This window comes from Janthinobacterium sp. UMAB-60 (genome assembly GCF_900095235.1).
GTDB lineage: Bacteria > Pseudomonadota > Gammaproteobacteria > Burkholderiales > Burkholderiaceae_D > Janthinobacterium.
The window spans coordinates 73,561-127,784 of record NZ_LT607488.1 but is presented as its reverse complement, the minus strand read 5'-3'; the positions used below and the strand labels follow the sequence as shown (position 1 = coordinate 127,784).

General features: G+C 64.7%; 42 protein-coding genes, 3 tRNA genes and 1 pseudogene. 26 read left to right on the top strand and 20 right to left on the bottom strand.

Annotation, left to right across the window (positions count from 1 at the left end; all coding sequences use genetic code 11):
• Both K0F86_RS27530 and K0F86_RS13240 read right to left on the bottom strand, forming a co-directional pair.
• A partial coding sequence (locus K0F86_RS27530; protein ID WP_257572145.1) for a DUF2804 domain-containing protein occupies positions 1 to 411 on the bottom strand: 411 nt, incomplete at its 3' end.
• Complete coding sequence (locus tag K0F86_RS13240; protein ID WP_219134808.1) at positions 408 to 1,691, bottom strand: winged helix-turn-helix domain-containing protein; 1,284 nt, start codon at positions 1,689 to 1,691, stop codon at positions 408 to 410. The genes K0F86_RS13240 and K0F86_RS27530, both read right to left, overlap by 4 nt.
• Before the next feature lie 200 nt (positions 1,692 to 1,891).
• On the opposite strand from K0F86_RS13240, the gene K0F86_RS13235 reads away from it, so the two are divergent.
• Complete coding sequence (locus K0F86_RS13235) at positions 1,892 to 4,045, top strand: TonB-dependent receptor domain-containing protein (RefSeq protein ID WP_219134807.1); 2,154 nt, start codon at positions 1,892 to 1,894, stop codon at positions 4,043 to 4,045.
• Positions 4,046 to 4,074: 29 nt separating this feature from the next.
• On the opposite strand, the gene K0F86_RS13230 is transcribed toward K0F86_RS13235, so the two are convergent.
• Positions 4,075 to 4,743, bottom strand: coding sequence for a winged helix-turn-helix domain-containing protein (locus tag K0F86_RS13230; protein ID WP_219134806.1), 669 nt, complete (start codon positions 4,741 to 4,743; stop codon positions 4,075 to 4,077).
• A 20-nt stretch (positions 4,744 to 4,763) separates the two neighbouring features.
• Entirely contained in the window at positions 4,764 to 5,135 is a 372-nt protein-coding gene (locus tag K0F86_RS13225) for a YajD family HNH nuclease (RefSeq protein WP_010396763.1), read from the bottom strand.
• Positions 5,136 to 5,333: 198 nt separating this feature from the next.
• Here K0F86_RS13225 and K0F86_RS13220 point away from each other — a divergent pair, with 198 nt between their 5' ends.
• The 3 genes from K0F86_RS13220 to K0F86_RS13210 all read left to right on the top strand — a co-directional run bounded on the left by K0F86_RS13220 (position 5,334) and on the right by K0F86_RS13210 (position 13,567).
• Positions 5,334 to 8,438, top strand: a complete 3,105-nt coding sequence (locus K0F86_RS13220; protein WP_257572144.1) for a PAS domain S-box protein — start codon at positions 5,334 to 5,336, stop codon at positions 8,436 to 8,438.
• A 118-nt stretch (positions 8,439 to 8,556) separates the two neighbouring features.
• The gene (locus tag K0F86_RS13215) at positions 8,557 to 9,783 is read left to right on the top strand and encodes an exonuclease SbcCD subunit D C-terminal domain-containing protein (protein ID WP_219134805.1); all 1,227 of its coding nucleotides are present in this window, start codon (positions 8,557 to 8,559) and stop codon (positions 9,781 to 9,783) included.
• Between the two features lie 16 nt (positions 9,784 to 9,799).
• A complete protein-coding gene (locus K0F86_RS13210; protein ID WP_219134804.1) occupies positions 9,800 to 13,567 on the top strand; it encodes an AAA family ATPase in 3,768 nt (1,255 codons plus the stop codon).
• On the opposite strand, the gene K0F86_RS13205 is transcribed toward K0F86_RS13210, so the two are convergent.
• The gene (locus tag K0F86_RS13205; RefSeq protein WP_167389643.1) at positions 13,564 to 13,731 is read right to left on the bottom strand and encodes a hypothetical protein; all 168 of its coding nucleotides are present in this window, start codon (positions 13,729 to 13,731) and stop codon (positions 13,564 to 13,566) included. The two genes, K0F86_RS13210 and K0F86_RS13205, sit on opposite strands and share 4 nt — an antisense overlap.
• 178 nt (positions 13,732 to 13,909) lie before the next feature.
• On the opposite strand from K0F86_RS13205, the gene K0F86_RS13200 reads away from it, so the two are divergent.
• The 4 genes from K0F86_RS13200 (at position 13,910) to K0F86_RS13185 (ending at position 16,400) form a co-directional block, all read left to right on the top strand.
• A complete protein-coding gene (locus K0F86_RS13200) occupies positions 13,910 to 14,119 on the top strand; it encodes a hypothetical protein (protein ID WP_099759861.1) in 210 nt (69 codons plus the stop codon).
• Positions 14,120 to 14,180: 61 nt separating this feature from the next.
• Positions 14,181 to 15,029, top strand: coding sequence for a hypothetical protein (locus K0F86_RS13195; protein ID WP_219134803.1), 849 nt, complete (start codon positions 14,181 to 14,183; stop codon positions 15,027 to 15,029).
• A gap of 59 nt (positions 15,030 to 15,088) precedes the next feature.
• Complete coding sequence (locus tag K0F86_RS13190; RefSeq protein WP_219134802.1) at positions 15,089 to 16,267, top strand: class I SAM-dependent methyltransferase; 1,179 nt, start codon at positions 15,089 to 15,091, stop codon at positions 16,265 to 16,267.
• A gap of 56 nt (positions 16,268 to 16,323) precedes the next feature.
• A tRNA-Met gene (locus tag K0F86_RS13185) sits at positions 16,324 to 16,400 on the top strand.
• Between the two features lie 59 nt (positions 16,401 to 16,459).
• Here K0F86_RS13185 and K0F86_RS13180 read toward each other — a convergent pair.
• The gene (locus tag K0F86_RS13180; protein ID WP_219134801.1) at positions 16,460 to 16,852 is read right to left on the bottom strand and encodes a tautomerase family protein; all 393 of its coding nucleotides are present in this window, start codon (positions 16,850 to 16,852) and stop codon (positions 16,460 to 16,462) included.
• Between the two features lie 110 nt (positions 16,853 to 16,962).
• Between K0F86_RS13180 and K0F86_RS13175 the strand changes: the two genes are divergently transcribed.
• On the top strand, positions 16,963 to 17,814 hold the full coding sequence (locus K0F86_RS13175; RefSeq protein ID WP_219134800.1) for a LysR family transcriptional regulator: 852 nt from the start codon (positions 16,963 to 16,965) through the stop codon (positions 17,812 to 17,814).
• A 115-nt stretch (positions 17,815 to 17,929) separates the two neighbouring features.
• Positions 17,930 to 18,006 (top strand) — tRNA-Met (locus tag K0F86_RS13170).
• Between the two features lie 77 nt (positions 18,007 to 18,083).
• Here the strand turns inward: K0F86_RS13170 and K0F86_RS13165 are convergent.
• Positions 18,084 to 18,644 (bottom strand): hypothetical protein, encoded by a 561-nt coding sequence (locus tag K0F86_RS13165; protein ID WP_219134799.1) that lies wholly within the window; start codon positions 18,642 to 18,644, stop codon positions 18,084 to 18,086.
• 320 nt (positions 18,645 to 18,964) lie between these two features.
• Between K0F86_RS13165 and K0F86_RS13160 the strand changes: the two genes are divergently transcribed.
• From K0F86_RS13160 to K0F86_RS13150, 3 genes are all read left to right on the top strand, one after another.
• On the top strand, positions 18,965 to 19,483 hold the full coding sequence (locus tag K0F86_RS13160; protein ID WP_219134798.1) for a sigma-70 family RNA polymerase sigma factor: 519 nt from the start codon (positions 18,965 to 18,967) through the stop codon (positions 19,481 to 19,483).
• A gap of 1 nt (position 19,484) precedes the next feature.
• Positions 19,485 to 20,489: a FecR domain-containing protein gene (locus K0F86_RS13155; RefSeq protein WP_219134797.1), complete on the top strand. Its 1,005-nt coding sequence runs from the start codon at positions 19,485 to 19,487 to the stop codon at positions 20,487 to 20,489.
• A 102-nt stretch (positions 20,490 to 20,591) separates the two neighbouring features.
• The gene (locus K0F86_RS13150; RefSeq protein ID WP_219134796.1) at positions 20,592 to 23,093 is read left to right on the top strand and encodes a TonB-dependent receptor; all 2,502 of its coding nucleotides are present in this window, start codon (positions 20,592 to 20,594) and stop codon (positions 23,091 to 23,093) included.
• Between the two features lie 29 nt (positions 23,094 to 23,122).
• Here K0F86_RS13150 and K0F86_RS27525 read toward each other — a convergent pair.
• Positions 23,123 to 23,260 (bottom strand): annotated as a pseudogene (locus tag K0F86_RS27525) (IS4 family transposase); the annotation flags it as partial.
• Positions 23,261 to 23,604: 344 nt separating this feature from the next.
• Between K0F86_RS27525 and K0F86_RS13145 the strand changes: the two are divergent.
• From K0F86_RS13145 to dbpA, 12 genes are all read left to right on the top strand, one after another.
• Complete coding sequence (locus tag K0F86_RS13145) at positions 23,605 to 25,932, top strand: sigma-54 dependent transcriptional regulator (RefSeq protein WP_219134795.1); 2,328 nt, start codon at positions 23,605 to 23,607, stop codon at positions 25,930 to 25,932.
• Complete coding sequence (locus tag K0F86_RS13140; RefSeq protein ID WP_219134794.1) at positions 25,922 to 27,127, top strand: DUF917 domain-containing protein; 1,206 nt, start codon at positions 25,922 to 25,924, stop codon at positions 27,125 to 27,127. Before K0F86_RS13145 ends, K0F86_RS13140 begins: the two co-directional genes overlap by 11 nt.
• Positions 27,124 to 27,843: an aspartate/glutamate racemase family protein gene (locus tag K0F86_RS13135; RefSeq protein WP_219134793.1), complete on the top strand. Its 720-nt coding sequence runs from the start codon at positions 27,124 to 27,126 to the stop codon at positions 27,841 to 27,843. The genes K0F86_RS13140 and K0F86_RS13135 overlap by 4 nt, the downstream gene beginning before the upstream one ends.
• A gap of 288 nt (positions 27,844 to 28,131) precedes the next feature.
• Entirely contained in the window at positions 28,132 to 29,787 is a 1,656-nt protein-coding gene (locus K0F86_RS13130; protein WP_219134792.1) for a hypothetical protein, read from the top strand.
• Between the two features lie 83 nt (positions 29,788 to 29,870).
• Positions 29,871 to 31,664, top strand: coding sequence for an NAD(P)/FAD-dependent oxidoreductase (locus K0F86_RS13125; protein ID WP_219134791.1), 1,794 nt, complete (start codon positions 29,871 to 29,873; stop codon positions 31,662 to 31,664).
• A 38-nt stretch (positions 31,665 to 31,702) separates the two neighbouring features.
• Positions 31,703 to 33,697: a lipoxygenase family protein gene (locus tag K0F86_RS13120; protein ID WP_219134790.1), complete on the top strand. Its 1,995-nt coding sequence runs from the start codon at positions 31,703 to 31,705 to the stop codon at positions 33,695 to 33,697.
• A 48-nt stretch (positions 33,698 to 33,745) separates the two neighbouring features.
• Positions 33,746 to 35,875 (top strand): thiamine pyrophosphate-binding protein, encoded by a 2,130-nt coding sequence (locus K0F86_RS13115; RefSeq protein WP_219134789.1) that lies wholly within the window; start codon positions 33,746 to 33,748, stop codon positions 35,873 to 35,875.
• Between the two features lie 19 nt (positions 35,876 to 35,894).
• Positions 35,895 to 37,586 (top strand): FAD-dependent oxidoreductase, encoded by a 1,692-nt coding sequence (locus K0F86_RS13110; RefSeq protein WP_219134788.1) that lies wholly within the window; start codon positions 35,895 to 35,897, stop codon positions 37,584 to 37,586.
• 19 nt (positions 37,587 to 37,605) lie between these two features.
• On the top strand, positions 37,606 to 39,402 hold the full coding sequence (locus K0F86_RS13105; RefSeq protein ID WP_219134787.1) for a hypothetical protein: 1,797 nt from the start codon (positions 37,606 to 37,608) through the stop codon (positions 39,400 to 39,402).
• Positions 39,403 to 39,682: 280 nt separating this feature from the next.
• Positions 39,683 to 41,347 carry an acid phosphatase gene (locus tag K0F86_RS13100; protein ID WP_219134786.1) on the top strand — a complete coding sequence of 555 codons (1,665 nt, stop codon included), beginning with the start codon at positions 39,683 to 39,685 and terminating at the stop codon, positions 41,345 to 41,347.
• Between the two features lie 205 nt (positions 41,348 to 41,552).
• Positions 41,553 to 41,789 (top strand): hypothetical protein, encoded by a 237-nt coding sequence (locus K0F86_RS13095; protein WP_102121041.1) that lies wholly within the window; start codon positions 41,553 to 41,555, stop codon positions 41,787 to 41,789.
• 110 nt (positions 41,790 to 41,899) lie between these two features.
• The gene (dbpA, locus tag K0F86_RS13090; RefSeq protein WP_219134785.1) at positions 41,900 to 43,327 is read left to right on the top strand and encodes an ATP-dependent RNA helicase DbpA; all 1,428 of its coding nucleotides are present in this window, start codon (positions 41,900 to 41,902) and stop codon (positions 43,325 to 43,327) included.
• On the opposite strand, the gene K0F86_RS13085 is transcribed toward dbpA, so the two are convergent.
• The 4 genes from K0F86_RS13085 to K0F86_RS13070 all read right to left on the bottom strand — a co-directional run bounded on the left by K0F86_RS13085 (position 43,314) and on the right by K0F86_RS13070 (position 47,225).
• Positions 43,314 to 43,856, bottom strand: a complete 543-nt coding sequence (locus K0F86_RS13085) for a hypothetical protein (protein ID WP_219134784.1) — start codon at positions 43,854 to 43,856, stop codon at positions 43,314 to 43,316. The two genes, dbpA and K0F86_RS13085, sit on opposite strands and share 14 nt — an antisense overlap.
• Positions 43,849 to 44,418, bottom strand: coding sequence for a hypothetical protein (locus K0F86_RS13080; protein ID WP_219134783.1), 570 nt, complete (start codon positions 44,416 to 44,418; stop codon positions 43,849 to 43,851). The genes K0F86_RS13085 and K0F86_RS13080 overlap by 8 nt, the downstream gene beginning before the upstream one ends.
• A gap of 41 nt (positions 44,419 to 44,459) precedes the next feature.
• Positions 44,460 to 45,836 (bottom strand): cysteine--tRNA ligase, encoded by a 1,377-nt coding sequence (gene cysS, locus K0F86_RS13075; RefSeq protein WP_219134782.1) that lies wholly within the window; start codon positions 45,834 to 45,836, stop codon positions 44,460 to 44,462.
• A 237-nt stretch (positions 45,837 to 46,073) separates the two neighbouring features.
• Positions 46,074 to 47,225, bottom strand: coding sequence for an MFS transporter (locus tag K0F86_RS13070; RefSeq protein WP_219134781.1), 1,152 nt, complete (start codon positions 47,223 to 47,225; stop codon positions 46,074 to 46,076).
• 217 nt (positions 47,226 to 47,442) lie between these two features.
• On the opposite strand from K0F86_RS13070, the gene K0F86_RS13065 reads away from it, so the two are divergent.
• A complete protein-coding gene (locus K0F86_RS13065; RefSeq protein ID WP_219134780.1) occupies positions 47,443 to 48,270 on the top strand; it encodes a helix-turn-helix domain-containing protein in 828 nt (275 codons plus the stop codon).
• A gap of 189 nt (positions 48,271 to 48,459) precedes the next feature.
• Here K0F86_RS13065 and aqpZ read toward each other — a convergent pair whose 3' ends face one another.
• The 8 genes from aqpZ to K0F86_RS13025 all read right to left on the bottom strand — a co-directional run bounded on the left by aqpZ (position 48,460) and on the right by K0F86_RS13025 (position 54,128).
• Positions 48,460 to 49,149 carry an aquaporin Z gene (gene aqpZ, locus K0F86_RS13060; RefSeq protein WP_219134779.1) on the bottom strand — a complete coding sequence of 230 codons (690 nt, stop codon included), beginning with the start codon at positions 49,147 to 49,149 and terminating at the stop codon, positions 48,460 to 48,462.
• A 224-nt stretch (positions 49,150 to 49,373) separates the two neighbouring features.
• The gene (locus K0F86_RS13055; RefSeq protein ID WP_219134778.1) at positions 49,374 to 49,784 is read right to left on the bottom strand and encodes a GNAT family N-acetyltransferase; all 411 of its coding nucleotides are present in this window, start codon (positions 49,782 to 49,784) and stop codon (positions 49,374 to 49,376) included.
• Entirely contained in the window at positions 49,784 to 50,242 is a 459-nt protein-coding gene (locus K0F86_RS13050) for an Ivy family c-type lysozyme inhibitor (protein ID WP_219134777.1), read from the bottom strand. The genes K0F86_RS13055 and K0F86_RS13050 overlap by 1 nt, the downstream gene beginning before the upstream one ends.
• A 66-nt stretch (positions 50,243 to 50,308) precedes the next feature.
• Positions 50,309 to 50,719, bottom strand: coding sequence for a hypothetical protein (locus tag K0F86_RS13045; protein WP_219134776.1), 411 nt, complete (start codon positions 50,717 to 50,719; stop codon positions 50,309 to 50,311).
• Positions 50,720 to 50,753: 34 nt separating this feature from the next.
• Positions 50,754 to 51,917, bottom strand: a complete 1,164-nt coding sequence (locus tag K0F86_RS13040; RefSeq protein ID WP_257572143.1) for an amidase family protein — start codon at positions 51,915 to 51,917, stop codon at positions 50,754 to 50,756.
• A gap of 157 nt (positions 51,918 to 52,074) precedes the next feature.
• Positions 52,075 to 52,650 (bottom strand): elongation factor P, encoded by a 576-nt coding sequence (locus tag K0F86_RS13035; protein WP_071078242.1) that lies wholly within the window; start codon positions 52,648 to 52,650, stop codon positions 52,075 to 52,077.
• A gap of 135 nt (positions 52,651 to 52,785) precedes the next feature.
• A complete protein-coding gene (gene earP / locus K0F86_RS13030) occupies positions 52,786 to 53,955 on the bottom strand; it encodes an elongation factor P maturation arginine rhamnosyltransferase EarP (RefSeq protein WP_219134775.1) in 1,170 nt (389 codons plus the stop codon).
• Between the two features lie 97 nt (positions 53,956 to 54,052).
• A tRNA-Glu gene (locus K0F86_RS13025) sits at positions 54,053 to 54,128 on the bottom strand.
• Positions 54,129 to 54,224 lie beyond the last annotated feature (96 nt).

Genomic DNA, 54,224 nt, shown 5'->3' with positions numbered 1-54,224 from the left:
ATCGAGCCGCAAACGGTAGCGCTGCTGCGGCTGCGCCTCGATGGCGATCAGGTGCGAGAGGAAGCGGAAACGGCTGCTGGCACCCGCATGCGGCGCCAGCGTGGCGCACAGGCCGGGGATGCCATCCTGCGAAAAGCTGGCCACGATCTTGCCCTTGTGACGGTCGAAGGCATACGCGAACGCCGTGCTGGTCCAGCCCAGGTCGACGATGGCCACGCCGCAGAACAGGGCGGGCGTGGACAAGGCCACGTAATGCCAGCGCTTGTGGTGGAACAAACGCCAGAGGGCGCCGCGCGCGTGCGGCGACGCCAGCGCGGCCCAGTCGAAGGCGTTCAATTGCCCCGTGTAGCGGCCAAAGCATGGAACTCCATCAGCGTCGAGCAGGTGGGCAGGAGCCGGCGGCAGCATCATGCGGCCCGCCTTGCGGCAGCGCCGCCGTCGTGCAGGGCGGCGGCCAGCTGCGCACCGAAGTCTGCCAGCTGCGCCTGGGCTATCTCGACCTGCGGACAGGCATGCCAGAGCGCCAGGCGCTGCACGGCGCCGGCCACGTCCTGCACCAGGCGGGGACTGAGGCGCACGCCGTCTTCCAGCGCCAGCGACTTGATCTCGAAACGCCCCTGCGCGCGGTGCGCCTTGGCATCCAGCCGCCCCACCAGCGCGCCGCGCCGCAAGATCGGCAGGGTGAAGTAACCATACCGGCGTTTTTCAGCCGGCGTGTAGCATTCGAGCCGGTAGTCGAAATCGAACAATTCCAGCGCGCGGCGCCGGTCCCACACGACGGGGTCGAACGGCGATAAAATCGTCGTCAGGGTGGGTGCCAGCTTGCCGGCCGCCGCGTTGCGCGCCAGTTCCGCATGATCCGCATGCACGTAGACGGCATCATCCCAGCCGGCCACCGCGCAGCGCAGCAGCGCGCCTTCGTCCACCAGCGCCTGCAGATCCTGCGCCAGGCTGGCACGCGCTTGCTTCGTGCGGAAGTAGTCGCTGATCCAGCTGGCGCGCGCCAGGCCCAGCGCCTTCACGCTGGCCAGCAGCAGGTGGCGCCGCACCTGCTCTTCGGGCGGCAGCAAGCCATCGTGCCAGCCGGGCAGCACGCGCTCGGCCAGGTCGTAATAGCGCTGGAACTGATGGCGCTTGGCGATCATCAGCACGCCCGACGTAAACAGTACTTCGAGCGAGCGCTTTTCCGGCTTCCAGCTCCACCAGCCGCCCGCCTTGCCGTCCGTGCGTTCGAAGTCCGCCGAGCGCGCGGCGCCGTTGGCGCGGATGTGCTCCAGCACGGCGGCCACAGCGTCGCCCTGCTCAGCCATCCATTTGACCGAATACTTCCAGCCCATGGCGGCCGGGTCCAGCATGCGGTGGCGGTACAAGCCATAGTCTTCGATGGGCACGAAGCAGGCTTCATGCGCCCAGTATTCGAACAGCGCGCCCTCGGCCAGCAATTGCTCCAGCCACGGCTGCGGATAGTCGCCCAGCCGGCTCCACAGCACCAGATACGGGCTGCGCGCCACCACGTGGATGGTGTCGATCTGCAGCACGCCCATCTGCCGTACGGCGGCCAGTACGTCGGCCTTCACGGCTTTCTTGCGGCGCGCCTGCAGCAAACCCTGCGCGGCCAGGTGCAAGGCGCGCGCGGCAGCCAGCGATAAAGGAGGGAGGTCGGAAGGAATGGGCTCGTGTGGGCTGTGCATAGCTGAAAGATACCGCATTCCGCGTGACACTTGCACGTTTTATCGCTATTAAGAATCTCTTAAGAACTTCTGCGCATGCTCCGGAACGACATATTTTTGGGGATGCTACGCGCGCAATTGTAAATGATTCGTATTGCCTCCATGATTCCCATTACCAAAATAAGACAGACCAATAATTCATCCACCCTCCAGGAGTTTGCATGTCCAACCGCACCCGCCGCGCGCACCTGCCGCGTCCCACCACCCTGGCCCTGGCCATGGCCGCCCTGTCCTGCCTGCCGGCCTATGCCCAGACGGGCACGCCTGCCAGCATGCCCGAAGTGGTGGTCTCCGCCTCCGGTTTCGAGCAGGATATCAGGCAGGCGCCGGCTTCCATTACCGTGCTGACGCGTGAAGAGCTGTCGAAGGAGCGCTTCGGCAACCTGACGCAGGCGCTGGAAAGCGTGGAAGGCATCGACGTGGGCGCGGCGGGCGACAAGACGGGCGGCATGAACATCAGCATCCGCGGCATGCCCAGCGACTACACCCTGGTGCTGATCGACGGACGGCGCCAGAACGCGGCCGGCAACGTCACGCCGAACGGCTTCGGCGGCACGCAGACGAGCTTCATGCCGCCGCTGGCCGCCATCGAGCGCATCGAGATCATCCGCGGCCCCATGTCGACCCTGTACGGCTCGGACGCCATGGGCGGCGTGATCAACATCATCACGCGCAAGGTGGGCAAGCAGTGGATGGGCTCCGTCTCGGCTGACTACACTGTGCAGGAAGAATCGGATTTCGGCGACGTGAAAAACGGCCGCTTCTACCTGAGCGGCCCCATCGCCACCGACCTGCTGGGCCTGTCCCTGCGCGGCAGCAAGCAGCGCCGCGATGCGGCCGACATCCGCGTCCCCAACGCGGCCGGCGCGGAAGTGCCCGCCAGCATGGGCGCCAACCCCGTGCGCGCGGACATCGCCAACTTTGGCGCGCGCCTGGCCTTTACGCCAAACCGCTACCACACCGTCATCCTCGACGCCGACGCGGGCCGCCAGACCTACGACAATTCGAACGGCCAGCTCGGTACCAAGACGGTGCAAGGCGGTTACGGTCCCGAGCAAAAATACAAGCGCGACCAGTGGACCCTGTCGCACACGGGCCGCTTCGGCTTCGGCACCCTCGACAGCAGCTACATGGTGAACAAGACGGAAACCCTGGGCCGCACGATTCCGCCAGGCACGCCGGGCGCCGTGGCCGGCAGCGCGCGCACCTTGGAAGTGGAAAGCCAGGTGTTTGACACCAAATTGGTCATGCCTTTGGGCAAACACATGGCCACCGTCGGCGCGCAATGGTGGAAAGCGGAAATGACGGATGGCGTGGCGCCAAAGAAATTCGAATTCACGCAAAAAGCCCTGTTCGTGGAAGACGAATGGCAGGTGCTGGAGCATCTCGCCCTGACCTTCGGCGCCCGCTATGACGATCACAGCATCTTTGGCGGCCAGACCAGCCCCCGCGCGTATGCCGTGTGGAACGCGACGCCGAGCTGGACCGTCAAGGGCGGCGTCAGCAAAGGCTACAAGACGCCGCGCGTGGAACAGCTGTCGCCGGGCATCAACGGTTTCGGCGGCCAGGGCACGATCCCGCTCGTCGGCAGCCCGGACCTGAAGCCGGAAACGAGCACGACGACGGAAATCGGTGCCTACTTCGACAACCTGGCCGGCTGGACCGCCAGCGGCTCCCTGTTCAACAATGCATTCAAGGACAAGATCACCACGGGCACGGGCCTCGTCAACTGCGACTACCGCCCGTCGCCGAACCGTCCCGGTTGCGTCAGCTTCGGCAACTGGCCCAACGTCGACGCGTTTGGCCAGTCGGTCAACGTGGATGAGGCCGTCACACGCGGCGTCGAGCTGAACACGCGCTTCCCGCTGGGCAAGACCTTGTCGGCCAGCGCCAACTACACCTACACGGAAAGCGAACAAAAGAGCGGCAGCAACGCCGGCAAGCCGCTGAGCGACACGCCCAGGCACGCCGCCAACGCGCGCCTGAGCTGGGATATCTCGCGCGCATGGAACGGCTGGCTGCGCGCCGAGTACCGCAGCGAGCGCTTCCGCGATCCGGGCACATCGGCGTCCACGCGCGCCGCCAAGGCCGCGCTGGGCGACTACAAGGGCTACACCATGCTGCACCTGGGCACCAGCTATCAGCTGAACCAGCGCGTGACCCTGAACGCGGCCGTGTACAACCTGCTCAACAAGGACTTCATCGACTACCAGCCGTACCGTGGTTCATCGGCGCCGACATTGACTTACGCCAACCGCTACGTCAACAGCCTGGACGGCCGCCGTCTGTGGCTGTCGGCGACTGTCGATTTCTGATCCAGCGGGCGGCCTCTCGGCCGCCTTCGTCAGGCCGCTTTGGGCTTGTCGATGCAATAACCGATCGCATGCACCGTGCGTATCAAGTCCCGCCCCAGCTTCTTGCGCAGGTGGTGGATATGCACTTGCACGGCATTGCTTTCCACCTCGTCCCCCCAGCTGTACAGGTTTTTCTCCAGCTGCTCCCGGCTCAGCACCCGGCCGCCGTGCTCCAGCAGCAATTGCAGGATGCGGAACTCCTTGACCGTCAAGGTCACGGGCACGCCCCCTTGCCTTACCTGCCGGTCGGCGATATCGAGCACCAGGTCGCCATGCACGAGGTGCTCGCGCAGGCGGCCGGCGGCGCGGCGGCAGGCGCTGCGGATGCGCGCGGCCAGTTCGTCGAGGTCGAACGGTTTCACGATGAAGTCGTCGGCGCCCGCGTCCAGGCCGGCGATGCGCTCGCCCACCGTGTCGCGCGCCGTGACGACCAGCACGGCGCCGCTGTAGCCATTGTCGCGCAGCACGCCCAGCGCCTGCATGCCGTCCTGCCCCGGCAAGCCCAGGTCGAGCAGGATGCAGCCGTAGTCGTGCAGGCGCACGGCCGTGTGCGCGTGTTCAGCGCTGGTAACCCAGTCGACGGCATGGCCGCCCTGTTCCAGGCCGATCTGCGTGGCGCGGCCCAGTTGCGGGTCGTCTTCGGTCAGCAGGATGCGCATGGGGAAGCGGCGCGGCCCGCTCAGTCCTTCTTCTTGATCAGGCCGGCCAGCGCGGCGAACGGATTATGCGTGGCGGGCGCCACCTCGGCCGACAGCAGGCCGGCGCCACGGTCCGCTTCCAGGTAGCGCGAGTGCTCATTGTCGTGGCAATACAGGCACAGCAGTTCCCAGTTGCTGCCGTCCGGCGGATTGTTGTCGTGGTTATGGTCGCGGTGGTGCACCGTCAGTTGCTGCACGTTGGCACGCGTGAATTCGCGCGTGCAGCGGCCGCATACCCATGGATACATCTTCAGCGAGCGCTCGCGGTAGCCGCTCTCGCGCTGGTCGGCGGCGCGGCGCGCTTCGGCCACGATCTTGTCCAGTCTTGCCGCGTCGGGCTTTTTACTCTGCATGACAACTTTCGATATGGGAGGTAGAAGCGCCCATTTTAATGAGGATGGGGACGCAATTGTACTTTTTCTGCCACGCCGCCAGCCCGTGTCGTCGCCGGCGTGCTTTTTTTAGCGTGCGCGGCACCACAGATACTTGATTTAACGCAGAATAAGCCCAGCGACAGACCGCGAACAGACGATGGGAGCGGCGGCAACAGCGTGACGCGCAAGGCAGCCGATTTCGGCTATCATGCGCGCCACGCCGCCCCTCCCTTTTACCATGACTCTAGCCTGCAAGCGCCCGTGATAGCGATAACAAGACCCCTGCAACGCCTTGCCCGCCGCCTGTACCGTCTCAGCCTGGTGCCCCTGTTCGCGCTTATCTTGCTGCTGGCGCTGTGGGCGGCCGTCTTTTACCAGGTGGGCCAGGAGCGCGCCAGCGCCGTGCGCGACGCCGTGGCCGTCAGTCAGTCGCTGGCGCGCACCCTGGCCGACCATACCAGTTTCACCCTGCGCCAGGCGGACCACGCCACGCAATTGTTCAAGCTCAAGTACGAGGAATCGGATGGCGGTCTGCGCCTGAATGAATTCATGCGCCGCCAGGGCCTGCTCGACAGCGTGCTGCCGTCGAAGCTGGCATTGCCGATCGCCCTCGTCGATGCGCAGGGCAATGTGATCGACAGCGCCAATGCATATATGCCAGAAAACCTGGCCAGCCAGGCATTTTTCAAGGCGCTGGCCGCGAATGCATCCGACACGGCCCTGGTCGACACGCCCATGCTCGACGCGGGCGCCAGGCACTGGACCATCCGCCTGGCACGCCGCCTGAACGATGCGCAAGGCCGCTTTGCCGGCGCCATCGTCATCCACGTCGACCCGACCTATTTTGTCGACGATTACGACCGCCTGGACCTCGATGAACAGGGCGCGCTGATGCTGGTGGCGCGCGACAGCGGCCTGACGGTGGGACGCATCGGCGAGCAATTGATCCTCAGCGACCGCATCGACTTCCGCATGCCCGGACCGCCCCGGCATGCCGCCGAAGAATTGCTGATCGAGCCGCCCATCGACGCGACGGCGCGCATCTACAGCTACCGCGAGCTGCCGCGCTACCCGCTGCTGGCCGTGGTGGGCGTCAGCCGCGCCGTCGCCCTGACGCGCTTCGAACAGCGCCGCCTGGAGTATGTCGGCGCGCTGCTCGCCGCCAGCGTGCTCATTGGCGGCTTTACGGGCCTGCTGATGCGCCAGAGCGCGCGCCTGCGCCGCAGCATCCGCCAGGCCAAGGAAACGCAGGCCCTGTTGCGCGCGGCGCACCAGGGCAGCCTCGATGCCGTGCTGCTGCTGAAGGCCTGGCGCCCCGCGCCGGGCAAGCCGGTGGAAGACTTCATCTTCGCCGACGTCAACGAGCGGGCCGCCGACATGCTGGGCAAGCCGCGCGCGGAACTGCTGGGCCAGCGCGTGCTGCCGCGCGTGCCGCTGCTGCGCGGCGAGCGTTTTTTCAAGCGCTTCGTGCTGGTGATGGAAACGGGCCAGCCGCTGGAAGACGAATTCGAGCTGACACTGGCCTCGGGCGGCACGCGCTGGCTGCGCCACCAGGTGGTGCCCATCATCGACGGCGTGGCCGTCACCTCGCGCGACATCAGCGCGCGCAAGCACGACGAACTGGCGCTGCAGGATAACCGCAGCTTCCTGCAGTCGCTGATCGACCATCTGCCCGTGCTGGTCTACGTGAAAAGCGCGCGCCCGGAGAATTTCGGCAAGATGGTGGTGTGGAACAAGGCGGCCGAGGATATCACCGGTCACCTGGCCGCCGACGTCATCGGCAAGACCGATTGCCAGGCCTTTCCACCCGACTTCGGCCTGCACGATGCCGAGGACGACCGCGCCATCCTGGCCGAGCGCGGGGTCATCGAGCATACGGAAAAGCCCTTGCGCCTGCGTGATGGCAGCCTGCGCTACGTGCACGCCGTCTCCGTGCCCGTGTTCGACGAGCGCCAGCAGATCGAACATATCCTGTGCATCGCCGAGGATGTCTCGCAGCGCCGCCAGCAGGAACTGGAACTGCGCCAGAAACAGGCGGAGCTGGCCGCCGTCACCGACGCCTCGCCGCTCGGGCTGGTGCGCCTGGACCGCCAGCGCCGCTGCACCTACGTCAACCGCACCTTCGAATCGATCACGGGCCTGCCGCGCGCCGCCGCCCTGGGCGCCGGCTGGACCAGCGCGCTGCACCCGGACGACTATCCGCTGATGCACGTGGCGCTGGAACAGCTCAAGCGCAGCCACGCGCCGTTCCAGTCCACCTTGCGCTGCCTGCAACCCGACGGCAGGCTGGTCTGGGTCTCCGTCAAAATTGCCCCCATCCTCATCGACGGCCAGATCGAAGGCTACGTGGGCAGCCTGGACGACATCACCACCTTGCGCGAATCGGAAGTGGCGCTGCTGGAGAGCGAAGCGCGCCTGCGCACCATCGCCGACACCCTGCCGGCCATGATCGCCTACATCGACGCCGACCAGGTCTACCGCTTCCTGAACATCGCCTATGAGCGCGAATTCGGCCTGACCGGCCGGCCGGCGCTGGGCCGCAGCGTGCGCGAGACCGTCGGCGAGGCGCGCTACCGCACCGTGGCGCCGTATATCGAGCGCGTGCTGGCGGGTGAAACCCTGAGTTTTGAAGAGGAAGATGAAAGAGAAGGCATCGAGCGCTGCCTGGAAGTGATCTACATTCCGCAGATCGGCGAAGACAAGCTGCAGGTGGCGGGTTTTCACGTGATGCGCCAGGATATCACCGTGCAAAAGCGCGAGAAACAGCGCTTGCTGCAGCTGGCCCAGGTCGATGTGCTGACCGGCTTGTCGAACCGCGCCGGCTTCCAGCAAAAACTCAGCGACGCCATGCACGCCAGCCGCCGGCAACAGCACCTGATGGCCGTCATGTACATGGATATCGACCGCTTCAAGCCCGTCAACGACACGCATGGCCACGGCACCGGCGACGCCCTGCTGCGCGCCTTCGCCCAGCGCCTGACGCAGACCATGCGCGTCAACGACATCATCGCCCGCCTCGGCGGCGACGAATTCACCATCATCATGGAACAGATCGCCCGGCCCGACGACGCGGCCGCGCTGGCGGAAAAAATCGTCGCCGCCATGCGGCAGCCGTTCGAACTCGATGGCATCAGCGTGCGCATTTCCGCCAGCATCGGCCTGGCCTTCTACCGCGACGAAGACATTTCCCCCGCCGTGCTGCTGCAGCGCGCCGACGTGCTGCTGTACCAGGCCAAGCAGGATGGGCGCAATACCTACAGGGCCGGCGCATTGACGGCTTGATGGCTGAGGGCAAGCCCAACTGAAGGCTGGGGTCAGACCCAACGGGTCTGACCCCTATCATTCCGCCCCCTGTCATTCCTGCTATATTGGCGCCTGTCTCCCCTACCCTTGCCCCACCATGCGCCTGCTGCACACTTCCGACTGGCATCTGGGCCAGACCCTGCACAACTATGAACGGGGCTACGAACACCAGCGCTTCCTCGACTGGCTGCTCGACACGCTCGTGGCCGAACGCGTCGACGTGCTGCTGGTGGCGGGCGATGTGTTCGACAACGCCAATCCTTCCGCCGCCTCGCAAAAGCAGCTGTACGTATTCCTGCAGCAGGCGCGCGCGCGCCTGCCCGCGCTGCAATTGATCGTCGTCGCCGGCAACCACGATTCGGCTGGCCGGCTGGAAGCGCCCGGCCCCCTGCTGGCCGCGCACGGCACCCACGTGATCGGCCACCTGCTGCGCGGCGACGATGGCCAGATCGACCTGGAGCGCCTGCTGCTGCCCCTGACGGGCGCCGATGGCCAGGTGCGGGCCTGGTGCCTGGCCGTGCCCTTTTTGCGCCCTGGCGACGTGCCGAAGCTGCCCGCCGGCGACAGCCAGGATGCCTACCTGGGCGGCATCGCCCTGCTGTACCGTCAATTGACGGACCTGGCGCTGGCGCGCCGCCAGCCAGGGCAAGCCATCATCGCGATGGGCCACTGCCACATGGTGGGCGGCGAAATGTCGAACGATTCCGAGCGCCGCATCGTCATCGGCGGCACCGAGATGCTGCCGTCGGGGATCTTCGATACCGCCATCGCCTACGCGGCGCTGGGCCACCTGCACAAGGCGCAGGCCGTGGGCGGCCAGGAACATATCCGCTACTGCGGCAGCCCGATCCCCCTGTCGTTTGCCGAAGTGAACTACCGCCACCAGGTGCTGTGCCTCGATATCGACGGCGAGCAATTACGCGAGGTACGCGTCATCGAGGTGCCGCGCGCCGTGCCCCTGCTGCGCGTGCCCGCCACGCCGGCGCCCATCGCCGAAGTGCTGGCGCAGCTGGCGGCCCTCGACGTGCCGGATTCTCCGGCCGAAGCGCAACCGTTCCTGGAAGTGCGCGTGCGCCTCGATGCGCCCGAGCCGGGCCTGCGCACGCGCATCGAAACGGCGCTCGACGGCAAGAGCGTGCGCCTGGCAAAGATCGAAACGTCGAGCGCCGCGCGCAGCAGCGCGCCCGAGAACATGACGCTCGACCAATTGGGCCAGCTGCAGCCCGACGACATCTTCCGCCGCCTGTACCAGCAAAAATACGCCAAGGAAGCGCCACCCGAACTCATCTCGGCCCTGGCCGAACTGCTGCTGCCCGGCGCCTGACTGCTCCTGAAAAACCATGAAAATCCTGAAAATCAGCGGTAAGAACCTGGCCTCGCTGGCCGGCGAATTTGAAGTCGACTTCCAGCAGGAGCCGCTGGCGTCTTCCGGCCTGTTCGCCATCAGCGGCCCCACAGGCGCGGGCAAGAGCACCCTGCTCGACGCCCTGTGCCTGGCCCTGTACGACGCCACGCCGCGCCTGCTGAAAGTGCTGGGCCGGGGCAGCGCCCTGCCCGACGTGGGCAAGGAAACCGTCAACGCGCAGGATACGCGCACCCTGCTGCGCCGCGGCACGCCGGACGGCTACGCGCAAGTCGATTTCGTCGGCAACGACGGCGGTCACTACCGCGCGCGCTGGAGCGTGCGCCGCTCGCGCACCCGGGCTGAAGGGGCGCTGCAGGCGACCGCCATGAGCTTGCACCAGCTGCCCGCGCTGCAAGCCATCGGCGGCACCAAGACGGAAGTCAAGGAAGAGATCGAAAAACGCATCGGCCTGTCCTTCGACCAGTTTACGCGCGCCGTGCTGCTGGCGCAGAACGAATTTTCCACCTTCCTCAAGACGGAAGACAATGAACGGGGTGAATTGCTGGAAACCCTGACGGGCAGCAGCATCTATACGGACATTTCCATGCGCGCCTTCGAGCGGGCAAAAAAGGAAAAGCAGATCCTCGAACGCCTGGGCGAAAAACTGGCCGACCAGCGGCCCTTGTCGCCGCAAGAGCGCAGCGAGACCGAGGCACTGTGCGGGGCGGCCGAGACCAGCCTGCAAACGATCGACCTGCGCAAGGCGGTGCTGGAACTGCAGCAGCGCTGGCACCAGGAGACGCACAAGCTGCAAACCCAGGCGACGGCCGCGCAAGAGGCACTCGATAGCGCCGCCGTTGACCGCGCCGCCGCGGAAGAACGCCGCGCGGCGCTGGCGCAGTGGGAATTGCTGCAGCCGGCGCGGCCCCTGGTCGACGACGTGGCGCGCCTGGCCAGCGACATCGCCGGCAGCGGCGCCGCGCTGGAAGCGTCGCGCGCGCAGGCGGCGCACGCCGTGGCCAGCGAAGCGCAGCTGGCGCAAGCCGTGCAGCAGGCGGCAGCGGCCTTGCTGGCCCGGGAAGCGGCGCAGCGCGATGCGGCGCCCCTGCTCGACCAGGCCAAGGCACTCGACGCCGGCATCGCGGCCCACTTGCCCGCGCACCGCCAGGCGCAAGATGGCGCCCTGGCTGCTGACCAGGCCAACGAGGCGGCGCGCAGCGCGCTGCAGGCACTGCAACAGCGCCAGCACGCCGCGCAGGCGGAACAGGAAGCGGGCCGCCAGTGGCTGGCATCGCACCATCAGTGGCAGGCGCTGGCGCAAGCGTGGCAGTTGTGGGATCAATTGTTTGCCCAGGCCGGACAAGCGGCCGCGCAAGCCGATGCGGCCGACGCCAGCATGGCCGAATCGGCGCAGCAGGTGCGTCAGGCCTTGGACGCCACGCAGGCGGCGCAAACGGCGCTGGCCAGCGCCGCTGCCGCGCTTTCCATGCGCGATGCGCAGCGACGCGAAGCGCTGGCGCTCGTGCAAGCCATCGATGGCCAGGCCTTGCAGGAACAGCGTGGCCAGCTGGAAGACCATGCGCGCGTTTTAACCAGCGCGGAAAAAACCTGGAGCGAACTGGCACGCCAGCAGCAGGCGCTGGCGCACTGGCAAGCCAGGGCGGCCCAGCTGGCGCAGGCCGCGCAAACGGAAAGTACGGCATGGGCGGCGGCGGCGGCGCAAACGCCGCTGCTGGAAGCGCGCCTGGCGCAGGCGGAAAAGTCCTTGAAGGGCGCGGAAGCGGCATGCGCGGCCAGCGTCGAGCAGCTGCGCGCCACTTTGCAGGACGAGCAGCCCTGCCCCGTCTGCGGCGCGCTGGAGCACCCGTACAGCCACGCCGACCATACCAACCACGCCTTGCAGGCGATGCTGGCCAGCTTGCAGGATGAGGTACTGGCTTGCCGCACGCAAGCGCGCGACAATCTGGAGCGCCTGGCCACGCACAAGGCGGCGCTGGCCGCGACGGCGCGCGAACAGGCGCAAACGGATGTCGAACTGGCGGCCCTGCCGCCCGCCATCGACAGCCTGAATGCGCAGTGGCGGCCGCATGCGGACACATTGGAATTGCCGCCGGCAAAGCAGCGCACGGACTGGTTCACGCGGCAGCTGGCAGCGAATGCGGCCGGTTTGCAGGCGCTGGCGCAGCAGGAGGCGGCGCTGCGCCAGGCCGGCGCGCGGCGCGAGCAGGCGCAGGCGGCGCATGAACTGGCGTCCAGCGAGCACGCGCGCTGCACCAGCGCCGTCGCCGATGCGCAAGCGCGGCTGGCGCAGTTGCAGGCGCAGCAAGCGGGCAACGCCGACAAAGGCGAGACGGCGCGCGCCGCGCTCGATGCCTTGCTGGCGCAGCTCGATGCCGCGTTTGCCGACGCAGACGGCGCCGAGGACTGGAAAGACAGCTGGCGCGCCGGCCCGGCCGCCTTCCGCGCGGCGCGTGAAACAGAAAGCCGGCAATGGCTGAAACAGCAGGCGGACCAGGACCACCGCGGCCACGCGCTGGCGACCCTGGCCGCGCAGCTGGAAGCGGCGCAGCTGGCCGCCGGCAAGGCGCAGCAAACGGCGCAAGAAGCCCACGCCGTCTTTGCCGCCGCCGACAAGCAGCGCACGGCAATGCAAGCGGAACGCAACGCGCTATGGCAAGGCCAGAGCGTGGCCGAGGTCGAGCGCGCGCTGGCAGACGCCGTCGCGGCAGCCAGGGAGCTGCTGGCGCGGCAGCAAACGGCGGCGCAATCGGCCGGCCAGCAGCGCACGCGTCTGGACGAAGCGTGCGCGCAGCTGTCGCAGCGCCTGGTCGCCTTGCGTGAACAGGAACACGGCGCCACAACCGCCCTGCACGACTGGCTGCGCCAGTTCCAGCTTGCCCACCCTGGTCACGCGCCCGCCGACATGGACGCCTTGCGCGCGCGCCTGGCCATCGCGCCGGACGCCATGCGCGCCGAACGCGACGCCCTGCAAGTGCTCGCCGACCGCCACACGGCGGCCGTCTCCGTGCTGGCCGAACGCCGGCAGCAGCTGGCGGCGCACCTGGCACAGCCGCCAGACGGCCTGGAAACGGACGTGGCGGCGCTGCAGGCGGCGCTCGACGCACTGCTGCTGGAACGCCAGGCGGCCAACCAGGAAGCGACGCGCTTGCGCCTGGCCATCGCGCAAGACGACGCGCGGCGCCACAGCGCGCAAGCGATGCTGGCGCAAATCGAGGCGCAAGCCGTCATCGAGCGGCGCTGGGCCAGCCTGAATGAATTGATCGGCTCGGCCGACGGCAAGAAATTTCGCAACTACGCGCAGCAATTCACCCTGGAAGTGCTGCTCGGCTATGCCAACGCGCATTTGAACCACCTGGCGCGCCGCTATCAGCTGGAGCGCATCGACAACCCGAACAATCCCTCGCTGGGCCTGATGGTGCGCGACCAGGACATGGGCGGCGAGCTGCGCTCCGTGCACTCGCTGTCGGGCGGCGAATCGTTCCTCGTCTCGCTGGCCCTGGCGCTGGGCCTGGCTTCGCTGTCCTCGAACCGGGTGCGCGTGGAATCGCTGTTCATCGACGAGGGCTTCGGCAGCCTGGACACGGAAACCCTGCGCGTGGCCATGGACGCGCTCGACGGCCTGCAAGCGATGGGCCGCAAGGTGGGCGTCATCTCGCACGTCCAGGAAATGACGGAGCGCATCGCCACCCGCATCCTCGTGCAGCCCGGCTCCGGCGGCAAGAGCGTGGTGACGGTGCGCTAGCGTGGCACAGGTTCGCGGCCCAGCCTGAGCAGATCCCAGCCCAGTTCGCGGCGGATCTGCTCGGGGTCGGGCGGGGGCCGGCGTTGGGCCAGCTCCGCTTTCAGCCACTTCCTGACCAGCTCCTTGGCGGGCTGTACAGGCTTTTCCTTGTCATGCTTGTCCATGGTGCTACCTCTTCAACGGCGGTCAGACGACCTCCTATATACGCTCAACGTCATGGCGCGGATTCAGTTGACGTGCGCGTGGCGCAGATGCAACAACGTGTAACGATGGCCGGAGTGCGTTAAAATCGCCGCCTTCGCGCAGGCACCGCCTACGCCCCGCAACAATTCAAGGAAACCCATGAAAGCCGCCCGCAGCCTCACCTTCAAGTGCGTAAAATGTCACAAATCCATGCAGGTCTACCTGCAAAAAGTCTCCGCCTGCTCGCATATCCAGCCGTATCAGGGCATTTGCGCATGCGGCGAACTCAAGCGTCACGCCACGGGCCAGGCCGATGCCGTCAAGTCTTACCTGGAGTCGGCGGATGGTAACTGGGCGCACCACCACTAATGGTTAAAGAATGGGCGTAGAACGCCGTTAATAATGGTACTTCGCTCATTGAGAAACCGCCATGTCCCAGCTTCCCGCCCTTGCCAGCCGTCAACCCGCCGCGAATACGCTGACTGGCCAGCAGCCGTCCCGCACGGGCAGCGGCGCCACGGGGCTGGCCGGCTCGCCCCTGATGCAGCGCACCGCGCAAGACGTGGTGGCCCTGTCAAAAAACGGCCTGGACCTGTCGGCCAAGGGACTGTCGCAACGGACCGACGCGCTGGGCAACGCCACCGTCGACGTGGCGCAGGATTTCCTTTCCAATATGACGCGCCAGCTGTTCGGCGACGGCGCTAGCATCGCCTTCGATTCGGTCGACCTGCAAGCCGGTTCCAGCTTCAGCAGCGGCAGTGCCAGCGTTTCGGGCGCCGGCAGCAGCCGCGCCGCTGCCGCCTTCAGCCTCGATGAAAACGCGCATTTCATCGGCAAGGGCAAGATCACCACGGCCGATGGCCAGACCTTCGACTTCGAACTGGAAGTGCAATATCAATCGAACATCAGCGCGGGCGCATTGGTGCAAACGCAAGATGATGCGCAGGAAGTTCCGCCACCCGATGACGCCGCCCTGCCCGCCAAAGAGTTGCCCGCCACGACTTTTGCCGGCAATCTGCGCGACCTGTTCAAGCTGCTGGGCCAGCAATTGCAAAGCAATCTCTACCAGGGCACCTCCGATGGCGCCAGCGCCAGCGGCAAGGAAGGCGACCTGGCGGGCAGCCTGAGCCTGCGTTTGCTCAAGCTGGTGCAGCCGGACGCGGCGGTCAAAGCCGACAAGAAAGCCGTGGAAACCACGCCCGAAGAGCAGGCGCGCGCCCGCGCGCTGGCACTCGCCTATGGCACGGACACCGCTGACGGCACGGCCAGCGACGTATAATGGAAGACGGCCTGCGCAGGCGACCATGCCGCGCGCCCCCCTTCTATCGATTGAATCCCATGTCCGACACTTCTTCCCCTACCGTTCATCTGCAGATCCACTGGAGCGAAAACGGCGCCGAGCATTCGGCCCGCTGGCGCTCGGAAAGCGGCATGCCGCCACCCAAGCGCGTCGTCATCGCCGATGACCGCACGACGGCCGACCAGGCTTACCGCCTGGCCTGCGAAGGCACGGCCATGCTGTGGCGCGGCGACTTCCAGAACGCGCGCCAGCTGCTGCAGGCGCTGGCGCGGCGCGCCGACCACAAGAACGACAAACCGAGCAAAAAGGCCAAGGCCGCCAAACTGGCGCAACCGGAACCATCGGCCACGCAAGCGTTTCACTTGCACCGCCAGGCGCAGTCGCAGCGCGCCCGCACCCTGGCCATGCTGTTGCTGCCTTTTGACGCCGACTACACGATCCCGCTGCGCCGCGCGCCGGACGTGAAACTGGCGTGCAATGAAGCGTATGGCCGTGGCGAAGAAGCGTTCGTCGCCTCGCTGCGCGAGCTGCTGGGCCTGATCGGCGCGCACGAATGGCGCCGCACGGGCGTGGAACTGCCGGCCCTGGGCCAGCGCATCCACCCGCATTACGGCGTGTTCGCGCCGATTCGCGGCGAATACGTGGGCCTGGTGGCGGACGCGCCACTGCCCGCGCGCGCCAGCCTGGCCTTCGACATCGGCACCGGCACGGGCGTGCTGGCCGCCGTGCTGGCGCAACGCGGCGTCGCCCGCATCATCGCCACCGACCAGGACCCGCGCGCCCTGTCCTGCGCGCGCGAAAACCTGGCGCGCCTCGATTTGCTCGATAAGGTCGACGTGGTGCAGGCCGACCTGTTCCCCGCCGGCCGCGCGCCGCTGGTCGTGTGCAATCCACCGTGGCTGCCCGCACGCCCCAGCTCGCCGATCGAATACGCCGTCTACGATCCGGACAGCCGCATGCTGCGCGGTTTCCTCGCCGGCCTGGCCGCTCACCTGGAAGCCAACGGCGAAGGCTGGCTGATCCTGTCGGACCTGGCCGAGCACCTGGGCCTGCGGCCGCGCGCGCAATTGCTCGAATGGATAGAGCAGGCAGGCTTGAAGGTCGTCGACCGCCTGGACGTGAAACCCACGCACCCGCGCGCGCAGGATGCCACGGACAGCCTGCACGCGGCCCGCTCGAAGGAAGTCACGTCGCTGTGGCGCCTGGCGGCGGCATAATCGAGGGTCTGAAACCAGGCCATTGCGCATTGCAGCAAACCCGGCTATAATTCGGCTGCGGGGTGGAGCAGTCTGGCAGCTCGTCGGGCTCATAACCCGAAGGTCACAGGTTCAAATCCTGTCCCCGCAACCAATACATAAAAACCGCTGACTCCTGCAAGGGATGCAGCGGTTTTTTCATATCTGCATCGCTTATGCGTCGCGCGGCGCGTAGTGGGCGATGCCATGGCCGAACGACCAGTTTTCAGGCGCAACCTCGATGAGGTTGATAAAAATGTCCTCGGGACGCAGGCCGGGACTGCTGGACAGGCGCTCGGCAATCCGGGCATAGAGCGCCTTTTTCTGCGCTATCGTCCGGGTCTTGCTGACCGTGATCTGGATCATGACGAGATCGTCGCTGCGCGCGATGCCAAGATACGACTTTCCGTAGCTGAAATCGTCTTCGTCGTGCTCGCTGATCGTCATGAAGCGGTCATCGTCCGGCACGTCAAACGTTTCGCGCATGGCCAGATACAGGCCATCGAGTATGGCCTGGCGATAGGCGGCGGGCTTGCCCCGCCGCAGGGATACGCGTGTCATCGGCATGCGTGACTCCTTCCTGATGGTTGATTGAGATAGCTAACGATAGGCGCTATTGACCATAATGAAAACACATGGCACCATATTTCAATGATTCGTTTTTTAAATGATTGCCCGTGAAGACGCTCGATATCGAGGCCGTGCAAGCCTTCGTTCTGGCAGCGGAACTGAAGAGCTTCACGCGCGCGGCCGAGGCACTCGACACCACCCAGTCGGCCGTCAGCCTGAAGATCAAGCGACTGGAAAAGATGCTCGGCCGGCATTTGCTGGAGCGTACGCCGCGCCTGGTGGGCCTGTCTGCGGACGGACACCAGTTCATGGTCGCAGCGCGCAAGCTGGTAGCCGCCCATCAAGGTGCCCTTGCCGCGTTCAGCGTCGGCAAGCGGCGGCTGGTGATCGGCATCAGCCACCACATCGTCGGCGCGGAACTGCCACTGTTGCTGAAACAGATGCACGACGCCGAGTCGGATCTGGTGCTGGAATTACGCATCGCCGCATCGCACGAAGTGCTCGCCTGCTTTGATCACGGCACGCTCGATGCCGCCATCGTGCTGGGGCATGACCATCTGCGCAAAGGTGGCGACGTGATACTCGAAGAACGCTTTGGCTGGATGGCCGCCCCCGGCTTCGCATACCACCCGGACGAGCCCCTGCGTCTCGCGGCGCAATCCGAGTCTTGCCGGGTAAGAAGCATTGCACTCGCCGCGCTCAAGGAGCACGGCATCGCGTGGACCGAGGTTTTCGTCGGCGGCGGCATCGCCACCATCGGCGCCGCCATTGCGGCAGGTTTCGCCATTGCGGCGCTGGGGTGCCGGGTGGCACCCGCGGGAACGATGGATGCGGGGCCAAAGTTCGGACTACCGGCCCTGCCCACGCTGGACGTGCTGCTGTATTCCAATGCCTCCGATCCACAGACGCGGGACTCGCTGCGCCGCCTGGCCGCCGCCATCCGCTCGACGGCGGCATGAATCACACGATGATGCCTGCGCCGCAATGGCGCGGCCGTGCCGCTGCCTTGCCCCCCCTTTTCTGCGCAATGCCCCTGGCCATTGCGCATTGCAGCAAACCCCGCTATAATTCGCCTGCGGGGTGGAGCAGTCTGGCAGCTCGTCGGGCTCATAACCCGAAGGTCACAGGTTCAAATCCTGTCCCCGCAACCAATACATAAAAACCGCTGACTCCTGCAAGGGATGCAGCGGTTTTTTCATTCCAGGCCGGGTCAATACTGTCAATACTTTTACGCGGCGACGCTGGCCCGGATCTGCCTGGCCGCCGCATGCAGGCTGGCCGCCACCCGTTCCAGCTTGTCGGCGCCCGCCGTTTCAGCCAGGGCGGCAAAGGCGCTGATATGAAACGTGGCCACCATGGCCGGCGACACTTCGAGTTCCAGCGCGGTCTTGCTCAATTCCGTCGACGCCTCGAGGTAAGGCTCGCTGCCCGCCTCGAAAGCCTGCTTGGTTTCCAACAATTCCTGGCCACCTTCCGCCTTGGCCAGGCAAGCATCGACTTTTTGCTGGAAGGCCGGCAAGGTGTCGCGCACGGGGCCGGGCTCAGGCGCCGGTTCCGGCTCCGCTGGCGCGGGAGCGGCATGCGCCGGCTTGTCCACCATCGGCATGTCACGCAACGTCAGCCAGCGCTCGACGGCGAGAAAGTCGGCAAACGGCTCCTCCACCTTGGGATTCATCAACCAGACCTCGCCCGTGCGCCAGTCGATCCGGGCGCCGCGCTCATTTCTCGCCAACAAAATATCCTTGCCGCCATCGGCATTCGACACGCGGCCGATGTCGAGCCAGTTCATCAGTTCCGCCTGGCGCGACATCGCATTGACCCGATGAAAAAAGGCCAACCATAAAAATCTGGCGACCAAAAGAACCAGGACACCGCCAACCATCCACATCATTTTGCGCTCCGCACCACATCGACAAGCCGCATTTTCTCACATGAAAGCTTGCGCCAAGGAAACTTTTACATCTGCCGTGCGCAGGCGCAAAGCCACCACCGCGTGCGGCCCGCGCGCACAGTCGCATTTCAGCAACGCCGCGTTTTCCTGATTGCCTGGCGTGCGCCGCTGCGCTATTATGAGAACAATTCTCATTTAGATTAAGACACCCTGTCCGCATGCCGTCCGCCCCGTCCCCGCCGTCCGACTTCCAGGCCCTGTATGCCGAGCACCATTCCTGGCTGCTGCACTGGCTGAAGCGTCGCCTGTACGACACGGGGCTGGCGGGCGACCTGGCGCAGGATACCTTCCTCAAGATTTTCCTTGCACGCAGCAGTGCAGGGATCGCGCAGCCGCGCCCCTTCCTGGCCACCATCGCCAGGCGCCTGCTGGCCAATCACTGCCGGCGCGAAGAACTGGAACGGGCCTACCTCGACGCCCTGCGGCATCAGCCGCAAGCCTGCGCGCCCTCGCCGGAAGCGATGTCCATCCTGCTCGAATCGCTGCAACGGATCGACCGCGCGCTGGACCAGCTGTCCGCCAAGGCCAGGGCGGCCTTCCTGCTGGCCCACCTGGACGGCATGAGCTACGCCGAGATCGCCGCCGAACTGGGCACCACCACGCATTCCGTCAAAAAATACCTGAGCAAGGCCAATCTGCTGTGCTTTTTTGCCGTGCCCGATTTTGCCGCGTCCTGACATGCGCACCGCCACCGTCCATGCACTGGGCCAGCCCATCGACCTGGCCATCGCCATGCAGGCGGCCGAATGGCTGAGCACCCTGATGAGCGGCGTCACCACGCCGGCGGAAAAGACAGCCTGGCAAGAGTGGCGCCAGGCACACCCCGACCATGAACGGGCGTGGAAACACATCGAAAGCGCCAGCGGCGGCTTGCGCGAACTCGATGCGCAGGCGTGCCGCACGGCGCTGGCACGGCGTCCTGCCTCGCCGATCTCGCGCCGCAACAGCCTGCAACTGCTGGCGTGGGTATCGAGCATCGGCCTCACGGGCTGGTTCGGCGCGCGCCCGGAATATGCGCCCGACATGGCCCGCGCCGCGCTGGCCGACCTGTCGACCGGCGTGGGCGAGCGCCGCGAGCTGAGCCTGCCCGACGGCAGCCGTTTGCACCTGAACAGCGGCAGCGCCGTGAACATCCGCTTCAGCGGCACGCAACGGCTGCTGCAACTGGTGCAAGGGGAGGCATTCATCGCCACCGCCCGCGAAACAGGCCGGCCCTACCGCCCCTTCCTCGTCGAAACCGCGCATGGCTACGCACAGGCGCTGGGCACGCGCTACTCGGTGCGCCAGGCCGAGGGCAGCACCGTGGTCGCCGTCGAGGAAGGCGCCGTGCGGCTGATGCCGCGCCATGGCGATGGCAACCGCGTGATCCATGCGGGCCAGGGCGGCGGCATGACGGCGCGACAGCTCTTGCCCGCGCACGCCGTCTCGCCCGACATCTGGGCCTGGCGCCAGGGCTTGCTGCTGGCCGACGCGATGCCGCTGCGCGACTTCCTGCATGAATTGAGCCGCTACCGCCACGGCTTGCTGGGCTGCGACGACGCCGTCGCCGGCCTGCGCATCTCCGGCGTCTTCCCGCTGGCCGACCTGGACGCCGTGCTGCTGTCGCTGCCCGACTCCCTGCCCGTCAACGTGCGCCTGCGCACGCGCTACTGGGTGCAGGTGGAAGCGCGCCGGCCGCATTAAACATTTATTGTGAGTCCACCGCAAAAAAACCTTACCCGATTTCGTTTCTCGCGTGACCTGTGTAGGCAACGTTCTTTTTGACGACTACACCACAAGGTAACCATGTCTCCTGCCATTCATTCCAAGCCGCGCATCAAGCGCATGGCGTACGCTATCCAACTCATCTGCATCGGTTCGGCCCTGTTGCTGAACGCCCAGGCGCCAGCCCTGGCCCAGGAAAGCGCGGCTGCTGCCGCGGCCACTCTCGACTTCCAGGTGCCGGCCGGCGACCTGGCGGCGGCGCTGCGCCAGGTCGCCAGCCAGTCCCGGGTCATCCTCAGCTTCACGCCGGAACAGACGCGCGGCAAGACCTCGGCGGGCCTCACGGGCCGCCACGAGGTGCTGGCGGCCCTGAACGGCGTGCTGCGCGGCACGGGCCTGAAGGCCGAGCGCAGCGCCAACGGCAGCTATGTGCTGCGCCCGGCCCAGGCGCAGGTGGAATCCGGCGCGGACGCCATCGCCATGATGCCGGAAGTGTCGGTCAAGGCGCAGCAGGATGCCACCGAAGGCACGGGCGCGTATGTCTCCGCACTGCCGGTTTCCACGGCCACGCCGCTGGGCCTGTCGATCAGGGAAACGCCGCAGTCGGTCAGCGTCATCACGCAGCAGCGCATGCAGGACCAGGGCCTGAACACCATCGCGCAGGTCATGGCGCAAACGCCGGGCATCACCCTGTTCTCGCTGGGCAGCGAACGCTCCGGCTTTACTTCGCGCGGCTATGCGATTACCAACTACCAGCTCGATGGCGTCAGCACGCATTCGGAAAACCTGGGCCTCAATGCGATACCGTCGCAAAGCCTGGCCGACATGGCGCTGTACGACCGCATCGAAGTGCTGCGCGGCGCCTCGGGCCTGATGACGGGCGCGGGCGATGCCTCGGGCGCCATCAACATGGTGCGCAAGAAGCCGACGGCGCAGTTCCAGGCCTCCGTCGAGGGCGAACTGGCTTCCCGCAATGAACGGCGCGGCGTGGCCGACGTCGCCGGCCCGCTGAACGAGGCGGGCAGCCTGCGCGGCCGCCTGGTGACTGTGTATGAAGAAACCGACGGCATCATCAAGGACTACAGCCACGACAAAAAAGTCGTGTATGGCGTGATCGAGGCGGACCTGTCACGCGACACGAAGCTGACGGCCGGCATCACGCACCAGCGCAAGCGCTCGAAAGGTTCGCTGTCCTACCTGGGCTTTCCCCTGTTCTACAGCAATGGCGCCATGACGGACCTGCCCCGCTCCTTCAGCCCGGCGGCCGCGTCGAATCGCTTCGGCAGCAATTCGACCGACCTTTTCGCCACCCTGGAACACGCGCTGGCAAACGACTGGAAACTGAAAATCTCGGCCAGCCGCGTGCAGTCGTCGCAGGAAGAGCGCTCCGTGTTCATCAACGTGAGTAGCGCCTTTCCCGATCAGGCCACGGGCGATGGCCTGCGCATGAGCGCCGACTACCGCGATTACCAGCTCCAGGTCAACAGCGTGGACGTCAACGTGCGCGGACCGTTCAACGCGTTCGGCCGCCAGCACGAACTGGTGCTGGGCATGGACTACAACGAATTTCAAAGCACGACGGATGGCCGCCGCGACACGCACATCCAGGGCCAGCCCGTCAACCTGTACCGCTGGAATCGCATGGCAACGCCCGTGTTTGGCGATACCTTCGTCACCTACGACAGCACGCGCCGCCAGGCCAGCGCCTACGCGGCCAGCCGCTTCAACCTCTCCGAGCGCCTGAAACTGATCGCCGGCGCCAAGGTGCTGCGCTACAGCGAGAATTACATCGCGGACGCGCCTGCCGCGCAATTTTTCAGCGCGTCGCCAGCCTCGGACAGCCGCGTCTTCACGCCGTACGGCGGCCTGGTGTACGACATCGACGCCACGCACAGCGCCTACGCCAGCTACTCCACCATCTACCAGCCGCAAGCCTCGCAAGACCGCTACGGCAAGCTGCTGGCGCCGCGCGAAGGCAAGACCTATGAGGCCGGCATCAAGAGCGGCTGGTTCGATGGCCGCCTGAACACGTCCGCCGCGCTGTATCTGATCCGCCAGAAAAACCTGGCTGAAACGGATCCGGGCCACACCCTGCCCGGCTCCAACGATCCGGCGTTCCGCACCATCAAGGGCGCCGATACCAAGGGCCTCGACCTGGAAGCGACGGGCGCCCTCACGCCAAGCTGGAATGTGTCGGCCTCGTGGTCGTACAGCCAGACGGAAAACAATGCCGGCAAGGCGATCCAGACCACCTTCCCGCGCCACCTGGTGAAGCTGTGGACCACTTATCGGCTGCCCGGCGAGCTGCATCGCCTGACGGTGGGCGGCGGCATGAACTGGCAAAGCCGCGTGTATTCCGACATCGAGGCGTGGCAGATCAAGAGTACCCTGCACTGGGAACAGAAGGCGTACTCGGTGGCCAGCCTGATGGCGCGCTACGACGTCAACGACAAGCTCTCTGCCACCGTCAACGTGGCCAACCTGTTCGACAAGCAGTACACGGCTTCCGTGTCGGACTGGTGGTACTCGGGCATGCATGGCCCGGCGCGCAAGGTGGCGTTGAGCGTGCGGTATCAATTCTAAAGCACCTCGTCATACACAACTCTGACGTTGCCCGGCGGTTGGCGATCTGGCGGCACCACGTAGGTCGGGTGCAGGCACATCCCGCGCTGGGCTGCATGGCTTAACGGCCCCAAGCCGAATGCCTGCTGACCGTTGAAATCCAGTTCGGTAGTATCTTGCAAGCACAATCCCTGGCTGGAGCGGACTTGTGTATATGCGGGCAAACGAACAGCTTATCTCCCTAACTTCGGACTCCCCCTCCGATGCCGGCGGCCATCGCGCGCCCAAACTTTCCCAACTATATTGAATATTCTTGACTGCAAGCCTGCAATCGCATCAAGACCCGCATGAATGCGTAGCAAGATAACAACAACACTGAGACTGTGACAATTGATGAGTCTTTTTTGAAAACATTAATGTAACTTTAGCTTCCAATATGCCCACACGATTATTTGATTATAAATATTTATACAACTTTTATGATTCTTTGGATTGCAAATGCCTTAGCCAATAATCCTCTCCCGCAGCCATCATGACTGCGCACCCGGAACCTGGGCGATTCTCCGTCGTGCCCATTGCCGAGCCGTCCACTCGCGCAATCGGGAATTCGGCCGCCTTCCAGAAAGTTCTGCAACTGATTGCCCGCATAGCCCCGACCGACCATACCCTGCTCATCACCGGCCCTACCGGAGCCGGCAAGGAAGTCGTTGCACAGCTGGTACATCAAAGCGGTCGCCACACCGGGGCGCGCTTTGTCGACGTCAATTGCGGCGCCATTCCCGAGCAATTGGTGGAATCCGAACTGTTCGGCTACACCCGCGGGGCATTTACCGGGGCCGCCGCGGACCGGCCCGGATACTTCGAAATGGCGGCGCAGGGCACCTTGTTTCTCGACGAAATAGGCGAATTCCCACTGGCGCTGCAGGCCAAGCTGTTGCGTGTGCTCGAAACGCGAACTTTCCGGCCTCTGGGCGCACAAGAACCGCGCCCGTTCACCGGCCGCATCGTGGCGGCCACGCACCGCAATCTTGAAGCCATGGTCAACAGTGGCCGGTTCCGGGAGGACCTGTACTATCGCCTGGCGGTGTTCACCATCGAAGTGCCCGGCCTGGATCAACGCAAGGAAGACATTCCGGCGCTGGTGCGCCATTTTGCGATACGCGAGCTGACACCGCCACGCTTCAGTGTCGAGGCACTGGAACGGCTGAAGCTGCGATCCTGGCCCGGCAACGTGCGCGAACTGCGCAATCTGGTCAGCCGCATCGCCGTGCTCAGCGACGAAAGCGAGATCAGCCTGGACATCCTCGAGGCGTTTCTCGGACCCGCCAATGCCCCGACATTGCCGCCCGAGGCATTGATCGACGCCGTCCTGTACCTGGCCGCACCAGACAAGATGGCGCTGCTTGAACGCTTGCTGATCGACCGCGCGCTTAGCCTGAGCGGCGGTAGCAAGACGGCCGCCGCCACCATGCTGGGCGTGAACCGCAAGGTCATCGAACGGCGCCTGCTGGCGCGCGACAGAAGCCGTACAGGTGTCGATGAATGCCTGCTGGCCGGCAGGCGCATGTTGGAGCGGGGCGAGTTCCGGGAGGCGACCGCCACGCTGCGCCGCGGCCTGACCTTGCTGGAAAGCGGCGGCGCGCCCGAGGCCAGCCGCAAGCTGCGGTTTGAACTGCACCGCATGCTGGCCGTGTCCTATCGCGGCATTTACGGCTGGCACAGCCCGCAGGCACAGGCCGAGCATGAGTCGGCGCTACGGGCCGGCCAGGGCGTGGTCGATTCGGTCGAGCTGAACTCGCTGATGTTCGGCATCTGGAGCGTGCAACTGATGATGATGCAGCTGTCCGCCGCGCGCGCCACCGCGCAGGACATGCTCAAACTGGCGCACACAACCGGGCATCCGGCAATTCATGCGGAGGCGCAATTTGCGCTGGCCAACACCCTGTTCTGGCTGGGCGACAGCGATGAAACCCTGGCCTGCCTGACGTTGAGCAAGCTGCTCGATGCCGAGCCTACCGAACGCCGCAGCGTACAGGGCATCGATCTGGTCGGCCTGGCCATGACCTTTGCCGGCCTTGCCGCCTTCCAGACCGGCGCGCTGGCGCGGGCCCAGCACATGCGCGAACAGCTGACCCTGCGCTGCACCCTATTTGAGTCCAGCCCGTTTGACCGGGCCATCGCATTGCAAGGCGCCGCGTGGCTGACCTGCCTGTTCGAAGACATGCCAGCGCTGGGTCCGCTGTCGAGCGAACTGGCGCGGCTGGCGCATCAGCACGAGTTCAGCTTCTACCGGGGCGTGGGCGAGATATTCTGCGGCTGCCACATGGCGGCGCTGGGCAATCCGTTGCAGGCCGAGCAGCACATGCGCGACGCCTATGCCTCCTGTTTCGTCGAACAGGGCGGCGCACTGTTTCACTCCTTCCAGGCCTGGAAACGGGCCGATGCGCTGCTGGCCGCGGGCCGTGCCGCCGACAGCGCCGCGCTGATCGAACAGGCGCTGGACATCGCCCAGTCCCACCACGAACGCGCTTATCTGAGCGAACTGATGTGTGTGGGCGGCCTGGCCAAGCACATGCTGGGCGATCTGGACAGCGCCGAAGACAGCTTGCGCAACGCGCTGTCGACCGCTCAGGCGCTGGGCTCGGTGCCGGGACGCATCCGCGCCGCGACCCATCTTGCTGAACTGCTGTTGCAGGACGGCCGCCGCGGCCAGGCCATCGCCGTGCTCGATAAAAACATTACCGATATACAAAGTGTCGTTCCGTACCCGGCGTTGACGCGCGCATTGCAGCTGATGGAGCAGCTCAAGCACCGGGATCTCTGTGTTTCACCTCTTGGGGAGGTCCAGCATGGCATTTGAATTGAAGCAATCCGATCTGGAAGCGCTGCTGCAAGGCGGCTGTTTTTTTGGCAGCGGCGGCGGCGGCACGCTGACGTCGGCGCGCCACCTGGCGCAGAACTTTGTGCCGGGACCATATTATCCGGAACAGCGCATCCGCGTGGTCACAGTGGAAGAGGCGACCGAAGGCGAGGCCGTGATGGTCGCTTACCTGGGCGCGCCGGTGGCCATCAACCAGGTCACCTATCCTGAAGGGCCGGTCAGGGCGGTGGAACAGATCAAGGCTCATCTGGAAAAGAACGGCCGCAAGCTCGCCTATATCGTGCCCCCCGAAAGCGGTGCGCTTGGTTTTACGGTGGCCTGTCTGGTGGCGGCCCACTTCGGCCTGGCCGTGATCGACGCTGACGGCGCCGGCCGCGCCGTGCCATCGCTGCCCATGCTGACGTTCGCGGCGGCTGGCATCAATCCGCGGCCGACCATGCTGGTCAGCCAGGACGGCTTGCAAGTGGAACTCGATGTCACGCCGCGCGGCAACGAAAATGGCTCCACCGGGCATCAGCAGGATGTCGCGGCCATCATTGAACAGATGCTGCGGCCGATTGTCTCCGTGCAGGAGTTCAAGCAGTTCGGCGGCCTGGCCATGTGGATCATGGGGCCGTCCGAGCTGGCGCAGGCGCTGCCGATACGCGGCACGCTGAGCCGTGCATTACAGTTGGGCCGCTTGCTGCGACAAGGCGAACTGGACAATGCCTCCGCGCTGGTCCGCTGCCTGCAAGAGAAGTTCGGCCTGGCCGCGCGCGTCGTGTTCGGGCCGGGACGCATCGTCTCCATCAAGGAGGAGACGGCCGGCGGCTTTGACGTGGGCAAGGTCAGCATTGATACCGACGGCGCGCAGTGCACGGTGGTGTATCAGAACGAATCGCTGCTGGCCTGGGACAGCAGCAAAGGCCTGCCGATCGGCATGGCGCCGGACAGCCTGGCCTATTTTGCCGATGGCGCGGGACAGCAGGTGTTTACCAACGGCGATCTGTTGCAGGCTGACGGCACGCTCAATCCGCAGCTCGAGGGGCGTCCGCTCAGCGTAATCGGCATTGCGGCGGCGGCGCCCTTGCGCGAACCTGGCGGCCTGATCCTGGACAGCTTCATGGCGCAAGTGGCGCAGCTCGGTTATCTGGGGCCGTATCTGCCGCTGGCTGAAGAAGGGAGCGCGCAATGAGCAAGCGCTTACGCATCTGTATCCTGGCGCCGGTCAATACCAGTCTGTACAACGATCTGTTGCTGCAGGCGGTGGAGCCTGTCATACCGCCCGATGTGACGGTCTCGGTACGCAACCTGACAGCCGGGCATGACTGCATTCAGAGCCGCATCGATTTGCTGCACAATGGCTATCCGGTCGTCGAGGCAGCCATCCAGATCGAAAACGACGGCTACGACGGCATCTGGCTCAGCGACTTTGACATGTGCGGCGTGGAGGCGGCGCGCGAAGCCATCAACATCCCCATCATCGGCGGGTTTCCCACCTCGGCTTTTACCGCGCTGGCGCTGAGCGAGCGCTTTTCCATCATCACCATCCTGCCGAGCACGCTGGCGATGCAGCGCGGCCACGTGCCGACCTACGGCCTGAACGATTCGTTCGCCTCCATCCATTCGATTGACGTCAAGGTCGCCGAACTGCATGACCTGGACGTGGTGGTCGAGCGGACGCTGGAAGCGGCGATCAAGGCGGTGCAGCAGGACGGCGCCCAGTCCATCCTGCTTGGCTGCACCGGTTTTGTTGGCGTGGCTGCCCAGGTCACGGCCCGGCTGCAGGCGGCGCTGGGTTTTTACGTACCGGTGATCGACCCGAATCAGGCCGGCTTCAGCTTCCTGGTATCGCTGGTGCGCATGGGAATTCGTCCAAGCCGCGCCTGTTATAGCAAGTACGGTAGCTAAGTAATCCTCAGGAAATTATTGTGAATTTATGACGAACAGAACCGGATGCTGTGCAAGGCGCCTGCAGCGACGCAGTGCGAGCACTGCTAGCTGCGGGCAACACCGCACAGCGCCGGTTATGGAAGTCAGAAATCACAATAATTTATTGGGGGTTACTTAGCCTCCCGGATTCGTCCACCATTGCGCGCCGCAATGGACGAATCCGTCCACGCGTTTTCCGCCCCGCCTGCGCTCCCCCTCTGAACGGCATGCCAGTCTGGCCTGGCACGCCGCTTGCTGTAGATGTCCTTGTCTCCGCCCCATCGTCGCGGAGGCCTTGGCCCATCTGACAGCGAGGTTATCCTGGAAAGCACACGACACAACGATACGACCGCATCCATCGTCACGCTATGGGCCGAGATCAATCCCGTTGCCGGCTACCTGTGCGGCCGGCAGCCTGTACTGTCGACGCTGTTCAAACCGACCGTGCACAACGTCAAGGAGATGCGCTACCGTATCCATGCGCTGCGTCAGCAATTGCCGCAGGTGGCCGACTCCCGGCTGCGCGCTACCGCCGACGCCTTGCTCAGCGCGCTCCAATCGCAACTGGCCTTACCGCATCCCAGCGGCGCCGGACCGTCCGCCGCCGCCATGGGTGGCGTGCGCGCCGCCGCCGACGGCCTGAACCGCGTGTTCCTCGCCGATGACCGGCAGGCGTGCTGCATGGATGCGTATCTGGATGCGGCGCACGACCTCGTCAATTTTGAAACGCTGCGCTGGTGGGGGCACGATTTTTCCCTGCTGACGCGGCGCGAATGCCTGGACGCCGCGATCCAGCTGCGTGGCGCGTTACTGTTGTTGCAACAGTCATGGCCTGAGTTCGGCGGCAAGGTCAACGCCATCCTCGCCGCGCTGCGCGAGTACCGGATGCTGTTCGAGATCGAGGGCCTCGCTTCCGGCGCCTTCGCCGAATACTGGCCGCTGTTGCGGACCGGTGACGCCATCGCCGGACCGCAGCGCACGCCCGGTTTTCCGGACTGCCTGCAATCTCGCTACCAGATACAGGAAAGCCCGCAACAAATCGCCGCGCTGGCGCAAGCCTGGCTGGAGCGGGAGGTTCCGCTGGCGCGGAAGGTCGCCCGGCAAATCGCCGCCCTGCCCTTCGCCAGCGGCGCCGATGACCTGCAAGCGGTGTGGCTGCGCGTCTGCATCCATTACGAAGTCGATTGCGGCGACTGGGCGGCGCGCGTGGCGCGCGCTTGCGAAGACTATGGCGCGTGCTACCTGCTGGCGCGTGATCCTGATGCCGGCGCGCGGTGCGGCGGCCGGCGCTGCCCGGCGGCGCAACAGCGCCTGTCCCTGCTCAGCATGATCAACGCGTGGGCCGGCGCGGCGGCACGCGGCCGGCCGGCCCCGGCGCCAGACGACGATGCCGCGTCGCCACTGGCCGGCCTGGACACGGCGCTGGCCGAACCCCTTTGCGAAGGCATGGCCTTCTGCCTGGAGTTCGACTACTGGGACGCCGCCCGCACGCTGCTGGCCGTGGCCGCGCCCACCCCGGTGCAATCGGCCTACCTGGCCCTGTATGGCGCCACGCCGGAAGCCCAGGCCGAGGGCGTGCTGTGCGCTCAGCTGGAGACCTACATCCGGCGCCTGCTGCGCTATGTGCGCGCGCTGGGCGACGCCCGCATCCACGACGGCGAAACGACCTACACCGATTTCATCGCCTGGGCTGCCGGCGTTACCGGCCTGTCCATGGAAACGCTGCACGCCGAATGCTTCGGCCTGATGGCCGCGCCCGGCTGGGCCGCCTGCCAGGCAGTCGGCCCAGCCGCGTATACCTTGTCGCGCCAGCACAGCGCGGTGCGCGGCGTCAGTCCGCGCGCCTTCCACAGCGCCGCCGCGCGTCAGCGCGCCCATGCCTGGCCGATCGGCAAATCCTTGCTGGCGCAAGGCACCGTTTGACACCGGTGCCGGCGCCAATTTCCGCCGACGGACGGAAATTCCATATTGAGCATCCCGGCGACGGCCGGGACTTGGAGAACGTCATGCCAGCAGCAGAAGCGCAGTCCCAGGAGTTGAAAAAACAGTACCGGAAACAGTTATTCGAAGCCATGGACAAACACATCCAGCAGCAGGAGCAGGCCCATGCGGGTGCGCACAAGCATCTGCTGGCCGCCGCCCGGGCCTCGCGGCCAGCAAGCGAGCTGCGTGTCGGCATCGTCGGCGGCGGCCAGGCCGGCATGTACGCCGCGTTGTTGCTGGAAGAACTAGGCATCGGCTACCGCATCTTTGAAGCGTCCGGCGAACGCATGGGCGGCCGGGTAAAAACCCATTACTTCAACGACAAGCCGCACCAGTACGCCGAGCTGGGCGCGATGCGTTTCCCGCACACCTGGATGCAGAGCCGCCTGTTCAATTTCTGGGACTACCTCAACGCGACCGCCGACAGCGTGCCGGGCGGCGCGCCGATCGAGCGCATTCCCTATGTGCTCTTCGACCAAAACCAGGCGCAGGATGCCGGCAACCTGATGTGCTTCAACGGCCGTCCGCCGGTGACGCGCAACGCGGTCGCCAAGGACAATACGCTGCTCGGCTTTGACGCCGCCTTCGACAGCGGCGAGTTCGCTTACTTCAAGGATAAGCAGGGCCGCTTGAAACCCGCGCAAGCGCTGCTGACGGCCGCGCTGGCGCCTTTCATGGAGCTGCTTGACGACGGCCAGATCGATGCGGCCTGGGAACGCATGCTGCGTTTCGATACCTATTCGGGGCGCAGCTATCTGCAAGAGATAGGCGATGGCCAGCGGCCGTATCCGGCAGCCATCGTCGATTACATGGAAACCGTGCTCAGCTACACCGGCGTGTATGACCTGGCGTTCACAGAAATGCTGCTCGATAATTTCTCGTTTGAAGAGAAAAACTGGTCGGCCATGGACGGCGGCACCGACCGCGTCACGCAGGAGATGGTCAAACGCATCCCGGCCGAACGCGTGCAGATGGGCGCCAAGGTATTCCGCCTGGAAGAGCGCGACGGCAAGCCGGTGCTGCATTACCGCCATGGCGACGGCGCGCTGGCACAGGAAGCCGAGTTCGATCACGTCATCATGACGTTGCCATTCAGCGCGCTGCGCTTCATCGACACGCCGGCCAACTGGCCAGCCAGCAAGTACGACGCCATCCGCACGCTCAAAATGACCAATGCAGTCAAGGTCGCGCTCGGTTTCAAGAGCCGCTTTTGGGAAAGCACAGGCCCCTACAGCACGCACATGGCGGGCGGCCAGAGCAATACCGACCTGCCGGTGCGCAGCGTGGTCTACCCGTCGTTCGGCATCGGCGAACCTGGCCCGGCCTACCTGCTGGCCAGCTATTGCTGGCAGAACGACGCCGACAAGTTTTCCCACCTCTCGGAACAAGAGATGTTCGATACCTGCCTGCGCCATCTGGTCACGCTGCACGGCGAAGTGGCGCGCGAGCAGTATCTGGGCCATGGCGCGGCGGTGACCTGGAACCAGGAACCGCTGGCCGGCGGCGGCTTTGAATTCTTCGCGCCGGGCCAGTTCACGCGCAAGTTCCTGGCCGCGCGCCAGCCGGTGGGCAACGTCCACTTCGCCGGCGAGCATCTGGACATGGTGCATTACTGGATCGCCGGCGCCTACGATTCGGCCTTCCGCAGCGTATGGGAACTGACGCTCCAGGAAGGCTTGCTGAACCGCCAGCTGATGCACCGCTTGCGCGATGCGCTGGGCGGCGGGCTGGTCTTGCCGACCATGATTCCGTATTTCGGCGACGAGGGCATCGCCGCCTTGGCACGCGAGGTATTTTCCGACCAGGCAGCGGCCTGAACCCAACTGATTTTTCAGCCTTTTTCCAGGAGCATGCAATGAGCGACAACAAATCCTACGCCGGTTCCGGTGCCTACACCGCCGGCCTGCGCGCACCGCTGCGCAGCTTGTACCAGAGCGCGAGCGCGCCCGAGGCGAACGCGCGCGCCAGCGACGTGATAGCGCCACAATTTGTCTACAGCGGGCTGACCCCGGACGATCTCAACTACGATAGCAGCGAGTATCCGCAGAGCGGCACCTTCGGCGGCGTGCTGCCGCCGTGGCTAGACGACATCAACACGGTGCCGCAGAACTGGCAGGCCACGGCCGCCGACAAACAGGACTCCCTCGACCGTCAGACGCAAGTGTCCGCGGCGATGAGCTACATCGCCAACCATGTGCCGGGCCAGCAGTACAACGGCACGACCACCGCCCAGATCATCGAGCAGTATTTTACCCAGGGCATGTGGGATCCGAGCCTCTTCTCCCAACAGCAGGTGGCTGCGCTGAGCGGCAACTGGGTCGCCGACGACGGCGAACTGGCGCGCCAGCGCCTCGGTAGCGCCAACCCCAACGTGATCAAGCTGGCCGACGCCGCCAGCTACGACATCGCCGCCTGGACAGGCGCGGCCAGCAACGGCGCGCAACTGTCCGCCCTGCAAGCGACCCTGAGCGCCGCCCAGAACGCCGGCGCATTGTTCGTCTGCGACTACCGGCCGGTGCTGGGCGCCGCCGTCACCGGCCAGTTGGTGCGCAAGGGCAGCCACCTGGCCGCGCCGCTGTGCTTCTTCACCATCGACGCCAGCGGCGCCGCACTCACGCCGCAGGCGATACAGATCAGCGCCACCGACAGCGGCGCCTACATCTTCACGCCGACCGACGCGGCCGACCCGCAGCGCGACGCCTGGCTGCTGGCCAAACTCTGGGTAGCCTCATCCGACCAGCAATGGTGGTTCAGCGGCTCCCACCTGTTCAACACCCACACCATCGACATGCTGTTCGGCACGGCAGCGCTGAACCAGATCCTGACCGGCGTGCTGCCGGCCAACCATGCGCTGGTAATCCTGGCCAAGCCCTATCTGCAAAAATCGTTCAACATCAACAGCGGCGTAATCGGCATGAAGGCCGATATCAGCGACACGCCCATTTATCAGAAAGGCAGTTTTTGCGACAATGTGCTGCCGACCGGGCGCGTCGGCCTGTATTCCGTCATCAGCAGCCTGTACCAGAACTACCGCTTTGACGATAACGCCTTTCCGGCGCAAATCAGCAAGCGCGGCCTGAACAGCGGTCCGATCACCAAGGTGGTGTTTCCATATCGCGATGACGGCCAGCGATGGTGGACGGCGGTCAACAACTTCGTCAGTGGCATCGTCAACGCCACCTACGCCAACGACGCCGCCGTGGCCGCCGACGCCGGCCTGAACGGCTGGATGAACGCGGTGCAAGCGGCCTTCAACCACGATGGCGCCACGCGCTTTACCTGGACGCCCAGCGTGGCCTGCCTGAACAGCGTGTTCAGCAACCTGCTGTTCACCTGCTCGGTGCAGCACACCGCCGTCAACAACACCATGTTCAACGCCTGGGGCTTCATCCCGAATGGCGCCTTCGCCATGCAGGCGCCGCCGCCGGCCAACGCCGCCGCCGTCTCGCGCCAGACGGTGCTCGCTTCGCTGCCGAATCCGGCACAAGTCGTCAGCGACAAGAACAACACCATTCAACCGCAGATTTCATTCGTGATGTCGGGCACCAGCGTGGTCAGCGAAACCCTGGGCGTCACTCCCGCCAGCGGGGCCGACATGCAGCAGATTTATCCCTACGCGGCCGGCTCGCCGCAACAGGCGGCCGTCGGCGCTTTCTGGAACGAGATCTGGCAAGGCCCGGCGTCGGTGACGTCGGTGATCGGCGCCAACCAGCAAGCCCGCGTAGCCTCCTGGCGCGGCGCCACGCCGGTGCCGAACAGCCTGGCGTATTACTACCTCAGCGCCAACCTGGTTGCGTGGCAAGCGCCACAGCATCTGAACGCGGCGACCACCAACGCCATCCAGATCTGAGCGGCCAACACGCCCGGCCGAATCCTGTTTGATCATCAAGGAAATCCCATGCCTAACAATTATTTATTGACTCAGCAACAATACCGGCGTCAGTTCGGCGCTCCGCAAGCGCTGCCTGAGGCCGCGCCAGTGGCCAATGCCAGCGCCAGCGCCAGCTTGCTGCAAGCGCCGGCGGCGGCACCCGGCGAGGAGGTCGACACCGTCGCCACCTATCTGAACAAGCGGCTGGCCGAGATCGGCGTGCGCCACGTCATGGCCATTCCCGGCGACTACATCAGCGAATGGGTGGAGACGCTCGACGGGCCTGACAACGCCGGCCTGGTGCGCGTCCACCCGAACAACGAGATGTGCGCCACCTACGCCGCCGACGGCTGCGGCCGCGCCGTTCCCGGCTCTGTCGGTTGCGTGGCCACCACCTATGGCGTCGGCGCACTGAACGCGGTGCAGGCGGTAGCCGGCGCCTTCGTTGAAAACGTGCCCATGGTGCTGATTAACGGTTCGCCGTCGGCGGCCCAGTTCAATTCGCAACGCGACCAGGGCGTGCTGTGGCACCACATGTTCGACGGTGCGTATACCGACCTGCGCGTGCTGCGCGAAGTCACGCGCATGGCGGTGCGCATCGACAATCCGGCGTATGCCGCCGACCTGATCGACGCCGCCCTGACCGCCTGCATCACCGATTCCAAGCCGGTGTACATTGAAATTGCCAACCAGATGGAGGCGTACAAATTAAGCAACGTCGGTTCGCGCCCGCCGCTGCTCAAATCGCCCGTGCCGCAAACGCCGATTTCGCTGGGCGAGGCGGTGGCGGCGACGCTGCCGCTGCTGCTGCAGGCAAAAAAGCTGGTGGTATTGGGCGGCGTGGAATTGGCGCGTTTCGGCTTGCAGGATGCGTTCGCCAATCTGCTCAGGACGCTGAAGGCGCCGTATCTGTCCAGCCTGCTCGGCAAGAGCGTCCTCAGCGAATATGACGCGCCGTATTTTGCCGGCACCTACAATGGCAAGAACTCGCAGCAGAACGTGCAGGATCTGGTGCGCTCCGCCGACCTGATCCTCAGCCTGGGCGTGCAAGAGACCGACTTCAACTTCTCCGGCCTGGCCAGGACCGATTACAACCCGGACCTGCCGCCACCGCTGCCGATGAGCGCGGCCATCGAAGTGCGCATGGGCGCGGCGCGCCTGAACGGCGGCGTGGCGGGCGGCCTGTATTGGGGCGACGTTGCCCTTGGCAGTTTCATCAGCACCCTCAACGAGGTGATCAGCCGGCCGAATGGCACCGTCATGGCGGTGCTGGTGCAGAACTATCCGTCGCTGGCGCCGGTCCAGCAGGCGCTGCTCAACGCCGACGGCAAATTGCCGGCGGCGCCCTTCCCCGCCATCGTCGGCCCGGTGTGGGACATTCCACTGCCATCCACCTTTGCCAGCGATGCGCAGATCACCTGGGACAGTTTCAAGTCACTGCTGCACCACGATTATCTGGACACCTTCGGCAACGACGAAAACGGCGACGCGCCGGTAGTGCTGGCCGACACCGGCCTGACGTTCTACAACCTGAACAATATCAAGTCGCCGCAAAACGGCTATATCGCCCAGCTGGCATGGGGCGCGATTGGCTACTCGCCAGCGGCCAGCTGCGGCGTCAAGCTGGCGCTGCAAGCGGCCGGCAGCAAGCGCCGCGTGGTCTCCGTTTCCGGCGACGGCGCTTTTGCCGAAAGCTGCAACGCCATCGGCACGTTGGCCGAACTGGGCCTGGACAACGTGGTGTTCGTCATGGCCAACGGCGTGTTTGCCATCGAGCAATTCCTGATCAACGCCAACGCCTTCGCGCCCGGCTCGACCAGTAAATTCGCGGCGCTGTGCCGGGTGCCGCAAACGGCTTTGTGGGACTGGACCGCGCTGGCGCGCGGTTTCGGTGGCGTGGGCTACGAGGCAAGCACCAATGCGGAACTGGCGGCCGTCCTCGAAAAAATCAAGGCCGGCTCGCCACCGGGGCCGCAGCCGCATGGGCCGGGCATCAGCGGCGGCAGCGGCGGCTGCACCTTTGGCGGTGGCGCGCCGCTGGCGCCGCACTCCACCTTCACGCTGGTGGCGGTGCGCAACGTCTGCAAGGACTTGCCAAGCAACACGCGCTGGAAGCTGGACGGCACGCCGCCCGCCGCCAATCACGCCATCGTCTGATTTTTGAAAGGCACTTTCCATGAGCACAAACATCCAGGACTTGCTGGGCGAGCAGGATGATCCTGTCATCGCCGAGTACTTGTCCATTATTAAAAACGGTCTGCCGAAAACCACGCGGCCGCAGAAAATCGCCATCGTCGGCGCCGGCATGGCCGGCCTGGTGTCGGCGCAGCTGCTGGCCGAAGCCGGCCATGAGGTAAGCCTGTTCGAGGCCGGCAGCCGCATCGGCGGGCGCGTCCACACGCTGCGCGGCGAACGTTACTTCGGCCGCGCTGATCTGTACGGCGAAGCCGGCGCGATGCGGCTGCCGCTGCAGATTCACCACCTGCTGCGCACCTATATCTGCAAGTACTCGGTGCCGACCAACTTCTTTTACCAGGTCGACGTCAAGCGCGACACCATCAAGGCGCAAGATCAGCTGGCGGTGCTGTCCGGCGCCGTGGCCGCCGCGCCGGCTCTCAAGGCGTATCAATCCTGGACCTACGTCAACGGCATCAAACTGCGCACCGGCGACTATCTGAAGCATGAATATCCGGGCAAGGCGCTCGGTTATGACCTGAGCAATCTGCCGCAGGCACAGCAGCGCATGAACGGGCCGACGCTACTGGCCAGCGTGACCGACTTCGTCAAGGACTTCGTCAATGCCGCGCCGCGCGAGAACTGGCCGGAAGCGATCGCGCGCTACGACAGCTATTCGATCAACGGCTTCCTGCGCCAGTTCTCGCTGCTGTCGGCTGAAGGCGTGGAATTCGTCGAGGTGATGCAAAACCTGGAGAGCCGGCGCGCGCTGTCGTTCGTGCAGAACCTGATCGAAATGTCGCTGATTAACTCCGACAATATGTATTGGGAAATCACCGGCGGCAGCGACAATCTGGTGCGCGCGTGGCTCGCGCCGCTCAAGGCCGCCGGCGTGCGCGTGTGCTTCAATCAATGGCTGCAAAGCGTGGAATGGTCCGACAAGGGCGATCGCGCGCAGCTCAACTTTCAACCTTACGACGCCACATGGGACGGCGTCGTCAGCCTGGGCGCGGAGCTGGCGGAGCACAGCCACCCTTCGCGCGTCAGCGCCGACCACGTGATCTTGACCGTGCCCACGCCCTGCCTGCGCACGGTCGATTTCAGCCCCATGCTGCCGCACGCCAAGCGCAAGATGATACGCCAGCTGTACTACGATTCCGCCTGCAAGGTTCTGATGAGCTTTGACGAACGTTTCTGGGAAACCCGCGACAACATCTGGGGCGGCGGCTCGTTGACGGACCTGGCCAACCGCACCATCTACTACCCCAGCCACGGCTTCGGCGAGTCCAGCGGCGTGCTGTTGGCCAGCTATACCTGGGAGACCGAGGCGCATGGCTGGGGTTCGCTCAACAACGAGCAGCGCATCCAGTTCGCGCTGGACGGCGTAGCCCAGGTGCACGGCGACTACGTGCGCAAGCATTTCATCGCCGGCCACTCGGTCAACTGGGATGACAGTCCGCTGGCGATGGGCGAGGCGGCGATGTTTGCGCCGGGCCAGCTCAGCGAGCTGCAAGCGGACGTCGCGCCGCCGGTCGGCAATCTGCACTTCGCCGGCGACTGGACCACGCTGCGCCACGCGTGGATCGAGGGCGCGATCGAATCGGGAATTCGCGCGTCGCTGGAGATCGAGCCGACAGTCGCTGCCAAGGCCGATGCGGCGATGTACGCGCCGATACCGCCGACCATTCTCTGAATCCATTCAGGAGTCCACCATGACCACAACTTCCAACGTGCACTACCAGGTGTCCGTCGATCCGCAACGGCATGAACTGACTGTCTGCATGCGCCTGACGGGCGACCTTGCGCGCGGCCCGATCCGCCTGGAGACGCCCACCTGGGTGCCGGGCGACTACAGTTTTGCGCCGCTGGCGCGGGAGCTTTTCGAGCTGCAGGCCCACGACAGCCACAGCGGCGCGCCCCTGCCGCTGTGGCGCGATGGCTGGCAAGCCTTCGTTGTCGACGGCGGCGCGGGCGACGTCACCGTCCGCTACCGCGCCTCGGCCTATGCGGCTGAATTCGGTGAACAGGCCGGCATCGTCGACAGCGAGTACGCTGTGCTGCTGGGCACGCGCTATCTGCACAGCCCGGATCATGCGGGCCCCTGCTCCGTCAGTTATGAGCTGCCGGAAGCGTGGCGCGCCAGCATCCACCATCCGTCCGGGGCCACGCCGCTGGGCGCCAACGGGTGGCGCTATCCCAGCTACGAGATCCTGCTCGATACGCCGGTCGTCATGGGCGGTTACCGCTTGCTCGAGCGTACGGTCCAGGGCACGCCGTTTTACTTTGCCTTTGTTGACAGCGGCGTGGGTTTCGACGAGGGTGTGGAGGCGTTCGTCGACCAGGTGGCGCAGGTGGCGGCGGGCTTTGGACGCATGTTCGGCACCTTCCCTTTCGAGGATTACACCTTCGTGCTGAGCCTGAACCCGGCCGCCGAATGGGGGCTGGAGCATCTGACCAGCACCATGTGCGGACTGAGCCAAGACGTCTTCGTCGATCCCGCACAGAACGCCATCGGCGTGCGCGTGTGCGCCCACGAACTGTTCCATGCCTGGAACGTGCGGCGCCTGCGGCCCGCGCCACTGCTGCAATTGCAGCATGCGCTGACCTGCGGCAGCTTCAGCGAAGGACTGTGGATGGCCGAGGGATTCACGCGCTACTACGAATTTCTGTCTTGTACCCGGGCCGGCATCTACAGTCCCGGACAATTCTTCAGCAGCGTGGTTGGCTATCTGGAACACCTGCGGGCGGTGCCCGCCTACGAGCGCGTCAGCGCGGCCGATTCTTCGCTGGCGACTTACCTGAATCACCCCAAGTACCCCGGCCGGCCGGCCAGCAGCATCGACTATTACGACAAGGGTATGCTGATCGCCTTCGATGTCGATGCCACGCTGCGCTTGGGCTCGAACACACAGACGCTGGACCGCAGCTTCCGCGGCTTCTTCGAGGAATATCTCAGCGGCGGCCGCGATCATGAGGGCTACACCAACGATGATGTGATCACCTACTTCGATAGCCAGCGCGCAGGACTGGGGGCACAGATCGGCGCGGCGGTACGCCATCCGGGCGGGCTGGGCACGGAGGCGCTGCTTGGCGAACTGGGCTTTGCCGTGCAGCACAGTACCGTGCTACAGCTGGGCATCATGTTCCTGAACCAGGGCGCACCGGCCATCTATAACGTGCTCGACAACACGCCGGCCGGAAATAGCGGGCTGGCGCCGGACGACGTTATTACAGGTATCAATGGCTATCCGTACACACCGGCAGCGCTGGCCTGGGCCTCCGCCAAGACGGCGCCAGTGGCGCTGGAGGTGCTGCGCGGCCACCGGCGGCTTATTTTTTCGGTGACGCCTGCGCCTCAGAGCAAGATCAGCGCCTTGATCTGGGCAGGCAACGAGACGCAAGCCGCGCGCCTGGCCACCTGGCTGGAAAACGATTTCGCCCCACTGCCCGGCGAACGCTTCGCCACCGAGTTCTATGAGAACTTCCACGGCATTGAAACGGTAGTGTAAGCGCACGGCCGCCTTGCCGACGTCGCTTTTTCCGACGCCAGCAAAGCGGCCTCCAGTGAAAGTCCTTTGATCCTCATTGGCCTCGCATGTCTGTTGCCGCCCGCCTGCATTCAGATCCATTCCGCCCCCGTATCACCGGGCAGCACAAATCGCCGCTGCCTGCCTTGCTTCCTGCAGGTGAAAAGCACTGCTGATACGCAGCCGTGAAATTTCACATTTGCCAGGCCACGGTGATACAATTTTCGCGCATCAGCAAACGAATGACACCCAAGGAGAATGTGTGAAGGACCTCGCCCCCGCCCTGCCAGCCGATCCGGCCGACCAACCCGCCAATCCCTCGCGCCGGCGCATTTTCCAGGCCGCTTCCGCAGTCGGCCTGGCCGCCAGCCTGCCGGCGCTGGCCGACGCCGCGCCCGCCAGAAAGACCATCGCCAGGGGTTCGCTCGACGCGAAACTCAAGGCGCACGTCAAGAACGTGGTCGTGATCTACCTGGAAAACCGCAGCTTCAACAACCTGTTCGCCAACTTCCCCGGCACCAGCGCGCCCCTGTCCGCCGTCACGGCCGAACAGGCGCGGCAGCTGGACCGCGACGGCAAGCCGCTGGCCACCCTGCCGAAGATCTGGGGCGGCCTGGTGCCGAACCAGCAAAATATCGGCGGCATCGATTACCTGATCAAGGAAGAGCAGATTTCCGGCCTGCCGAACGCGCCCTACAAACTGAGCGACGCGTCCGGCAAGCCCCTGCCCGAGAGCATCATCACGCGCGACCTCGTGCACCGCTTCTATAACAACCAGATGCAGATCAACGGCGGCAAGAACGACGGCTTTGCCGCGTGGGCCGACAGCGGCGGCCTGGTGATGGGCCACTACGGCGAAACGTCGAAAAACCTGAACCTGTGGCAGATCGCCGAGCAGTACACCTTGTGCGACAACTTCTTCATGGCGGCCTTCGGCGGCTCCTACATGAACCACCAGTTCCTCGTCACGGGCCGCGCCAACGAATACTTCAATGCCGCCGAGACGGCGGCGAAGAAAAAGATCGCCGTGCTGTCCGATGGCCCTCAAGGCGTGCGCCTGGCGATCTCGCCCGAGTGCCCCGCCTCCGCGCTCGATGGCAAGCCGAAGTACGTGAACGACGGCGCCCTCACGCCGGACGGCTATGCCGTCAACACCATGGCGCCGCCATATCAACCGAGTTACGTTCGCCCCGCCTTCGATGGCGATCCGCTGCATGCCGACCCGGCCGACGCGAACACCCTGCCACCGCAAACCTATGACACCATCGGCGATCTGTTGTCGCGCAAGGGCGTCAGCTGGGCGTGGTACGGAGGCGGCTGGCAAGCGGCGCTCGACCAGAAGGGCGGCGGCAGCAAGCCGAATTTCCAGTTCCACCACCAGCCGCTGAACTACTTCAAGCAGTTCGCGCCTGGCACGGCTGCGCGCGCCGAGCACCTGCGCGACGGCGGCACGGGCGACAGCCCGATCTCGAACAAATTCCTCGCCGCCGCCGTGGCGGGCAAGCTGCCGGCCGTGACCTTCTACAAGCCGCAGGGCAACCTGAACCTGCACGCGGGCTATTCGGATATCGAATCGGGCGACCAGCACGTGGCCAACATCATCCAGCATCTGAAGGAATCGCCGCAGTGGAAAGACATGATCGTGGTGATCACGTTTGACGAAAACGGCGGCTGGTGGGACCACGTGGCGCCGCCCAAGGGCGACCGCTGGGGCCCGGGCACGCGCATTCCCGCCATCGTCGTCTCGCCGTACGCGAAAAAAGGCGCCGTCGACCACAGTTTTTATGACACGACGTCGATCCTGCGCCTGATCACGCGCCTGCACGATCTGCCGCTGCTCGAAGGCCTGAAAGTGCGCAACGACGCGTTTGCGTCACGCGGCGCGCTGCCGCCGGGCGACTTGACTGGCGCCTTGAGCTTCCGCTAAGCCTCCCACAATGCGGCACGCCTGTGATACACTGCGTGCCGCACTTAAATCCGCAGGACAGGTATTCCTGACGGTTGTTCCAACAATGAGCCCGACTCCAGTAGCCGGGCTTTTGTTTTGTGGATGAAGTTAAAGCGTATTGACATAGGCCGGCAGCACCTTGCCCGCCCCTTGGCTTTCACAGGCCAGGGACAGAGGTTAGCAAATGAGAGATAAAAAAGACAACGCCACCATCGACTTGCCCGGCTTCGGCCAGCTGCCAGCGCACGAGGCGCCAGAGCCGGCGCCGGAACCGCAGCGCCGAGCGCGCGCGCGCAAGGTGGCCTTGAAGCAGGTGCAGCTCGAATTGCTGGAGCCGACCGACGCCACGGGCCTGCCCGTATGGACGCGCGACGCCGGCCTCGATCTCACTGGCTTGCCCATCTGGGCGCCAGATAATTAGTACCCACGCCGGCGGCCGTTTGCCGCCGGCTTCCACACCACCATCCGCACAAGGGCGTAGAACGCCTGTAGACTGTGCCCATCCACCCGCTTTTTACCGGCTCCGCCCCTATGAACACCACCACCGCCACCACCAATTCTTTTTCCAGCCTGCCGCTGACGCCCGCCTTCCTGGCCAATCTGGACTCGCTCGGCTACCACGAGATGACCACCATCCAGGCGCAAAGCCTGCCGGCGGTGCTCGATGGCCGCGACCTGATCGCGCAAGCGAAAACGGGCAGCGGCAAGACGGCCGCCTTCGGCATAGGCATCCTGCACAAGCTCAATCCGGCCTGGTTTGCCGTGCAGGGCCTGGTGCTGTGCCCCACGCGCGAACTGGCCGACCAGGTGGCCAATGAATTGCGCCGCCTGGCGCGCGCGGCCGGTAACATCAAGATCCTGACCCTGACGGGCGGCGCGCCGATGCGCCCGCAAATCGCCTCACTGGAACACGGCGCCCATATCGTCGTCGGTACGCCGGGCCGCATGCGCGACCACCTGGGCCGCGGCACCATCAACCTGAACCACGTGCAGACCCTGGTGCTCGATGAAGCGGACCGCATGACGGACATGGGCTTTTACGAGGAAATCGCCGGCATCGTCAGCGCCTGCCCCGCACGCCGCCAGACCCTGCTGTTCTCGGCCACGTATCCGGAAGACATCCGCCGCGCCACGGCATCGTTCCTCGTCAATCCGCTGGAAGTGACGGTCGAGGCGCAGCACGACAACGACAAGATCGAGCAGCGCTTCTATGAAATCGGCTTCGACGAGCGCAATGGCGCCGTCGGCAAGCTATTGAAACACTTCAAGCCGGAATCGACCTTGGCCTTCTGCAACACCAAGGTGCATTGCCGCGAACTGGCCGACGAACTGCGCCAGCAAGGCTTTTCCGCGCTGGCCCTGTATGGCGAACTGGAGCAGCGCGAGCGCGATGAAATCCTGGTGCTGTTCGCCAACCGCAGCTGCTCCGTGCTGGTCGCCACCGACGTCGCCGCGCGCGGCCTCGATATTTCCGACCTGGGCGCCGTGATCAACGTCGACGTCTCGAAAGACACGGAAGTGCACATCCACCGCATCGGCCGCACTGGCCGCGGCAGCAAGAAGGGCCTGGCCCTGTCGCTGTGCGCGCCGAACGAGAAAAAATGGGTCAAGCTGATCGAGCAGTACCAGAACAGCGCCGCCGAATGGCACGACCTGAAGGAACTGGCGGAAGATGACGGGATCGAGGCGCTGCCGGCGCCGATGGTCACCCTGTGCATCATGGGCGGCAAGAAGGACAAGCTGCGTCCGGGCGATTTGCTGGGCGCATTGACGGGCGATGCGGGTCTGACGAAGGAGCAAGTGGGCAAGATCAACGTGTTCGAGTTCATGACCTACGTGGCGCTGGACCGCAAGGTGGCCGAAGCGGCCTTCAAGCGCCTCAACGCCGGTAACTCCCTGGGCCGCGACTTCGGCAACATCAAGGGCCGCAGCTTCAAGATGCGCTTTATCGAGGCGTAAGCTGCTGCAATGCACGCAGGGCCGCCATGGCCCTGCGTCCCGGATAGTCTTCCCACACGGGATAGCGCCCGCGGTAGTAGCAGCTCCAGTAACTGATGCTGCGCCGCTCCAGTGTGGCGAGATACGCGGGATTCTCCCGCAGATAGCGCACCAGCGCTTCTCCATTCCAGGCCGGCAGCGCCGCGCCAATCACCTCGATAATCTCCAGCACGTATTCGCCGCACAGGTGCACGACGAACGGCACCGTCCATACCCGCTGCTGCTGCAGCAGCTGTCTTGCACACGCTTCGCGCAGATGGCCGTCATGGTGGCGCGTGCCCAGGCACAGAGCGATCACGCCCGCGTCGCCGGGCAGCCGGGTACAAGTGAGCAACTGCTCGCGGTCGTAGTACGTGCGCGTCGGGATCAGCAAGGTCTCGCCATTCTGATACACGGCAAATGGCGGGTGTGCCCGGCTGCTCCCCAGCGCGGGCAACAGCTGCGCCACAGTGCCGGCCAAGGCGGCCGGAAAGGCGTCCGCTTCAGCCATCGCGCCCTTCCCGGCACACCTTGCGCACGCCCAAGGCAGGTTTATCCACCTTTTCAAAGATCACATTCGAATACCATGCGGCAGGATCGCCTGCGCTGGGCTTGCCCAGCGAAATATGGTAGCCGCCCTGCGTGAACAGGGCCGTGGTTTCCTTGCCCGGCGTGGCCCCCCGCAGGAAGGCCGGCCAGGCCGCCTTGTCGACTGGCGTAAAACGCGCGGCCAGCAGCGCCAGCAAACGCGCATGCGTGGCTGGCGCATACGGGAACAGGTACAGGTATTCGACCAGTTCACCGCCGTCGGCCAGGCGCGTGACGGCGGCCGTCGCCGCCTCGATCTCGCCGCCAAAGCGGCACAAGGTGCCGCCGCTGTAGGCGAAGTCGATGATGGTCGCCGGCGCGCACGCCTGCCGTTCGCGGTCGATGCCGACGGGCGGCAGCGCGCGCACTTGCGCCAGCAGCGCCTCTCCTGACGGAGCCAGCGCGGGAAAGCCCGGACACTCGCTGGCCGCCTGCGCGGCAGAAAAGACCAGGCAACAACTCAATAGCAGCACACGACGCTTCACGGCATCTCCCTATTATCAGGCGGCCATTATGCAGGACATCTTCACAATGGCCGCGCCTGTTGCCCTTGCGGCGTATCGTCGATGTCATAGCCGGCGGCACGCGCCAGTGCGCGCAAGCGGTCCGCCTCGGCCCACAGTCGCTGCGCGCGGGCGAGCGCCCTTTCTGCCATCCAGGCCTGCACCTGCTGCGGCACGTCCACCTGCGCCGGCTGCCAGCGCAGCAAGTCCAGGCCCAAGGCCTCGTCGAAGCGCAGCAAGGTCGCTTTTTTGACGCTATCGGGCAGATCGCTTTTCAGCAGTTCCCAGGCCACGGCCAGCGCGCGCGGAAAATTCAGGTCATCGTTGAGCTGTTCCGTGAAGCGGCCCAGCCACGCCGGATCGGCATCGCCTTGCGCCTCGCCCAGACCATGCACGGTAGAGCGCAGGCGCGCCAGGCCGCTGGCGGCGGCGCGCAAGGCGTCGTCCGTGAAATTGAGGCTGCTGCGGTAATGGGCGCCCAGGCACAGGTAGCGGTAGGCGAGTGGATCGACGCCCTGCTCCACCAGGCTTTGCAGGCGCAAAAAGTCACCCGAAGATTTCGACATCTTCGCATCCTGCGTCTTGAGGAAAGCGCCGTGCAGCCAGAAATTGGCCAGGCGCGTGCCGTGGCGCGCCTGCGTTTGCGCGATCTCGTTGCTGTGGTGGACAGCCACGTGGTCTTCGCCGCCGCAATGCATGTCGAAATACGTCCCAAGGTGCTTTTCCGCCATCGCCGAGCATTCGATATGCCAGCCGGGAAAACCCAGGCCCCAGGGGCTGTCCCATTCCATCTGCCGCTGGCCCGGCACGCCGCTGAACTTCCACAGCGCGAAGTCGCAGATGTCGCGCTTCTCGCCCAGCTCCACCCGTTTCCCCGCCTGCAGGCCATCGCGCTTCAGGCGCGCCAGCTTGCCATAATCATCCTGGCGCGTGGTGTCGAAATAGATGCCGTCGTCGGTGCGGTAGGTGTAGCCCTTGGCTTCCAGGTCGCCGATGAACGCGATCTGCTCCGCGATATGGTCGGTGGCGCGGCACCAGATGGTGGGCGGCAGGATATTCAACTGGCGCAGATCGTCTTCAAACGCGCGCGTGAATGCGGCGGCGATGTCCCAGGCCGACTCGCCGCTGCGCCGGCTGCGCGCTTCCACCTTGTCATCGCCGCTGTCCGCATCCGACGTCAAATGGCCCACGTCCGTGATATTCATCACGTGGCGCACCTGCAAGCCGTTGAACGCGAGCGCGCGGCGCAAGCCGTCGACGAACAGATAGGTGCGCAAGTTGCCGATATGCGCGTAATCGTAGACGGTGGGGCCGCAGGCGTACAGGCCCGCCTGGCCCGGGGCGATGGGTTCAAACGGCCGCAGGCTGCGGCTATACGTATCGTACAAATGAAGTGTCATGCGGGACTTTCATGCGCATTGCGGAAAAAGAAAATGGCCACAGGTTTTTCAACACTGTGGCCATCGAATGAGGAGTAAAAAGTTTAACGGCGCCGGGCCGCATCCTCACGAAGCCAGGCGCACGGACACAGCGCAGCAGCGGCGCCGGATGCAAAAACTGGAGCGAGGATGAAAGTGATCATGGGACAAATATCGCATGGACGCGGGCGGGCAGTCAAGCCCTTCCGCGTCCCCCGCTTATTTTTTCGCCTGCTCGATATGCGGCAGCAGCACCGTCAGGATACCCAGCAGCGGCAGGTAGGAGCAGATTTGATACACATAGGCGATGCCCGCCACGTCGGCCAGATGGCCCATGGCGGCGGCGGCGATGCCGGACACGCCGAACATCAGGCCAAAGAAAATCCCGGCGATCATGCCCACCTTGCCCGGCACCAGTTCTTGCGCGAAGACGACGATGGCGGAAAAGGCGGAAGAAATCACGAAGCCGATGATCACCGTCAAGACGGCCGTCCAGAACAGGTCCACATACGGCAACAGCAAGGTGAACGGGGCGGCACCCAGGATGGAAATCCAGATCACGCGCTTGCGGCCGATGCGGTCGCCGATGGGGCCGCCCATGAAGGTGCCGGCCGCCACGGCGGCGAGGAACAGGAACAGGTATAGCTGCGCATCGCCGAGCGACAGGTGGAATTTGTCGATCAGGTAAAAGGTGTAATAACTCGACAGGCTGGCCATGTAGATGTACTTCGAGAACACCAGCAGGGCCAGCACGCCCAGCGCTTGCAACACCTTGTTGCGCGACAAGTTCGGCCCGTGGCCGCCCGCCTTCGGCTTGAAGCTGGCCAGGTGGCCGCTATACCAGTGGCTGACCTTGTACAGCACGCCGATGGCCAGCACGGCCAGCAAGCTGAACCAGGCGACATTGCCGTGGCCGCGGTTGACGATGACGGCCGCCGCCAGCAACGGCCCCAGCGCGGAACCCACGTTGCCGCCCACCTGGAACAGGGACTGGGCAAAGCCGTATCGCCCACCCGAGGCCATGCGCGCCACGCGCGACGCTTCCGGGTGGAAGGTCGAGGAACCGACGCCGATCAGGCCAGCGGCGAGCAGCAGGGTCGGAAAGGTCGAGACGACGGACAGCATCAGCACGCCGGCCAGGGTAAAGCACATGCCGATCGGCAACAGGAATGGCAACGGACGGCGGTCCGTGTACAAGCCGATCCACGGCTGCAGCAACGATGCCGTGCACTGGAACGTCAGGGTTATAAGGCCGACCTGGGTAAAACTGAGTGAAAACTCGGCTTTCAGCATCGGGTAAATCGACGGCAATAATGCCTGGATCAGGTCATTGAGCAAATGCACGAAGGCGACGGCGCCCAGGATGTGCATGGCCAGACCGGATGGTTGTTGGGAACGATGAAGCGAGGGGGCCGCCGGCACGGGCTTGGCCAATGCTGGAGCAGTTGTGGTTGTATGCATGTGTCATCCGCAATAATCGGGCTCGGCGGGCGGCCCGGCAAAGAAGCCAGTATAGTATGGTCGCCGAACTGATAACTTCCAATAATCGTCGCCCAAGTGACAACCACGAGACAAGCCAGCGCCCCACATGTATACCCAGCAACCTGCCCAGACCCACCCCGCTGGCGTGCCGTTCAGCCGCAGCACCAGCTCGCACGATTACCAGCACGTGCCGCGCCCCGTGACGGCCATGTCCAGGCAATATGCGGTGGGCGACTATACGGCGCCGCACAGCCATGTACGGGCGCAACTGCTGTATGCGACGGAAGGCGTGATGCGCGTCTCCACCGGGCACGGCGTGTGGATATTGCCGCCCCGGCGCGCCCTGCTGATCCCCGTGGGCATCGTGCATGAGGTCAACATCTTGAGCGAACTGAGCATGCGCACCGTGTACATCGATGCGCAGGTAGCGGCCCAGTATGGCGCCGATTGCAAGGTGCTGGAAGTGAGCCGGCTGCTGCGCGAGCTGATCCTGGCCTTGCTGGCCGAACCGATCGAGTATGCGCTGGCGGGACGCGGCGACTGGCTGGCCCACCTGATCCTGTCGGAACTGGCGGCCGCCGATACGGTGCCCCTCGCCATCCCATGGCCGCGCGACCGCCGCCTGGTGGCTGTCTGCTCGGCCATCATGAGCGCACCGGGCAGCCGGCGCAGCATCGAAGACTGGGCGCAGGAGGCGGGCGCCAGCGCGCGCACCCTGATCCGTCTGTTTCCCAAGGAAACGGGCTTGCATTACCGCCAATGGCTGCAGCAAGTCCACCTGGCCGAGGCATTCTGCCGCCTCGACCGGGGCGAAGGCGTGGCCGCCATCGCCTATGCGCTGGGCTACGCCAGCCCCAGCGCCTTCAGCGCCATGTTCCGCCGCATCCTGGGCCGCACGCCGCAGCACTACCTGAGCGAGTGGCGCGCCGCGTAGGTCGGCAAGCGCCGCTGCCGGCATTGTCGGCTTACGCCCTGCGGGCTAAGCCGACCTACACCTTGATTTTTCACCGGCAACCAGGCGATACGCCAGCCGCGTAGGTCGGCTTAGCGTGGCGCAGCCGCGCGTAAGCCGACAAGCTACGCTGCCGGCATTGTCGGCTTACGCCCTGCGGGCTAAGCCGACCTACTCTTTTTCGCCAGCAATCAAGCGGTAGGCCAGCGCGCCCAGCAAGGCGCCGATGATGGGTGCCAGCCAGAACAGCCACAACTGGCTGGTGGCCCAGTCGCCCACGTACAAGGCCACGCCCGTGCTGCGGGCCGGGTTGACGGAGGTATTCGTCACGGGAATGCTGATCAGGTGGATCAGGGTCAGCGCCAGGCCGATCGGCAGCGGGGCGAAGCCGGCCGGGGCGCGCTTGTCGGTGGCGCCCAGGATGACGATCAGGAAGAACATCGTCAGCACGATTTCAATCACCAGCGCCGACAACATCGAATAGCCGCCCGGCGAATGGGCGCCATAGCCGTTCGAGGCAAAGCCCTTGCTGACATCGAAACCGGCCTGCCCGCTGGCGATCACGTACAGCACGCCGCCGGCCACGATGGCGCCCAGCACTTGCGCGATGATGTACGGCAACAGTTTATTGGCGGGAAAGCGGCCACCGGCCCACAGGCCGATCGAGACGGCAGGATTCAAATGGCAACCCGAGATGTGACCGATGGCGTAAGCCATGGTCAGCACCGTCAGGCCAAACGCCAGCGCCACACCGGCAAAGCCGATGCCAAGGCCGGGAAAGCCAGCCGCCAGCACGGCGCTGCCGCAACCGCCCAGCACCAGCCAGAACGTGCCGAGAAACTCGGCTCCATATTGTTTCATGATGTATTCCTTTAAAGTGACGAGAAAACGTGCCAGGGACGACGAATCGGACCGCTCACCACCTTTGCCCGCGCCCAGGGGGCGACGACAAAGCACAGCACCAGCAACGCAACGCAGCGCACGCTGCAGAGCGCAGATAATGACATGATGTCATTATCAATGCAACATTATTTTGTGCAATAATGCTAATGGTTATCTTGTCACTTAAAGGTTTTTTGATAATTTTATGGCGCGGGGCGGCGCATGTATTTTTGCGGCGCCTCCAGCGGCGCAAAACCAAAGCCCGCATACAGGCCATGCGCGTCGTCGGTGCCCAGCATCCAGGCGACATCGCGCAAGCGTACATCGCCGAGCACGGCGGCCACCATCTGCTTGCCATACCCGCGCCCCTGATATGGCGGCAGCACAAAGACATCGCGCAGGTAGGCAAAATCCGTGTAATCGGTGATGACCCTGGCGAACGCCACTTGCTGGTCATCGACATAGCCGCCGAAACTCAGCGCGTTGGCTATGCCCTTGCGCACCGTCTCGATCGCCACGCCACGCTTCCAGTACGACTGCTCGCTCAGGTAGCGGTGGATCATGGGCACGTCCAGTTCGCCGCGTTCGCTGGAGATGCGTAGTGGCGCGTGCATCAGTTCTTGTACAGCAAGTCGGCTTCGGCAATGCTGGGCTCGCCGAAGTACACGGTGCGCAGTTCCCCCTTGTCGTCGCTGCCCATGTACACGCCCGTCATGCTGCGCGCGACCGGGTCGTACAGGATGGTGTAGTGGTGGCCGCAATTGTGCGGTTCGCAGACGCTGCTCAGCAGGCGCGCCTTGCCGTCGATCTCGACGGGCTTGAGCGGACTGGCCACGCCATCTGGCACCCAGCGCTGGCGCTTCAGGCCGGCTTTTTTCAAGCCCACATTGAAGGCCGTGCGAAAGGCGTAGTCCGCCTTGTAGACGTCGGGGAAATACGGGCAGGTATGGCCGCCGTCGCAGCTTTGCGCTTGCTCAATGAGCGACAGCCTGGGCGTACGCGCTTGCGCCGGCATGGCGGCCAGCGCCACGGCGGCGGCCAGGAACAGGGGGGACAACAAACGTGCGGACATGACTTCTCCTGAAAGCATAGTGTAATGGGGGGCAGCATAGCAGAATGCCATGCTTGCACACCCGCATCAGGGAGAGCAGCGGATGCCGACCACGCCGTTGACCTTGCCTTCCGGCCAGCCCGTCTCGCGCCAGCGGTACACGCCGGGCGCGACGATGATCAACTGCCATTCCACCAGCTTGCCAGCGGCATTGAGGCGGGTTTCATTGTCATAGCGCAAAGTCAGGCTGCGCTCCGTTTCCGCCACCACGGTCGCGGCAAAGCGGTTGGTTTCACCGAGCTTGCTTTTCCAGGTGCGGTCGTTGAAGATCGCCAGCCGCTGATGATCGTCAGACAGCTGCATGCGCGTAAAGTGCCGCGCTTCTTCGCAAACACTGCTCGTATTCACGCTGTCGGACCAACTGCCAGACAGTTGCGCGGCATCAAAAGGAGTCGGGGTGGCGGCCATGGCCGCGCTCAGCAGCAAGATTGCAAGCATAGTTATCGAAAGAAAGCGAAAAGTATCATCATGGTCAACGCAGCGCCTGCGTGATGCTGGACGGCAATGCCGGTGTACGCCGGTGCAACGTCGCCTGCTCATAGGCATAGGCCATCGCAATGAGCGGCATGTCGCCATGGGCAGGTCCGATGAAGGACAAACCGACGGGCAAGCCCGCAACCACGCCGGCAGGCACCGTAATGTGCGGCAAGTCGGACTGCGGCGATACGCCATGGCAGGTCGGACCCACCAGCGCATCGAGCTCATGCGAGCACAGCAAGGCTGCGATGCCGTCTGGTCCGGGCGCAGGCGGCGTCTCGATCAGTTCCGCGCCCTGTTCGCGCAGCACCAGCAGTGCCTGCTCGATCACGGCATCGGTCCCGGCACACTGGCCGAACAGGTGGCGCGCCACGCCGATACGGCGCCCATGCAAGCCGGCGGCGTCGAGCACCATGCCATCGGCCAGGCGCTCGCCCGTCAGGGCAGCGAGCAGCCAGGCCGCTTCCCGCACGCTGGGCGCCATCGGTCCCGCCGTGGCTGGCTCGCCGCCCTGCCCGGCGGCTGCCCTGCCCGTGGGTTTGATGGCGACCAGGCCGCAATTTGAAGCAGGCGCGACGATGGCGCCGTCCGCCGCGCTGTCCACGGCCAGGATGGTCAGGCCGGCCCAGCTGGCACTGGCATGCGGCACGCTGACGGCGGCCCACTGGCGCAAATTGCTTTTGCCGATGATGACGGCGCCAGCCGCGCGCAAACGCGCCGCGACAAAGGAATCGCAACTGGCCTGCGTGGCCAGCTGCGCCTGCGTGCGCGTCTTCATGCGGTCGCCGGTGGCGATATTGTCGCGCAAGACGACAGGGATGCCATGCAAGGGGCCGCGCACCTTGTGCCCCTGCCGCTCGCGGTCCATTTCCAGGGCAATTTTCAGCGCATCGGGATTGATTTCTATGCCGGCATAGGCACGCGCGCCGATGCTGCACAGGGAGCGGATACGCGCCAGGTACTGCGACGTCAGCGCATGCGAACTGAGCTTGCCTGCCCGCATCATCTGCTGTTGCGGCAAGACACCCGCATCGAGCAGGTGGGCCATGGGGCTGGCGGGCGCCGTGGCACGGGCCAATACGGGGCGCGACACGCGCGCCGGCACGGCAGGCGTCGCGCCCCGATATGCGCCGTCGCGCACCATATGACTACGCTGCATGCTATCTCCAGGAAACTTCAGTGCTTCTAACGCAATAATGTGCTATCCATAGCATAGCAGTCCTTGCAACTCAATTGTTGTCAAAGGGAATTATTTTTTAAGCAAAAAAAACGCCGCCCGAAGGCAGCGTTTCTTGATGGTCAAGCACTGGGGCAAATCAGTTGCGCACGACACGCTTGTATTCGTTGGTACGGGTGTCGATTTCGATGACATCGTCCTGTGCCACGAACAGCGGTACTTGCACGATGTGGCGGTGCGCTTCGATGGCGTTTTCGATCTTGGCTTCTTTCAGGACGTTGCCCGAAGTGTTGCCCTTGACCGCAGGCTCCGAGTACACCACTTGACGGGCGATGGTCGTAGGCAGTTCAACGGAGATAGCCTTGCCGTCGTAGAAAATGGCTTCGCATTCCATGCCATCCTTCAGGTAATGCAGTGCATCGCCCAGGTTTTCTTCTTCGATTTCGTACTGGTTGTACTCGGTGTCCATGAAGACGAACAGCGGGTCGGCGAAGTACGAATACGTCACGGGCTTTTTATCCAGAACAACAACGTCAAACTTGTCGTCGCCGCGGAACACGTTTTCCATCGGGGTGTTCGTCAGAAGATTTTTCATCTTCCATTTGTAGGTGAAGCCCGTGCGGCTCGAACCGTTGACATCAGAACGCAACACGATCATTGGCTTGCTGTCGACCATGATGATATTGCCAACACGAATTTCTTTTGCGGGTTTCATAGGAATGTACGTAAAAAGTGGGTTGCATGAAGACCATCTGCCGCCTGTGCGCCATCAGCGCCGCAAGCTTGCGTTTGATCGGTTAAAAATACGTTAGAAATAACCGGGCATTTTACCTTAATTTTTGGCAAGCGCCTATCTCGTCGCGCCGGCGAACGCCAGCAAGTTACTTGCCAGATCGCCATTGGACTGCATCTGCCGCTGCCAGGCCCGCGCGCGTGCCCTGATGCGCGGCAGGTCGGCCTGCAAGGCGGGCCACAGCAGCGTCCACGGCAAGGCGTCCGCGCTGGCGCCATTCCAGGCCAGCGCCGCCTGCGCCAGGCTGTCGATGACACCATCGGCATCGGCCGCATAGCGCTGCAGGAAGGCGCGCAATTTCACATGATGCAAGTTTTCATCCTGCAAATAGATATGCCAGAGAAACGGCTGGCCGGCCCATTGCGCGCGCACGAAGGAATCCTCGCCGCGCACGAGATTGACGTCGCAGGCCCACAGCAAGCGGTCGTAATCGTCTTGCGGCACGAAAGGCAGCACGCGCACGGTCAGCGCGCCATGCGTGCGCACCGCACCAGCCGTCGCCGCATCGTCGCCGATAAACGCCTGAACGGCATCGAACGCGACGCCTTCCGGCACCAGGCATGTCACGGGCTCGCTACCTGCCTGCCATACGCCAAACAACTGGGCGACGGGCGCGGACGGATAGCAGAACAGCGATACTTTCAAAGCAGACATTTCCGCCGGACTCACGCCGAATTGCCCCAGGAATGCCGCCATGGCGCCGGCATCGGCCTGGAATGCCAGCCTTTTTTCATCGAGCGCCGCCTCGCGCAGCAAGCCGCCCGTTTTATTGGTAAAACCGGGGAAGAAGAAATGCTTGATCATGCCATGGCGTGGCGAGGTCAGCGCATGGCAGCCCTCGACCCACTCTTCCGCCGTCAAGCCTTCCAGGTTCAGCCACACCGGCTGCGGCGAACACTGCGCCATGGCGGCGATGTAGCCGGGTGGAATGTCGCAGGCAAAAAACTCGATGACGATATCGGCGATATCGGCCGGCGCAAACACGCCATCCTGGCCGCGCCAGTGGCGGATCATGACGCCGGACACTTGCTGCGCTTCGGCAGCCACATCGATTTCAGGACAGATGCACTGGAAACTGGATAAATCATCGACCCACAGGGTGACGGCCACGCCGTGCTCGCCGCCCAGTTGCCGCGCCAGACGCCAGCAAATGCCGATATCGCCGTAGTTGTCGACGACTTTGCAGAAAATGGCCAGGGATGGTGCGCGATCGGTAGGAAGTGGCATAGTCAACGGGAAGAGAAAAACGTGGGCACGACGCCCAATAACAAAAAAGCCGCACTGTTTTACCAGGCGGCTTTGTTGTTGGCTGATTCAGCCGGTCTGGCGTCCCCAAGGGGATTCGAACCCCTGTACTCACCGTGAAAGGGTGATGTCCTAGGCCTCTAGACGATGGGGACAGAAATCTGTCCTGAATGCATTACTCCGCATCCTGACCCGGTACTGCAGCGATCGCAGAAATAAAAAAAGCCTGACTTGTCAGGCCCGTTCAGCAC

Bases quoted from the DNA above. Each gene is read 5' to 3' on its own strand.
- K0F86_RS13240 (WP_219134808.1), bottom strand. From the start codon at position 1,691: ATGCACAGCCCACACGAGCCCATTCCTTCCGACCTCCCTCCTTTATCG.
- K0F86_RS13235 (WP_219134807.1), top strand. From the start codon at position 1,892: ATGTCCAACCGCACCCGCCGCGCGCACCTGCCGCGTCCCACCACCCTG.
- K0F86_RS13230 (WP_219134806.1), bottom strand. From the start codon at position 4,743: ATGCGCATCCTGCTGACCGAAGACGACCCGCAACTGGGCCGCGCCACG.
- K0F86_RS13225 (WP_010396763.1), bottom strand. From the start codon at position 5,135: ATGCAGAGTAAAAAGCCCGACGCGGCAAGACTGGACAAGATCGTGGCC.
- K0F86_RS13215 (WP_219134805.1), top strand. From the start codon at position 8,557: ATGCGCCTGCTGCACACTTCCGACTGGCATCTGGGCCAGACCCTGCAC.
- K0F86_RS13210 (WP_219134804.1), top strand. From the start codon at position 9,800: ATGAAAATCCTGAAAATCAGCGGTAAGAACCTGGCCTCGCTGGCCGGC.
- K0F86_RS13205 (WP_167389643.1), bottom strand. From the start codon at position 13,731: ATGGACAAGCATGACAAGGAAAAGCCTGTACAGCCCGCCAAGGAGCTG.
- K0F86_RS13200 (WP_099759861.1), top strand. From the start codon at position 13,910: ATGAAAGCCGCCCGCAGCCTCACCTTCAAGTGCGTAAAATGTCACAAA.
- K0F86_RS13195 (WP_219134803.1), top strand. From the start codon at position 14,181: ATGTCCCAGCTTCCCGCCCTTGCCAGCCGTCAACCCGCCGCGAATACG.
- K0F86_RS13190 (WP_219134802.1), top strand. From the start codon at position 15,089: ATGTCCGACACTTCTTCCCCTACCGTTCATCTGCAGATCCACTGGAGC.
- K0F86_RS13180 (WP_219134801.1), bottom strand. From the start codon at position 16,852: ATGCCGATGACACGCGTATCCCTGCGGCGGGGCAAGCCCGCCGCCTAT.
- K0F86_RS13165 (WP_219134799.1), bottom strand. From the start codon at position 18,644: ATGAACTGGCTCGACATCGGCCGCGTGTCGAATGCCGATGGCGGCAAG.
- K0F86_RS13160 (WP_219134798.1), top strand. From the start codon at position 18,965: ATGCCGTCCGCCCCGTCCCCGCCGTCCGACTTCCAGGCCCTGTATGCC.
- K0F86_RS13155 (WP_219134797.1), top strand. From the start codon at position 19,485: ATGCGCACCGCCACCGTCCATGCACTGGGCCAGCCCATCGACCTGGCC.
- K0F86_RS13150 (WP_219134796.1), top strand. From the start codon at position 20,592: ATGTCTCCTGCCATTCATTCCAAGCCGCGCATCAAGCGCATGGCGTAC.
- K0F86_RS13145 (WP_219134795.1), top strand. From the start codon at position 23,605: ATGACTGCGCACCCGGAACCTGGGCGATTCTCCGTCGTGCCCATTGCC.
- K0F86_RS13140 (WP_219134794.1), top strand. From the start codon at position 25,922: ATGGCATTTGAATTGAAGCAATCCGATCTGGAAGCGCTGCTGCAAGGC.
- K0F86_RS13135 (WP_219134793.1), top strand. From the start codon at position 27,124: ATGAGCAAGCGCTTACGCATCTGTATCCTGGCGCCGGTCAATACCAGT.
- K0F86_RS13125 (WP_219134791.1), top strand. From the start codon at position 29,871: ATGCCAGCAGCAGAAGCGCAGTCCCAGGAGTTGAAAAAACAGTACCGG.
- K0F86_RS13120 (WP_219134790.1), top strand. From the start codon at position 31,703: ATGAGCGACAACAAATCCTACGCCGGTTCCGGTGCCTACACCGCCGGC.
- K0F86_RS13115 (WP_219134789.1), top strand. From the start codon at position 33,746: ATGCCTAACAATTATTTATTGACTCAGCAACAATACCGGCGTCAGTTC.
- K0F86_RS13110 (WP_219134788.1), top strand. From the start codon at position 35,895: ATGAGCACAAACATCCAGGACTTGCTGGGCGAGCAGGATGATCCTGTC.
- K0F86_RS13105 (WP_219134787.1), top strand. From the start codon at position 37,606: ATGACCACAACTTCCAACGTGCACTACCAGGTGTCCGTCGATCCGCAA.
- K0F86_RS13095 (WP_102121041.1), top strand. From the start codon at position 41,553: ATGAGAGATAAAAAAGACAACGCCACCATCGACTTGCCCGGCTTCGGC.
- dbpA (WP_219134785.1), top strand. From the start codon at position 41,900: ATGAACACCACCACCGCCACCACCAATTCTTTTTCCAGCCTGCCGCTG.
- K0F86_RS13085 (WP_219134784.1), bottom strand. From the start codon at position 43,856: ATGGCTGAAGCGGACGCCTTTCCGGCCGCCTTGGCCGGCACTGTGGCG.
- cysS (WP_219134782.1), bottom strand. From the start codon at position 45,836: ATGACACTTCATTTGTACGATACGTATAGCCGCAGCCTGCGGCCGTTT.
- K0F86_RS13070 (WP_219134781.1), bottom strand. From the start codon at position 47,225: ATGCACATCCTGGGCGCCGTCGCCTTCGTGCATTTGCTCAATGACCTG.
- K0F86_RS13065 (WP_219134780.1), top strand. From the start codon at position 47,443: ATGTATACCCAGCAACCTGCCCAGACCCACCCCGCTGGCGTGCCGTTC.
- aqpZ (WP_219134779.1), bottom strand. From the start codon at position 49,149: ATGAAACAATATGGAGCCGAGTTTCTCGGCACGTTCTGGCTGGTGCTG.
- K0F86_RS13055 (WP_219134778.1), bottom strand. From the start codon at position 49,784: ATGCACGCGCCACTACGCATCTCCAGCGAACGCGGCGAACTGGACGTG.
- K0F86_RS13050 (WP_219134777.1), bottom strand. From the start codon at position 50,242: ATGTCCGCACGTTTGTTGTCCCCCCTGTTCCTGGCCGCCGCCGTGGCG.
- K0F86_RS13045 (WP_219134776.1), bottom strand. From the start codon at position 50,719: ATGCTTGCAATCTTGCTGCTGAGCGCGGCCATGGCCGCCACCCCGACT.
- K0F86_RS13040 (WP_257572143.1), bottom strand. From the start codon at position 51,917: ATGCAGCGTAGTCATATGGTGCGCGACGGCGCATATCGGGGCGCGACG.
- K0F86_RS13035 (WP_071078242.1), bottom strand. From the start codon at position 52,650: ATGAAACCCGCAAAAGAAATTCGTGTTGGCAATATCATCATGGTCGAC.
- earP (WP_219134775.1), bottom strand. From the start codon at position 53,955: ATGCCACTTCCTACCGATCGCGCACCATCCCTGGCCATTTTCTGCAAA.